The organism is Pseudomonas trivialis, assembly GCF_001439805.1.
GTDB lineage: Bacteria > Pseudomonadota > Gammaproteobacteria > Pseudomonadales > Pseudomonadaceae > Aquipseudomonas > Aquipseudomonas trivialis.
The window spans coordinates 1-45,824 of record NZ_JYLK01000025.1; the positions used below are offsets into that span (position 1 = coordinate 1).

Below are 45,824 nucleotides of genomic sequence, written 5' to 3' on the forward strand. Positions count from 1 at the left end.
CAACCGCCATCGCTACTACAATCCGAATGTTGGGCGCTATCTGACGCCGGACCCGGTGAAGCTGGCGGGCGGGATCAATGCGTACCAGTACGTGCCGAATCCTACGGGGTGGGTGGATCCGCTGGGGTTAAGCACATGCCCAGGTGGAGATGGATGTAATCCATCTTATGGTGTTGAAGAGCCTGCCATACGACATCTACAGAATGAGGGCGCCCCGACGCAGCCCGATGCTCGCACTCATTTCCCAAAAGACCCAAATGACTTAACCGAAGTTTTAGGCGTTAATCCTAAAGTATCTATGACTAGACACGATACTCGACGAATGGAATGGAGGCCCAACAGCGATACCCGAATCAGATTTGAAAGCCATCCGGGCGACGAGGGCCCATTCGTACCGAGACATCACGGCGAGCACTACCATATAGAGCTAAAACCAAGCAATCTGAGTTGGAAGCAAACGGAAAGAAACAACCTAACCATCAAGGTGCAGCCAGGAAAATATGAAGAGGGGCACGGCACCGGCTTTTTACCAGGCGAAAAGCATCCAGGAATCTGACATGACGAAATTTCCCGTTTCAGATGGAACAATTGAAAAAGTAACTTGTACAAGAAATGCATTGGTCATGGATTTTAGAGACTGGAAAGAAAGATCATGGAAAATTACGTTCAACGAACTTGTTGCCTTTCAAGGCATTGGTGCCGTTGGGGCCGATATATGCGATATGTATGAAGAGGAAAACTCAACCCTCTTACAGGAGGCCATCAGATCAGAGCCCAGTGAAATAGGGAAAACCTTCTGTTTTACAGCGAGCAATGGTGGAGAAGTAATTTTTCAGGTAGTTGCCGGAAGCTATGAAGCTCAGAAACTATGACGCAACATGCCACATCGGAATACCGTAAGGCTCATCTATTGGCCTGGACGGTGAGCTGAATAAAACGCACAATCAGCTCACTAAATGAGCCGAACAACCTTTATATTCGGCTCACGCACCCAGGCATTCCACGATGGATCACCCACACTGGATCTGGCAACACGCCGATTGGCCCCACTTCCACTGGCAGCCAGGCCGTCTGGCAATGCTTCTGCGCGAGTGCGCACAGGCCCAAGGCCGTTTGCTGGGCATGCTCGGTTCCGTCACCCGGGCCGTCAGTGCGCAGAACGAACTGGACACGCTGTTGCAAAACATCCTGACCTCTTCGGCTATTGAGGGCGAGCAGTTGAATGTCGGCTCGGTACGCTCCTCCCTCGCGCGCCGAATGGGCTTGCAGGCGATGGAGGACGGCCAAGTCAGCCGTCGCAGTGAAGGGCTGGCAGAGCTGATGATGGATGCCACCGAGCACTTCGCCCACCCATTCACCCTTGCCCGTTTATTTAATTGGCACCACTTGTTATTCCCGTTCGAGGAGGCAAGCCTTGCCACGCGTCCGGTCAAGGTCGCGAGTTTGAGGGGCGAGGAGCCGATGCAGGTGGTATCGGGGCGGCTTGACCGGCCGACCGTCCACTTCGAGGCGCCACCGCGCCTGGGTCTTGAGCAGGCGCTGAACGAATTTCTCAAGTGGTTCGAAACCAGCCGCCATCAGCCTGAGCTGGACCCGCTGCTGCGCGCCGGCATTGCGCATTTCTGGTTTGTCACGCTGCATCCCTTCGATGACGGCAATGGCCGCCTGACACGCGCCATTACAGACATGGCGCTGGCCCAAGGCGAGCATCAGTCCATCCGTTTTTACGCCATGTCGGCCAGCATCCTCGAAGACCGCGCTGGTTACTACAATGCACTGGAGTCCAGCCAGAAGGCCACGCTGGATATCACTGACTGGCTGCTGTGGTTCCTCAAGACTCTGCTGCGAAGCATGCAACAGGCAATAATGCGGATTGACCGGGTGCTGGACAAGACTCGATTCTGGCAGCGCCACCATGACACAGCGTTATCCGCCGAACAGCTCAAAGTCCTCAACCGGCTACTCGATGCTGGCGAAAAAGGTTTCGAGCATGGCATCAGTGCCGCGCAATACCAGGCAGTCGCCAGGGTCTCAAAGGCGACGGCCACGCGACATCTGGCCGATCTGCTGGAAAAAAACTGCCTGGTCCGCCTCCCCGGCGGCGGGCGCAACACGCGCTATCAAGTCAGCAACAAGGGCGAATGACAGCCCCCTCATTTGCCCCCATCCCCCATGTCTGCTAGTGTCGCGCCGGTTTACCGTCTACCGGAATAGCCGCCATGGCCCGCAAAAAAGTTGCACTCGATTTCGAACAATCCCTCGCCGACCTGCAAACCCTGGTCGAGCGTCTGGAGAACGGCGAGTTGTCGCTGGAAGACTCGTTGACGGCGTTTGAGCAAGGCATCGGCCTGACCCGTGACTGTCAGAGCGCGTTGGCGCAGGCGGAGCAGAAGGTGCAGGTGTTGCTGGAACGTGACGGGGAGCTGGCCGAAGAACCTTTCGATGCGGAACAGCCCGAATGATCGATGCGTACCAGGCCAGTAGCCAAGCCCGGGTCAATGCGGCGCTTGCGCCCTTGTTTGTTGCGCCGGGCCCCGAACTCAACCGCCTTTATGACGCCATGCGCTACAGCGTGATGAATGGCGGCAAGCGTGTGCGCCCGTTGCTGGCCTATGCCGCGTGCGAGGCACTGGGCGCGCCGGCCGAGCAGGCCAACGGCGCGGCCTGTGCGGTGGAGTTGATTCACGCCTACTCTCTGGTGCATGACGATTTGCCGGCCATGGACGACGACGATCTGCGGCGCGGCCAGCCGACCACCCACAAAGCCTTTGATGAAGCCTGTGCGATCCTTGCGGGTGACGGTCTGCAGAGCCTGGCGTTCAGCGCATTGCTGGACCCGGCGCTGAGCCGCGTCGGCGCCGAAACACGCCTGCGCATGGTCACCGCCCTGGCCCTGGCGGCAGGCCCGGCCGGGATGGTCGGTGGGCAGGCCATCGACATGGGTTCGGTCAGTCTCAAGCTGGACCAGGCGGCCCTGGAGCATATGCATCGCCACAAGACCGGCGCGCTGATCGAAGCGGCGGTGCACCTGGGAGCCCTGGCCAGCGGTCGCGCCGAGCCCGCGCAGTTGGCGGCGCTGCAGACCTACTCGCGGGCCATCGGCCTGGCCTTTCAGGTGCAGGACGACATTCTCGACGTGGAAAGTGATACCACCACCCTCGGCAAACGCCAGGGCGCCGATATCGCACGGGACAAACCGACTTATCCTGCGCTGCTTGGGCTTGATGCGGCCAAGGCGTACGCCCTGGAATTGCGCGATCAGGCGCTGGCCGCGCTGCGACCTTTCGACGCGGCGGCCGCGCCACTGCGCGACCTGGCGCGGTATATCGTCGAACGTCGCCACTGATCAACAGCGGCCATTTGCGCCGCCTATCGGTCAACTTCGGCGCTCCGCGTGGGCAGTTTGCGATGCTTGAGGTAAACTGCCGCCTCTTCTATACCTATAACGATTCGCCTGATGCCCACGACGTTTCAAGAGATTCCCCGCATACGCCCGTCCACGCCGCTGCTCGACCGTGCTGCCACGCCGGACGGCCTGCGTCGACTGGCTGAAGCCGAGCTGGAAACCCTGGCCGATGAACTGCGCCTGGAATTGCTCTACACGGTCGGCCAGACCGGTGGGCATTTCGGTGCCGGCCTGGGCGTCATCGAGCTGACCATCGCGCTGCACTACGTCTTCGACACCCCGGATGACCGCCTGGTGTGGGACGTGGGTCATCAGGCGTACCCGCATAAAATCCTTACCGGCCGTCGCGAGCGCATGAACAGCCTGCGCCAGAAGGACGGCATCGCTGCCTTCCCGCGCCGTGCCGAGAGCGAGTACGACACCTTTGGCGTCGGCCACTCCAGCACGTCCATCAGCGCCGCGCTGGGCATGGCGATTGCCGCCCGTCTGCAAGGCAGCGAGCGCAAGGCGATTGCCGTGATCGGTGACGGCGCGCTGACCGCCGGCATGGCGTTCGAAGCGCTCAACCATGCGCCGGAAGTGGACGCCAACATGCTGGTGATCCTCAACGACAATGACATGTCGATCTCGCGCAATGTCGGCGGGCTGTCCAATTACCTGGCGAAAATCCTCTCCAGCCGCACGTACGCCAGCATGCGTGAGGGCAGCAAAAAAGTGCTCTCGCGCCTGCCCGGTGCGTGGGAAATTGCCCGTCGCACCGAAGAATATGCCAAGGGCATGCTGGTGCCCGGCACGCTGTTCGAAGAGCTGGGCTGGAACTACATCGGCCCCATCGACGGCCATGACCTGCCCACCCTGATTGCCACGCTGCGCAACATGCGCGACCTCAAGGGCCCGCAGTTCCTGCATATCGTCACCAAGAAAGGCAAAGGCTTCGCACCGGCGGAGGTCGACCCGATCGGCTATCACGCGATCACCAAGCTCGAACCCCTGGACGCCCCCGCCGCCGCTCCGAAAAAGGCCAGCGGGCCCAAGTACTCCGGTGTGTTTGGCGAATGGCTGTGCGACATGGCCGCCGCTGATCCACGGTTGGTGGGGGTTACCCCTGCGATGAAGGAAGGCTCCGACCTGGTGGCGTTCAGCGAGCGTTTCCCGTTGCGCTATTTCGATGTGGCGATTGCCGAGCAACACGCGGTGACCTTCGCCGCCGGCATGGCCTGCGAAGGTGCCAAGCCAGTGGTGGCGATCTACTCCACGTTTCTGCAACGCGGTTATGACCAGTTGGTTCACGACGTGGCGGTGCAGAACCTCGACGTGATGTTTGCCATCGACCGCGCGGGCCTGGTGGGCGAAGACGGCCCGACCCACGCCGGCAGTTTCGACCTGTCGTACCTGCGCTGCATTCCCGGCATGCTGGTGATGACACCGAGCGACGAGAACGAACTGCGCAAGATGCTCAGCACCGGCCACCTGTACAACGGCCCCGCCGCCGTGCGCTACCCGCGCGGTACCGGCCCGAACGCTGTGATCGAAAAAGACCTCGCGCCCATCGAAATCGGCAAGGGCATCGTGCGTCGCCAGGGCAGCAAGGTCGCTTTTCTGGTGTTCGGCGTGCAATTGGCCGAGGCGCTCAACGTCGCCGGGAAGATCGACGCGACGGTGGTCGACATGCGTTTCGTCAAACCTCTGGATGAAGCCATGGTGCGCGAGATGGCCGGCAGCCATGAGCTGCTGGTCACGCTTGAAGAAAACGCCATCATGGGCGGCGCCGGTGCGGCGGTCAGTGAGTGCCTGGCGCGGGAGAATATCCTCAAGTCGGTGCTGCACCTGGGCTTGCCGGACGTGTATGTCGAACATGCAAAACCTGCGCAGATGCTCGCCGAATGCGGGTTGGACGAAGCCGGTATCGAAGCCTCGGTGCGCCAACGCATGGCCCTGCTGGCCCTGTAACAACCGGGGCCAACATGTGGGAGGGCGCTTGCTCCCGATAGCAGTGGGTCAGCGACATTCGAGTTGACTGACACACCGCAATCGGGAGCGAGCCCCCTCCCACATTGGTTTTGGGTCAACTTTCAATGCTATGGACAGCCATGAAACATCTTCGCCTTGCCCTGCTGCTTCTGCCCGCCTCGGACCTGCTTGCCGCCAGCCGTGACGATGCCCTCAATCTCCCCGACGTGGTGATCAGCGCCAACCGTCAGGTGCAGGCCCGCAACGACAGCAGCGCCGCCAACACCGTATTCACCCGCGACGACATCGAACGCCTGCAGTCCACCAGCCTCACCGACCTGCTCAGTCGGGTTCCTGGTGTGCAAATCGCGCCCAGCGGCGGGCGTGGCAGTTTGCCGGGGGTCTACCTGCGTGGCACTACGTCCGCACAAAGCCTGGTGCTGGTGGACGGTCAGCGCATCGCTAACGCCACGTCGGGCGACAGCGGCCTGCAATACCTGAACGTCGACCAGATTGAGCGGGTGGAAGTGCTGCGCGGCTCACGCGCGGTGATCTACGGCAGTGATGCGATTGGTGGAGTGATCCAGGTGTTCACTCGGCGTAACGCCGACCTGGGCCTGCAACCGCGCCTGAAGCTGGGCTTCGGCAGCAACCGGACTTGGGAGCGCAGCCTCGGTCTGTCTGGCGGCGATGAACACACGCGCTTCAACCTCGGCGCGAGCCTGGATGAAACGGCTGGCATCAACTCAACCCACGCGTCGTTCCCCAGCGACGGCGACCGCGACGCCTACCGCAACCAGTCCGTCAGCCTGAACCTCAGCCACTCGTTCAGCGATGACTGGGAGGCGGGTTTTAATCTGTTGGATAACCGGGGCAAGTCGGAGTACGACAACAGCTTCGGCCGCTACGACGTCGCCACTGGCCGGAGCGTCGGGCAAAAACCCTATACCGACTACACCGTCAGCAGCGCCAGCGGCTACGTGGATGCCAGACTCAGTGAGGGCTGGCAATCGCGCCTGGAACTGGGCCACAGCGAAAACCGTGACACCAAGCGCGACATGCTCAGTGATGATTTCAGCGTGTTCAACACCTACCGCGACTCAATCAACTGGCAGAACGACCTGACGCTCAATGACCGCAACAGCCTGATACTCGGCGGCGACTGGTACGAAGACCGCTTCCACGGTTCCACCACCTTCAGCGAAAACAGCCGCTGGAACCGTGCAGCCTTTGTGCAGCATCGCTTTCACGGCGAGTGGTTTTCCACCGAGCTGGGCCTGCGCCGCGACCAGAACCAGCAGTTCGGCAACCGGAACAGCTGGAGCGGCACCCTGAGCCTACCGATCAACCCCGACAACGACGTGCTCTTGAGCTACAGCGAGGGCTTTCGCGCGCCGACCTTCAACGACCTCTACTACCCAGACACGCAGTACAGCAACCCCAACCTGCAGCCCGAAACCTCAAAGAGCTACGAGCTGCAATGGCGCAGCCAACTGACTGACCTGACCCGCCTGGAAGCGTCGCTGTACCGTACGGACTTGAGCGACGCGATCATTCTGGACAGCACCAGCAAGCCGCAAAACGTCGCTTCGGCCCGCGTCAATGGCTTTGAAGCGGCGCTCAGGCAGGACCTGTTCGGTTGGCAGGGCAATCTGGCCGTTTCATTCATCGACCCGCGTGATCGCGATACCGGCCACACCCTGGCCCGTCGCGCACGCCGCACGTTGAGCCTGGATCTGGACCGGCAATTTGACAGATTGGGCTTGGGTGCAAGCTGGCAGGCGATCAGCAACAGCTACGACGCTCCAGACAATCAGGGCCGCCTGGGCGGCTATGCGCTGGTCGGGTTGCGCAGCCGGTGGGCTGTCACACGGCAAGTCAGCGTTTCGCTCAAGGTCGACAACCTGCTGGACCGCCAATACGCCCGTGCTCGCTACAGCTACAACGCGCCAGACTTCTCCAACAATCAGGACTACCGCGAAGAGGGCCGTACCTGGAGGCTGGCCATGACCTGGACACCCAAGCTGTAGCGACCCGGCAACCGCTACCGGACAGACGCCTTGCCGGCATCCAGATAACCTTCCTTGATTGCCAGCTCACATCCTATGAATCCGTATGCGCCCACACGGCCCGCATCGGTAATGCCGACATAAAAGTCCTGTTTCTTGCCTTTGTTTTCCAACTGGTAGTCAAGGCACTCTAGAAACCCCGTGCGCGCCGCGATGACGCGCCGGGGCTGCTGGATCGCAAGCATGTCCTGTTTCGTGGCGCCACCCGCGTAGATTTTGGTGGGAATAGCGTGGTCGTTGAAATTCATGATCGTAGAGATCCCTTCCAACGTGCTGCACCCGCCCAGCAAAATGGCAGCGCAACTACCAATGATCAAACGTCGCATGGTCACCTCCTGTTATTGAACAATCGCTATGCGATACGCATCGCGCGCAGCAGCGTAGCGTTGCGCTGCCGAAATCGCCCGACCGACAAATCTCAATAACAGGTAGGAAAAGGTTTACCGTGAACGCGCACGTTGCGGTGCAATCAACTCGCAGAGTTTGGCCACTGCGTCGACCATTTGACCGCTGGGCCGCTCCAGCCCTTTATCGGGCACCCGCAGCAAACGTCCTTGGGCCACCGCCGCGATGTGCGGCCAGGCCCTCCAGGCTTCCAGTTGCTGCTGATCCCCCGCCAGGATCACCTCCGGATTGCGCTGCAGCACCGACTCGACACTGACCTGCGGCGCCGGCAGCGTGAGGTCGTCGAACACGTTGCGGGCCCCGCAGACCGCCAGGGCATCACTGATGATCTGTCCTCCACCCACGGTATACAGCGGCTGATTCCACACCTGATAAAACACCCGAACCGGCTCGGCGCGCTGGTAGCGTTTGCGCAATTCAAGCAGACGCTGGCGCAGCCGGGTGGCGAGCTGGCGACCTGCATCGGCGCGGCCCACCTGCTCGCCAATAGCCTGCACCTGGCTCGCCAGTTGCTCAAGACTGTGGGGTTCGGCGACATACACGGGGATCTTCAGGCGTTGCAGCTGCTCACGCTGGGCCGGGCCGACGCTGCCGGGCCACAACAGGATCAGGTCGGGTTGCAGGCTCAGCAGGCGCTCCATGTCCAACTGCCCGTAATGCCCGACCGAGGGCACGTTCGCCAGCGCCGCTGGACGCTCGCCGCCATCGAGCACACCCACCAGCAAATCGGCGGCGCCCAGTTCCAGCATGATTTCTGAGAGCGACGGCGCCAGGCTGATGACCCGCTCGGCAGCCAATGCCTGGGCACTGAACGCCAGCAGCAGCGCCAGCCAATAGCGTTTCATCCCAATTGACGCGGGATGCGGTAGAGATAAAACAACACCGTCGTCGACAGCGCCAGCAAGAACAACGGTACCGCCTCCAGACCGACGAACACCGCCAGCGCACCGATCCAGGCAGGCAGCGCGGCCATCAGCAAAGCCGTGCGTCGACGGGCCGCAAGGGTGATCCAGGCGGCGGGTTCTTCGGGTGTATCGAGGGCCTTTGAGGTGGCGATCAGCGCGTTTTTATAGCCATGGAAATAGCGCAGACTGAGAAACATCGACGCCACGCCGGCAATGAAGAACGGCATGGCCAGCATGGGCAGCAGGGATTGGGCGCGGCCAAACACCAGATTGATCACGAACAACGGCAGCAATGCCAGGGCCAGGTACTGCCACCAGTTGATGGACAGTCGCCGTTTCACCTGGCCGCGAGTCACGCGCGGTCGACCTCGCCCTGGTGTTCATTGCCCATCATGTGATCGAGCTTGCTGGCCTTGGTGGCCAGATAAAGCTTGTTGTGCGGGTTGTGCCCGGTGTGCAGCGGCACACGCTCGGCGACGGTGATGCCCATCTCGGTCAGGGCCTTGACCTTGCGCGGGTTGTTGGTCATCAGGCGCAGGGATTTCACACCCAGGTGCTCCAGCATCGGCAGGCAGATCCCATAGTCGCGTTGATCAGCGGCAAAGCCCAGGCGCTCGTTGGCCTCAACGGTATCGGCACCGCCGTCCTGCAGCTCATAAGCGCGGATCTTGTTCATCAGGCCAATGCCCCGGCCTTCCTGGCGCAGGTACAGCAACACCCCACGGCCTTCACGGGCGATAGCCTGCAGCGCCGCTTCCAGTTGCGAACCGCAGTCGCAACGCTGGCTGAACAAGGCGTCACCGGTGAGGCACTCGGAGTGCACACGGCCCAGCACCGGCTCGCCATCAGCGATATCGCCCAGGCTCAGCACAACGTGCTCGCGCCCGGTGGCTTCTTCGAGAAAGCCGTTCATGGTGAACGTGGCAAAAGGGGTAGGCAGCTTGGAAGCGGCGACGAAAACGACGGGCACCGTGTGCTCCTGATTTCAGATTTCACAGAGGCGGGCATTGTAACAGCAGGTTCCGACAGACGCTTAAGCTCAATGAGCGCTGATCAAGATCAATCGGTTCGATTGGCCTTCGCCGCAGTTCTATGCACGTCACTACGGTGTCTCATGAAAATGCTGATAGCCACGAACCCGCGGGGTGACGTCGCGCCCATTGGCATCCTGCAGCGTCACGCCCTGCCCCGTCGCCGCCCGACCGATCACGTGGACCGGCCAGCCACCGGCCAGCAGCGGCGCGAGCGCAGCCTCCGGCAACGTGAACGCCAGCACATAGTCATCGCCGCCACTCAACGCGGCCACACGGGCCTCGTCATCGCCAACAAACGCCAGCAAGGCTGCAGACAACGGCAGCGCCTCTTGCTCGATCAACAGGCTGACCGCCGACGCCCTGGCGATATGCCCGCAGTCGGCCAGCAACCCGTCGGAGATATCCATGGCCGAGGTCGCCTTGCCGCGCAGCGCCACACCCAGGGCCAGTTGCGGTTGCGGCGACCAGTAATGGGCCAGCAGCGGCTCGGCAATGGTGGCATCCGCGGTGCGCTGGCCCAGCACCAACGGCAACGCGCCGGCGGCATTGCCCAATTCGCCGCCCACACAAAGCAGATCCCCCGGCTGCGCACCGCTGCGGGTCAACGCCTGACCGGCCGGCACACGGCCAAACACGGTCAGGGTCAGGCTCAGCGGGCCGCGCGTGGTGTCGCCCCCCACCAGCCTTACGTCGCAGCGTTGCGCCATGGCGTTCAAACCCTGGGCATAGCGTTGCAGCCAATCGGCATCGACGGTCGGGGTGGTGAGGGCAAGGGTGAATGCAAGGGGGCTGGCGCCCATGGCAGCCAGGTCGCTCACCGCCACGGCCAACGAGCGCTGGCCGAGCAGGAACGGGTCACAGGGGTTGGCAAAATGCACGCCGGCCACCAGGGTATCGGTGGAAACCGCCAGTTGCTCGCCGGCAGGCAGCGCCAGCAAGGCGCAATCGTCGCCGATCCCCAGGGCAATGCCTTCGCCGCCCTGCGCACAGGGCGCGGCGGCGAAGTAATTGCGGATCAGCTCGAACTCGCCCATGCCGGACTCAAGCGCACATCAGCGCTTGTACGCCTTGACTTCGGCTTCACGCAGGCGCGGGGCCAGCTTGTCGAGCACGCCGTTGACAAACTTGTGGCCGTCGGTGGAACCGTAGACTTTCGCCAGTTCGATCCCTTCGTTGATCACCACGCGGTACGGCACGTCGACGCGTTTGAGCAGTTCCCAGGCGGACAGGCGCATGACGCACAGCTCAACCGGGTCGAGTTCTTCGATGGTCAGGTCCAGGCACGGGGCCAGGGCCGCGTCGATCTCGCTCAGGTTGGCGTGCACACCGTGCAGGATGTCGTGGAAATACGGCAGGTCGGCGAAGGTGAAGTCATTGTCGACGCGAAACTGCGCTTCGATTTCGGTCAACGAGGTGCCCGCCATCTGACGCTGGTACAGCGCCTGGGTGGCCAGTTGACGCGCAGCGCGACGCTTTTCGTTTTTCGAAGGCTTGCCGGCGTCCGCAGGGCGCGGGTCGCGTGGGTTGAAGTTGTCGCCGTCGTCGGAAATCACTTGGCCTCCAACTGCGACAGCAGGCTGACCATTTCCAGGGCGGACAAGGCAGCTTCTGCGCCCTTGTTGCCGGCTTTGGTGCCGGAACGCTCGATGGCCTGCTCGATGGAATCCACGGTCAGCACGCCGAACGCGACCGGCACGCCGAACTCCATGGACACCTGGGCCAGGCCCTTGGTGCATTCACCGGCGACGTATTCAAAGTGCGGGGTGCCGCCACGAATCACGGCGCCCAGGGCGATGATCGCCGCGTATTCGCCTTGTTGAGCAACTTTTTGCGCAACCAGTGGAATTTCGAAGGCGCCAGGGGCACGGATCAGGGTGATATCGCTTTCGCTCACACCGTGGCGAACCAGGGCGTCCACGGCACCGCTTACCAGGCTTTCAACCACGAAGCTGTTGAAGCGGCCAACCACCAGGGCGTAGCGGCCTTTGGGGGCGATGAAGGTACCTTCGATGGTCTTCAGGGTCATTCGACAAATCTCTTAAAGAGCAGGGACGCGAAAAAGGCGTCCCTCAGTGATGTGTTAACCGCGAACAAGGGGCAAAAATCGCCGGTTTTATTCGGAGGGCACGTATTCTACAACTTCCAGGTCGAATCCGGATATCGCATTAAATTTCATCGGTGCGCTCATCAGGCGCATTTTGCGCACGCCCAGGTCGCGCAGAATCTGCGAACCGGCACCGACGATGCTGTAGGTGGTCGGCGTCTTGATCGTGGCGTGCTCGGCGGTTTCACGGATATGGGCGAGCAGAACATCGCCATCCACCGGATTGCCGAGCAACAGCACCACGCCGCTGCCGGCCTCGGACACCGCCGCCATGGCAGCGCGCAGGCTCCAGCGACCCGGTTGTTTGACCATCAGCAGGTCGCGCAGCGGGTCCATGTTGTGCACCCGCACCAGGGTCGGTTCATCGGCGCTGATGCTGCCCAGGGTGAGGGCCATGTGCACGTCGCCTTCCACCGAGTCACGGTAGGTCACCAGATTGAACTGGCCCAGTTCGCTGTCCAGCGGCTGCTCGGCAATCCGCTGAACGGTACGTTCGTGGATCATGCGGTAGTGGATCAGGTCGGCGATGGTGCCGATCTTGAGGTTGTGCTCTGCCGCGAAGGTCTCGAGTTCGCTGCGACGGGCCATGGTGCCGTCGTCGTTCATCACTTCGCAGATCACGCCGCTGGGCTCGAACCCGGCCATGCGCGCCAGGTCGCAGGCCGCTTCGGTGTGGCCGGCGCGCGCCAGAGTGCCGCCCGGCTGGGCCATCAGCGGGAAGATATGGCCGGGGCTGACGATGTCTTCGGCCCTGGCGTCGCGGGCGGCAGCCGCTTGCACGGTGCGCGCGCGGTCAGCGGCGGAGATGCCGGTGGTGACGCCGGTGGAGGCTTCGATGGACACGGTGAACTTGGTGCCGAAACCCGAACCGTTGCGCGGCGCCATCAACGGCAGCTTGAGCAGTTCGCAGCGCTCGCGGCTCATGGGCATGCAGATCAACCCGCGGGCATGCTTGGCCATGAAGTTGATGTGTTCAGCCTTGCAGGCCTCGGCGGCCATGATGATGTCGCCTTCGTTCTCGCGGTCTTCGTCATCCATCAGGATGACCATCTTGCCTTGGCGGATGTCTTCAACCAGTTCTTCGATGCTGTTGAGCGCCACGCGGCACCCCCTTGGTCAGGATTTGAGGTAGCCGTTGGCGGCCAAAAAACGTTCGGTGATGTTACTGCCGGTTGGCTCTGCGGCCTTGTCGCCCATCAACAGGCGCTCCAGGTAACGGGCCAGCAGGTCGACCTCCAGGTTCACCCGGCGGCCCGGCTGGTAGGACGCCATGATGGTTTCGCTGAGGGTGTGGGGAATGATGGTCAGCTCGAATTCGGCGCCATTCACGGCGTTAACGGTCAGGCTGGTGCCGTCCACGGTGATCGAACCTTTGTGGGCGATGTACTTGGCCAGCTCTTTGGGCGCGCGGATGCGAAACTCCACGGCCCGCGCGTTTTCGCTGCGCGCGACCACTTCGCCGACGCCGTCGACGTGACCGCTGACCAGGTGGCCACCCAGACGCGTGGTCGGCGTGAGGGCTTTTTCCAGGTTGACCGGGCTGCCGGCCTTGAGGTCGCTCATCGCGGTGCAGTCCAGGGTTTCGCGGCTCACATCGGCGGCAAAGCCATTGCCCGGCAGTTCAACGACGGTGAGGCATACGCCGCTCACCGCAATGCTGTCGCCCAGTTTGACGTCGCCCAGGTCGAGCTTGCCGGTTTCAACCAGCAAGCGGATATCGCCGCCTTTGGGGGTCATTGCGCGGATGCTGCCGATGGATTCGATGATGCCGGTGAACATGTCGTTCTCCTGAAAACGGGGGACGGGCGCCTGAGCCCGGTCAGAATTATACGCTCGCTGCTGGCACAGGGATGGCAGTGACTCGCCAGTCGTCGCCCACAGCGCGCAGGTCAGTGATCTTGAGTTGGGGGGCGTCGGCCAGCTTCTCAAGCGGCCAGTCCAGCAATGGCCGGGCGGCGGAGCCCAGGAACTTGCCGGCGACGAAAATCACGTATTCGTCCACCAGGCCCTGCTGGGCAAATGCACCGGCCAGACTTGGCCCGGCTTCCACCAGCACCTCGTTGACGCCACGGGCTGCCAGGGCCACCAGCGCCGAGCGCAGGTCGACCTGACCCTCCACGCCCGGCACCACCAGGCATTCGGGGCCACGGGGGAACTGTTTTTCCGCGGTGACGCAGGTGATCACCAGCGCCGGGCCGGCCTTGAAGAACGGCGCATTGAGCGGCACGCGCAGCCGGCCGTCGATCAGCACGCGCAGCGGCGGGCGGGACATGGCCAGGGCGGTGGTGTCGGGATCGAGGCCGAGCTCGGCGGCGCGCACGGTCAGGCGCGCACCGTCGGCCAGCACCGTGTCGGCGCCGGTCAGCACCACACTGGCCTGGGCGCGCAGGCGCTGCACGGCGGCGCGGGCGGCGGGGCCGGTGATCCATTGGCTTTCGCCGCTGGCCATCGCGGTGCGCCCGTCCAGGCTCATCGCCAGCTTGACCCGCACGAACGGCAGGCCATGTTCCATGCGTTTGAGAAAGCCGGGGTTAAGCGCTCGCGCTTCGGCTTCCAGCACACCGCTGCGCACCTCGATACCGGCCTGGGCCAGGCGCTGCATGCCGCGCCCGGCCACTTCCGGATTGGGGTCCTGCATGCCGGCCACCACCCGCGCGACGCCGGCCGTCACCAGCGCATCGGCGCAGGGCGGCGTGCGGCCGTGGTGGCTGCAGGGTTCGAGAGTGACGTACACCGTGGCGCCGCGCGCCTTGCTACCTGCGGCGCGCAGGGCGTTGGGTTCGGCATGGGGTTCGCCGGTGCGCTCATGCCAGCCTTCGCCGACAATCTGCCCGTCACGCACGATCACGCAGCCCACGCGGGGGTTGGGATGGGTGGTGTACAGGCCCTTGCGCGCAAGTTCCAGGGCGCGGGCCATGTAATGGGCGTCGAGCACCGCCTGTTCATTGCTCATTGTTTGGACGGCTCACGCGCCAGGCGGTCGATCTCTTCGCGGAACTCGTTGAGGTCCTGGAAGCGTCGATACACGGAGGCGAAACGGATATAGGCGACTTCGTCGAGCTTTTGCAGCTCGCCCATCACCAGTTCGCCCACCACCAGGCTCTTGACCTCGCGCTCGCCGGTCGCACGCAGCTTGTGCTTGATGTGCGCCAGCGCCGCTTCCAGACGCTCGACACTCACCGGGCGTTTTTCCAGGGCGCGCTGCATACCGGCGCGCAGTTTGTCTTCGTCGAACGGCTGGCGGCTGCCGTCGGACTTGATCAGACGGGGCAATACCAGTTCGGCGGTTTCAAAGGTGGTGAAACGTTCACCGCAGCCAGACGCCAGGCATTCACGCCGGCGACGCACTTGATCGCCCTCGGCGACCAGACGCGAATCAATGACTTTGGTGTCGTTGGCACCGCAGAAGGGACAGTGCATGGTTGGCAGGCAACAAAAAAAGGGAGGGCCATGGTAGCGCATCCCCGTGGCAAGACAAGCCATAGCCTTTACGGTATATAGGCAGGCTTATATGTTTGTTACCTTTCACGTCACGGATTTAGTCCTTTCTGGAGCTGTACATGCAGTTACGACCACTTGTTTTGCTCACTCTGCTCGGTTTTCTGGTCGCCTGCAGCAGCGAAGCCCCCAAGCCCGCCGCACCGGTGCCTGCGCCCGCGCAGGAGAAAAAAGTGCCGGGCATTGAAGAGGTCGGCCCCCTGCCCGCCTATCAGCGTGAAATCAGCGGCAACCTGACCAACGTGCCGGCCGGCGCCGAAGTCGAGATGGCCCTGCTGGTGATCGACGAACGTTCGCGCCCACAACAACTGCTCGCCAGCAGCGTGCTGACCGGCAACGGCAAACCCCTGGCCTTCCGCCTGCGCTTCAACCCCGAGGCCTTCCCGGCCGGTGCGCGGGTTGAATTGCGTGGCCGTGCCAGCCAGTCTGGCCAGTTGATCCTGCACCTGCCCGCCGTGCGCATCACCCAGGCGATCACCCAGACCACCGGCCCCCTGCAACTCGTCAAGGCGCCATGATTGCACCGCTGGACCTGCAACGCGCCTTGAGCGAACTGATCGGTGACGCGCAACTGCTGCCCTGCGCGCTGCCGGGCACCGCGCTGTCGCTGTGGCTGCTGGACGCCGACAACATGGACCGCGCATTCAGCCAGGAAGAAACCCGGCGCATCCTCCATGAACCGCCGTACTGGAGCTTTTGCTGGGCCAGCGGCCTGGCATTGGCGCGCTACCTGGCGGCGAACCCGCAGTGGGTCGCGGGCAAGCGCGTGCTGGACTTCGGCGCCGGTTCCGGCGTGGCCGCCATTGCGGCGGCCAAAGCGGGCGCGCTGGAAGTGGTGGCCTGCGACCTGGACCCGCTGGCACTGGCGGCCTGCCGGGCGAATGCCGAACTCAACGGCGTGCAGTTGGGTTATTCGGCGGACTTTTTTGCCGAAGCCGATCGTTTCGATCTGATCCTCGTCGCCGATGTGCTGTACGACCGCGCCAACCTGCCGCTGCTGGATCACTTCCTCACCCGAGGCCGGGAAGCACTGGTGGCGGATTCGCGGGTGCGGGACTTTCAGCATGCCGATTACCGGCGGCTGGAGATCCTCGATGCGCTGACCCTGCCGGACCTGGCCGAGCCTTGGGAGTTTCGCAGGGTGAGCCTGTACCATTCACGGCGGTAGGCCCGCTCGTTACAAATTTTCGGCAACAGATTGACTGAGACAGCAAAAAGCCGGGTATGGAAAATGCCCGCCTGCGCCCGCTGCCTGGATGATCGAACTGAATGCTTTTCCAGATAATTTCGCTTACGCCCAATCAGGCAAAGGCCTTGCAAAATACCCGGCAGTTGCCTAGCCTGCGCAGCAATACACCCGCCATGCCTCTGGTTGCGAGAGCAATCAAGCACAAATTGTGCGGGTTTTTTATGCGCGTTACTGTCCGGGCATGAGGACATTCAGCAAGCCAGCCATTGATGTTCAAGCTCAAGTGGAGCTGCTCAGGCATCGTGGGTTGGCCATTGAAGACGAAACTCGCGCTGAGTCCTTCCTGCAGTCGGTCAGCTACTTCCGCCTTAGCCCCTACATGCGCCCTTTCCAGATTGCGGATGATCGTGACCATCGTTTTCGTGACGACAGCCAATTTAACCAATTAACCCGTCTCTACGATTTTGATCGACGGCTGCGTCTATTGACTCTGGATGCGATCGAAAGAGTCGAAGTTGCCTCGCGCTCCGTCATCAGTAACCACATGGGGCCCACCCATGGCAGTCACTGGTATATCAATCCGCAGATGTTTCACCACACATTTGATCATCAACGTCTGCTCACCACCCTGTCTCTCAAACAGTCAACAGCGCTGCGCGACTATCAAAAGGAGTGCGAACGCATTGATAGATCACAGACGGACACAGCGCGAAAAGAGCGGTTGAAACGACAAAGAGCGAAGGACAGCTACGCCCGTCATTATCCGATGACCTATGCCTCTCCCGCGCTGATGCCTGGCTGGGCCATGTTGGAGGAACTCACATTGGGTGATCTCGCGGATGTGGAACCGGGAGCTGGGAATTCGCCCCCGAGTTACCGAAGAAAGCGAACTTCCCTTGGCCGCAACATCTCTTTCAGCCAGGACCGCATCCTCGTATCTTTGCGCCGCTTTGCATGCTCAATCACCTGATGCATCAGGTGAGCCCGCATTCTCGCTGGGATCAACGCCTACAACAGCTGATCCATGATTTTTCCGAAATCAATCTGAAAGCAATGGGTTTCCCCGCAGACTGGAATCAGGACCCGTTCTGGCACGCGCCTCGTGGCTGAGTGCCGTGCGGCTTCCGATAGCCGGCGCCAGCCCTTATAGTTGCCCCCATTCCCGTTTTATTCGAGACGCCCCATGAGTGAACCCACGCCGTACATCTTCGACGTCACCACCGCCAACTTCGAACAGGCGGTGATTCAGAACTCTTTCGAAAAACCCGTGCTGGTGGATTTCTGGGCCGAGTGGTGTGCGCCGTGCAAGGCGTTGATGCCGATGCTGGCGCAAATCGCCGAGAGCTATCAGGGCGAGCTGTTGCTGGCCAAGGTCGATTGCGAGGCGCAGCCGGATATCGTCGCGCGTTTCGGCATTCAAAGCCTGCCGACGGTGGTGCTGTTCAAGGATGGTCAGCCGGTGGACGGGTTTGCCGGGGCGCAGCCGGAATCGGCGGTGCGCGCGATGCTTGAGCCCCACGTGCAAATGCCGCCACCGGCGGCGGCAGATCCGTTGGAGCAGGCCCAGGCGCTGTTTGCCGAAGGCCGTATCAGTGATGCCGAGGCGCTGCTGGTGACGTTGCTCGGTGAAGACAATACCCATGCTGCCGCGCTGATCCTGTATGCGCGCTGCCTGGCCGAGCGCGGTGAGTTGGGCGAAGCCCAGGCCGTGCTGGATGCGGTCAGCGGCGACGATCACAAAGCCGCCCTCGCCGGTGCCAAGGCGCAGATCACCTTCCTGCGCCAGGCCGCCGACCTGCCGGATGCAGCCGACCTGAAAAGCCGGCTGGCGCAGAACCCGCAGGACGACGAAGCGGCCTACCAGTTGAGCATTCAACAGTTGGCGCGCCAGCAATACGACGCGGCGCTCGAAGGCCTGCTCAAGCTGTTCATCCGCAACCGCAGCTACAGCGAAGGCCTGCCGCACAAGACCCTGCTGCAAGTGTTCGAGTTGCTGGGCAATGAACACCCGCTGGTGACCGTGTACCGCCGCAAGCTGTTCGCCGCGCTGTATTAATCGCCGACCCAACGGTACAGCGGCGTATCCCCGCCGCTGCTCACCTTGACGCTGGCGCTATGGCGCAGGCGCACCAGCAGGCGCTTGCCTGTCGCCGCATCACCGGCCAATCCTTCCAACTGATCAAGCAACTCCAGGCCGTTTAACTGCCCGGCCTTGCGCAACAGCGCCTGGGCGTTCTGCCACAGGTCGTCATCCTGTTTAACCGGCGGCGCCGCAGCCGGCGTACTCGGCGCCGGAGCGGCCTGTAATTGCGCGCCCAGCCGGGCCCAATCGCCGTCGTCCAGCTCCAGGGTCAAGTCCACCGGCAGGTCGCCGACGGTTCCACGAATTCGCAACATCGTCTTTCTCCTGCATTTTTTCTGACGGGCATGCTCCCATGCGGCTTGCGCAACGCCAAGCGCGCGGTCAAACTCTCGCCACTATTGTTATAAGATCACATAACAAACCTTTCATGTTCTGGAGCCTTCCCATGCGCCGTCTGCTGCTCGCTTTGCCGTTTGCCCTGCTGCCACTGGCCGTGGCCCATGCCCATGAAGATCATGACCACGAACACGGCAGCCTCGGCGCCCACGAACATGGCGTGGGCCGCCTCAACGCCGTGCTCGATGGCCAGACCCTGGAGCTTGAGCTGGAAAGCCCGGCCATGAACCTGGTGGGTTTCGAACACCTGGCCACCACCGCTGCGGACAAAGCCAAGGTCGCCGCCGCGCGCAAGCAACTGGAAAACCCACTGGCCTTGTTCAACCTGCCCAAAGCCGCCGGCTGCGTGGTGAGCACCCAGGAACTCAACAGCCCATTGTTTGGCGACAAGCCTGAAGCCGATCACGACGATGACGATGATGCTGACGACCATGCCACCGACGGCAAGGGCGCAGCGGCCCACGAACATCACCACGACCACAGCGAAATCCACGCGCACTACCAGTTCACCTGCGCCACGCCGACGGCGCTGAGCAACCTGGACCTGAGCCAGGTGTTCAAGACCTTCCCCGCCACCAAGAAAATTCAGGTACAACTGATCGGCCCGAGCGGCCAGCAAGGGGTCGACGCAACGGCCACAGCAACCACCCTGAAGTTCTGATTGCCCATGACCCACGCCTTGATTGAACTGTCTGACCTGGGCTTCAACTGGCCCGGGCACCCGCAGTTGCTGGACATCCCCGCGTTCCGCCTGGAACGCGGCGAAACCCTGTTTCTCAAAGGCCCCAGCGGCAGTGGCAAGACCACCCTGCTGGGGCTGCTGGGCGGTGTGCACAAGCCCAGCCAGGGCAGCATTCGCCTGCTCGGCCAGGAACTCACCGAACTCTCGGCCGGCGCCCGCGACCGCTTTCGCGTCGACCACACCGGCTATATCTTCCAGCAGTTCAACCTGCTGCCGTTTTTGTCGGTGCGCGAGAACGTCGAGCTGCCCTGCCACTTTTCCAACGTGCGCGCGCAGCGGGCCAGGCAGCGCCACGGCAGTGTGGACAAGGCCGCCGCCGCCCTGCTCGCGCACCTGGGCCTCAAGGATAAAGACCTGCTGGAACGCCGCGCCGACTCGCTGTCCATCGGTCAGCAGCAACGGGTGGCCGCCGCCCGGGCGCTGATCGGCCAGCCGGAACTGGTGATCGCCGACGAACCCACCTCGGCCCTGGACTACGACGCCCGCGAGGCGTTCCTTCAGCTGTTGTTCGCCGAATGCCGCGACGCCGGCGCCAGCCTGCTGTTTGTCAGCCACGACCAGAGCCTGGCACCGCTGTTCGACCGCAACCTGTCGCTGGCCGAACTCAATCGCGCCGCCACGCCCGCAGAGGTTTGAGATGTATCTGTTTCGTCTAGCCATGGCCAGCCTGGCTAACCGCCGCTTCACCGCGACGCTCACCGCCTTCGCCATCGCGCTTTCCGTGTGCCTGCTGCTGGCCGTGGAGCGCGTGCGGGTCGAGGCGCGCAACAGCTTTGCCAGCACCATCAGCGGCACCGACCTGATTGTCGGCGCCCGCTCGGGTTCGGTGAACCTGCTGCTGTACTCGGTGTTTCGCATCGGCAACGCCACCAACAACATCCGCTGGGACAGCTTTGAGCACTTCGCCGCCAGCCCGCAGGTGAAATGGGCGATCCCGATTTCCCTCGGCGACTCCCATCGCGGCTACCGCGTGATGGGCACCAATCAGTCCTACTTTGAGCACTACCAGTACGGCCGCAAGCAGAACCTGGAACTGGCCAGCGGCCGCGCCTTCGCCACTGACCCGTTCGAAGTGGTGCTGGGCGCCGAAGTGGCTGACGCACTGCATTACAAACTGGGCGATAAACTGGTGCTGGCCCACGGCGTGGCGGTGGTCAGCCTGGTCAAGCACGACGACAAACCCTTCACCGTGGTCGGCATTCTCAAGCGCACCGGCACGCCGGTCGACCGCACGCTGCACATCAGCCTGGGCGGCATGGAAGCGATCCACATCGACTGGCACAACGGCGTGCCGGCCCAGGGTAAAGGCCGCATCAGCGCCGATCAGGCGCGCAATATGGACCTCACGCCGCAGGCGATCACTGCGTTCATGCTGGGCTTGAACAACAAGATTTCCACCTTCGCCCTGCAACGTGAGATCAATGAGTTCCGTGGCGAGCCGATGCTGGCGATCCTGCCCGGCGTGGCACTGCAAGAGCTGTGGAGCATGATGGGCACCGCCGAAAAGGCGCTGTTCGTGATCTCGCTGTTCGTGGTGCTGACCGGTCTGATCGGCATGCTCACGGCAATCCTCACCAGCCTCAACGAGCGCCGCCGCGAAATGGCGATTTTGCGTTCGGTGGGGGCACGGCCATGGCATATCGCGACATTGCTGATTTTCGAAGCGTTCGCCCTGGCCTTGTCCGGAGTGATTGCCGGCGTCGGCTTGCTGTACGTGTGCATCGCCGCGTCTCGCGGGTATCTGCAGGCCAATTACGGTTTGGACCTGCCGATGTCCTGGCCGAGCGAATATGAATGGACCCTGCTGGCGGGTATTCTCGCCGCAGCGCTGTTGATGGGCAGCGTGCCGGCCTGGCGCGCCTACCGACAATCCTTGGCCGATGGCCTGTCCATACGTTTATGAGGAAGGCTTTGATGCGTCGTGTCCTGTTTGCATTCCTGCTGCTGATAAGCGTGCCCGTCTGGGCGGAAGATCAGCCCAGGGATTTGTCCTGGCAGGAGATGATCCCGCCGGACGCGCCGCCGGAAATCCCCAACATGAAACCGCTGCACGACCTGTCGAACATGGCCGATGCGCTGTCCGTCGAGGCCGCGCCCGCTGCCAAACAGGATCTGCCCAATGCGCCGGTGGTGCAGAGCCTGGACGGCAAGCACATTCGCCTGCCGGGTTATATCGTGCCGCTGGAAGTCAGCGAAGAAGGCCGCACCACCGAGTTCCTGCTGGTGCCGTATTTCGGTGCGTGCATCCACGTGCCGCCGCCGCCGTCGAACCAGATCGTGCATGTGAAAAGCGAAGTCGGCGTGAAGCTGGATGAGTTGTACCAGCCCTATTGGATCGAAGGCGCGATGCAGGTTAAACCATCGTCCAGTGAGCTGGCCGATGCCGGTTACCAGATGGATGCCGAGAAAATCTACATGTACGAGCTGCAGGAATAACCTTTCATTGAGCTGAGTCAAAAGATCGGGCGGTACGATCTTTACCATTGGACGTACACCTTTTAACGTCCTTTTGGAGCTCCCATGAACAAGTCTCTGCTCGGCGCGTCGTTCTTCGCGCTGGCACTCGCCGCCCCGCTCGCCCAGGCTCACGAAGCGGGCGACATCCTGATTCGCGCCGGTGCGATCACCGTGAATCCGAAGGCCGACAGCAGCAGCGTCAAGGTGGATCAAGGCCCCTTGGCCGGTGCCAACCTGGGCGGCAAGGCGACCATGAGCAGCGATACCCAGCTGGGTCTGAACTTCGCCTACATGCTCACCGACCACGTCGGCCTCGAACTGCTCGCGGCCACGCCATTCGAGCATGACGTAAAAATCAAGAACACCGCCCTCGGCGCTGCCAACGGCAAGCTCGGCACCCTCAAGCACCTGCCACCGACCCTGAGCATCGTGTACTACCCGCTGGACAACAAATCAGCGTTCCAACCCTACGTCGGCGCGGGCATCAACTACACCTGGATCTACGACGAGCACGTCGGCAGCCGCGCCTCCAACGCCGGCTTCAGCAACTTCAAGGCGGAAAACTCCTGGGGCTGGTCGGCGCAGATCGGCGCCGACTACATGATCAACGATAAATGGATGATCAACGCCCAGGCGCGTTACATCGACATCAGCACCAGGGCGACGGTGGATAACAACGCGCTGGGCCAGGGCACCCGGGCCAAGGTCAATGTGGATGTCGACCCGATGGTGTACATGGTGGGGATTGGCTACAAGTTCTAGGCAGTCGTTCACAGACACCACAAAACCAAAGTGGGAGGGGGCTTGCTCCCGATAGCGGTGAATCAGTCAATCAATCTGTCGACTGAGACGCTGCCATCGGGAGCAAGCACCCTCCCACATTGGGTTGTGTCAGGTATGCCGGTAAAACCGGTCCAGCAACGCCGGCAACCCCGCCCGCCATGCCCGGGGCTTGATGCCGAAAGTGTGGAGGATTTTCTTGCAGGCCAGCACCGCATGTTGCGGTTCGTCCACCGCGTCCGGCCGGGCCGCGTGGGCCTGGGCGGTCGGGGACTCGATGGCCAGCGCGCGGAAGTTGCGCGCTTCGGTGAGGATCGCCTGGCCCAGCGCCAGCGGCGTGGTGGCCTCGTGGCCGGCGTAGTGGTACGTGCCCCACAAAGGCGCTGCGCAATCGAGTTGCTTGAGCACCGAGATGATCACCCGCGCGGCATCGTCCACCGGCGTCGGGTTGCCGCGTCGGTCATCGGCCATCGGCAATTCGCCGGGCTTTTCGGCCTGGGCCAGAAAGCGCCCGAGGGTGCCGTCGGCGCTGTCATCCAGCAACCAGCCAAACCGCAGCAGCACATGTTGCGGGCAGGTGGCGCGCACGCTTTGCTCGATGCGCCACAACGCCTGGCCGCGCAGGCCCAATGGCACCGGATCGTCCTTTTCGCTGTAGGCGGTGGCACGCGAGCCATCGAATACGCGGTAGCTGGACGGTTGCAGCAAGGTGATGCTGTGGTGCTGGCACAGTTCGGCCAGGCGCTCGATGGCGTATTCCTGAGAAGCCAGGCGGGTGTCGCTGACGACCTCGGCCTGGAACCAGTCGAAATAGTAGGCGAGGTTGATCAATGCGTCGGGACGGGTGTCGTCGAGCAATTGGGTGAGGCTCGCGGCATCCCAGCCGTCTTGGGGCGGTTTGGGGGCGAGGAACCCGATGTCTTCCTCTGCACCGAGGCGAATCAGCGCCTGCCCGAGGGCATTCCCGCCGCCCAGTAACATAAGGCGCATTCGCATAGATTGTGCAGGCCCAGTCTGTTTGGAACGATGGTTAGTGTCGGCAGACGTGTATGCCATACCGTGGTGTGTAGCCGGAATCGTTGCATTTTGCGGGTTTGTAGCGCAACCGTCACGGATAAAGTAAGCCTTTGCAACTTGTTGGAGCCGGTGGCATCAATCATTGCATGAACCTTCCTGAATCAACGGACAGGGCATTGGACGGTTTCCACCCCGCCGTCAGCGCCTGGTTTCGCAGCACCTTCCCCGCGGTCACCGGCGCCCAGGCCCAGGCATGGCCGCTGATCCGCCAGCGGCGCTCGACGCTGATCGCCGCGCCGACCGGCTCGGGCAAGACCCTCACGGCCTTCCTCGCGGTGCTCGACGACCTGGTCCAACAGGGCCTGGCCAACGGCGGCCAGCTGCCGGACGCGACGCAGGTGGTGTACGTGTCGCCGCTCAAGGCACTGTCCAACGACATCCAGATCAACCTGCAAACCCCGCTGGCCGGGATCAGCGCGCAACTGCTGAGCCAGGGCCTGGCGCCGCTGGAAATCCGCACCGCCGTGCGCACCGGTGACACCCCGCAAAAAGATCGCGCGTTGATGCGCAAACGCGCGCCGCACATCCTGGTGACCACCCCGGAGTCGCTGTATGTGCTGCTCGGCTCGGACTCCGGCAGGCAGATGCTCGCCAGCACGCGCACGGTCATCGTCGACGAAATCCACGCCATCGCCGCCGGCAAGCGCGGCAGCCACCTGGCGCTGAGCCTGGAGCGCCTGCAAGGCCTGTGCGCCGAGCCGCTGACGCGCATCGGCTTGTCGGCCACGCAAAAACCCATCGAGGCGGTGTCGCGGTTTCTGGTGGGCAGCGCGCGCGAGTGCGCCATTGTCGATATCGGCCATGCCCGCCCGCGCGACCTGGGCATCGAAGTGCCGCCGGTGCCGCTGTCGGCGGTCATGGCCAATGACGTGTGGGAGCGGGTGTACGACCGCCTCGCGACACTGGCCCGCGAACACCGCACCACGCTGATTTTCGTCAACACCCGGCGCCTGGCCGAACGCCTGGCCCGCCATCTCAGCGAGCGCCTGGGCAAGACCGCCGTGGCCGCGCACCACGGCAGCCTCGCCAAGGAGTTGCGCCTGGACGCCGAGCAACAGCTCAAGGCCGGCGCGTTGCAAGTGCTGATCGCCACCGCGTCGTTGGAGCTGGGGATCGATATCGGCGAGGTGGACCTCGTGTGCCAGATCGGCTCGCCCGGCTCCATCAACGGTTTTCTTCAACGAGTTGGACGCTCCGGCCATCAGGTCGGCGGCACACCCAAGGGGCGCCTGTTCGCCACCACCCGCGACGACCTGATCGAATGCGCCGCCCTGCTCGACTGCGTGCGCCGTGGCGAACTGGACACCCTGCACATCCCGGTCGCGCCGCTGGACGTGCTGGCCCAGCAGATCATTGCCGAAGTCAGCGCCCGCGAATGGCCCGAACAAGACCTGCTGGCACTGATCCACCGCGCCGCGCCCTACGCCGCGCTGGATGAGCGCCACTACCAGGCGCTGTTGCAGATGCTCGCCGAGGGCTACAACGGGCGCCAGGGCATCCGCAGCGCTTACCTGCACCGCGACGCCCTGACCCGCACCCTGCGCGGCCGCCGGGGCGCCCGGCTGACTGCCGTGACCAGCGGCGGCACCATCCCGGACAACGCCGACTACAGCGTTTTGCTCGAACCCCGGAGCCTGAACATCGGCAGCGTCAACGAAGACTTTGCGGTGGAAAGCATCGCCGGGGACATCTTCCAGCTGGGCAACACCTCCTACCGCATCCTGCGCGTCGAAGCCGGCAAGGTGCGGGTCGAGGATGCCCATGGCCAGCCGCCAACCATTCCGTTCTGGCTCGGCGAAATGCCCGGGCGCAGCAACGAGCTGTCCGCCGCCGTGGCACGCTTGCAGGGCCAGTTGGACCGCCTGCTCGGCGCCAGCCCCGGCGACCTGCAACCGGCGCAGGACTGGCTCACCGACACCCTGGGCCTGAACCGCGCCAGCGCCGAGCAAATCCTCGATTACCTGGCCCGCGCGCGCCTGGCGCTGAGCGCATTGCCGTCCCAGGACACGCTGATCATGGAGCGGTTTTTCGACGCGTCCGGCGGCACCCAGTTGATCATTCACACGCCGTTCGGCAGCCGTCTGAATCGCGCCTGGGGCCTGGCGTTGCGCAAGCGTTTCTGCCGCACGTTCAATTTCGAGCTGCAGGCGGCGGCCAGTGAAAACGCGATTGTGCTGTCGCTGTCCACCAGCCACAGTTTTGAGCTGGATGAGGTGTGGCGTTACCTCAACAGCCACAGCGCCGAACACATTCTGATCCAGGCCGTGCTGGACGCGCCGCTGTTCGGCGTGCGCTGGCGCTGGAATGCCGGGGTGGCGCTGGCCTTGCCGCGCTTTACCGGCGGGCGCAAGGTGGCGCCGCAGATCCAGCGCATGAAAAGCGAAGACCTGATCGCCAGCGTGTTTCCCGACCAGATCGCCTGCCTGGAAAACCTCGCCGGCGAACGTGAAGTGCCCGAACACCCGCTGGTGGAACAGACCCTCGACGACTGCCTGCACGAAGCCATGGACAGCGACGCCTGGCTGGCCCTGCTGCGGCGCATGGAACGCGGCGAGGTGCGCCTGATCAGCCGCGACCTGCCGGCGCCCTCGCCCATGGCCGCCGAAATACTCAGCGCGCGGCCCTACACCTTTCTTGATGATGCGCCGCTGGAAGAGCGCCGCACCCAGGCCGTGCTCAACCGGCGCTGGAGCGACCCGCAAAGCACCGACGACCTTGGCGCCCTGGATGCCGAGGCCATTGCTGGCGTGCGCGAGGAGGCCTGGCCAACGCCCCATGGCCCGGACGAAATGCATGAAGCGCTGATGAGCCTGGCGTGCATCGCCGAAAGCGAGGTCACGCCGCCATGGGCGCAGTGGCTGCAAGCGCTGGCCAAGGCGGGGCGCGCGTATCAGTTGCCCAACGGGCTGTGGGTTGCCGTCGAACGCCTGAGCTGCTGGCAGGCGATTTATCCCCACGACTTGCCGTTATTGGCCGGCTTCGATGAGCCCTGGACCTTCGAGGACGCGGTGCTCGACGTGCTGCGTGCGCGCCTCGGTGGCTTTGGTCCGCTGACGGTGAACGAGATTGCCGCGCCCATCGGGTTGCCGGTGGCCGCCGTGATCCAGGCACTGGCGCGGCTGGAGCAGGAAGGCTATGTGCTGCGCGGGCACTTCAGCCCCGGCGCCAGCGCAGAGCAATGGTGCGAACGGCACCTGCTGGCGCGAATTCACCGCTACACGGTCAAGCGCCTGCGCCGCGAAATCGAGCCAGTGGCGCTGCAGGATTTCATGCGTTTTCTGTTCGACTGGCAGCACGTGTCCGACGCCACTCGTGGCCAGGGCAGCGCGGTGTTGCCGCAGATCGTCGGCCAGTTCGAAGGTTTTGCGGCCGCCACGTCGGCCTGGGACAGCGACCTGCTCAGTGCGCGCATCAAGGACTATGCCTCCAACTGGCTCGATGAGCTGTGCCGCAGCGGCAAGCTGGTGTGGATGCACCTGAGCGACAAGGCCGGCGCCATGGCGCTGCGCAGCACGCCGGTGGTGCTGTTGCCGCGCAGCCAGGTGGGACTGTGGAGCGGGCTGACCGACCCCGTCGACAGCACCGCGCTGTCGCCCAAGGCACAAAAGGTCCATCTGGCCCTGCGCGAGCACGGCGCGCTGTTTTTTGATGAGCTGGTGCACGAGGCCCATCTGCTGCGCAGCGAGCTGGAAACAGCGCTGCAGGAGCTGGTGGGCGCGGGCCTGGTGAATGCCGACAGCTTTGCCGGGCTGCGTGCCCTGACCACGCCCGCCAGCAAGCGTCAGGCGCGCAGCAGCCGGCGCGGGCGCGGTGCGTTTATCGGCGGCATGGACGATGCCGGACGTTGGGCCTTGATCCGCCGCCCACCCGGCGCCGCCGGCGCGCATTCGGCAGAGACACTTGAGCATGTGGCGATGACCCTGCTGCGCCGCTACGGCGTGGTGTTCTGGCGCCTGCTCGAGCGCGAGGCGGACTGGTTGCCGAGCTGGCGCGAGTTGCTGCGCACCTTCCACCGCCTGGAAGCGCGCGGGGAGATTCGCGGCGGGCGGTTTGTGAGCGGCTTGGCGGGGGAGCAGTTTGCGTTGCCCGAGGCGATTCCCCTGCTGCGCGAGGTACGGCGGCGCGCGCACGACGGGAGCCTGGTGGCGGTGTGTGGAGCGGACCCGCTGAACCTGGTGGGCACGCTGTTACCCGGCAGCAAGGTGCCGGCGGTGAGCGGCAATCGGATTGTGTACCGCGATGGGTTGCCGGCGGCGGTTATGGTCGGCGGCAAGCAGCAGGTGCTGGTTGAGGTGGATCAGCGGGCGGTGCAGGAGAAGTTGCTTGGGCGGTCTTGAGGGCCTCATCGGGAGCAAGCCCCCTCCCACACTGGACTGGGTGTGAACCCATTCAAATGTGGGAAGGGGCTTGCTCCCGATAGCATCCTCACTGGCTACGCGGCTGCTCGGTAATCTCCACCACTTCTTCAGCCTGCCCCACCCGCTTGGGCAACAGCACCTGCTGTGGATAAGTCTGCGCGAAATGCACCTCATCACAGTTATCCACAAGCTTTTTCAACCGCTGGTTAAACGCGCGGCTGACCGCATATTGCCCGCCCGACACGGTGCGGAACTGCGCGGTGAGCACTACGCCGTTGAGGTCCATTTTGTCGACGCCGAACACTTCCAGCGGCCCCTGCAGGTTGTACTTGAGGAACCCGTCGTCGCGGATCGATTGCCCCGCTTCCTGGATCAGCTCCACGGCCTTGTCCACATCGGTGTCGTAGGTGAACTGCACCGAGAAGAACGCGTAGGCAAACTGCCGTGACTGGTTGGTGACCGCCTTGATCTGCCCGAACGGCACCGAATGCACAAAGCCTTTGCCGTCGCGCAGGCGCAGGGTGCGGATGGTCAGGCCTTCGACGGTGCCGGCGTGGCCGGAGTCGAGCACCACCCAATCGCCGATCGACAGGGTGTCTTCGATGATGATGAACAGGCCCGTGATCACGTCCTGCACCAGTTGCTGGGAGCCAAAACCGATAGCCAGGCCGACCACCCCGGCACCGGCCAGCAGCGGCGCAACGTTGATGCCCAGGTTGGCCATGGTGGTGATCGCGCAAATCACCACGAGGATGATCTTCACCGCATTGCGCAGCAGCGGCAGGATGGTCTTGATCCGCGTGCTGGGCTGGCGACTGGAGCGTTTGTTGACTGGCGGCTTGAGCGCTTCCTGAATCGCCGTGTCGAGCACCACCCAGAACAGCCAGGTCATCAGCAGGATCAGGCCGATGCTGCTCAGCGAGTCGCTGATGGCGCGCCCGATGGAGTTGCGCTCGGCGAACTCGAACAGCGACACGCCCCAGATGCGCCCAAGCACTTCGATAAACGCCACGGCCATCGCGATGCGCAGGATCGCGTGCAGCAAACTGAGGAAGCGCTCCTTGTAGGCGCTGCTGCGCTGGATCGCCACCTGGCTGCGCGACTTGAACAGGTGTTGCAGCACCGTGCTGAGAAACACCGTGCCGATCAGCAGGATCGTGGTGAACAGCGCACAGCGCAGCGCCTTCTGATTATCGTCGCCGGCACCGATCAGGTTGATCGCCGAGACCAGCACCATCAGCAGGATCGGCCAGTACCACAGTCCCGAGAAGATACGCAGCGATTGCTGCAACGCCGGGTGTTTGAGGCGCTGGGCCAACGACCGATTGCGGATCAAGTGGGCAACAGGCCGGCGCAGGCGCACCACCAGCACGCCGAAGATCACCGTGGCGAACAGCCCGGTGAACACCGCGATGCTGCTGGTGATATTGCCGCCCAACTGGCGGGCGATCTGCGGGCTGGTCAAGGCGTCGCTGAGGGCGGCGAGAAAGCCGATCAGGAACAGCGGCTTGGGGCAGTAGTCGCAAATGATCTGCACTGCCGGGCGCTTGTGGCCCACGTTGAACATGACGATGACGCACAACAGCATCGAGGTGGAAAAGATGCCGCTACTGGTGGCGTAGGCAAGGCATAGCGCCAGCGCGCGGCCTACGGAGGTGGCGAGAAAATGGCTGACGTACAGGGTGAGCGGCAGGCAGATCAGGGCCGGGATCGTGTAGGGCACCACGTAACCCAGCACGTCGAGCAGCCGCCCGCGCCGTTCGAAAAACGCGCGCTGGCCCAGGCGTCGCACAATCACCCGGCCCAGCAGCGTCAACAGGGTAAAGGCGCCGATCCACACGCCGGACAACAACAGGAAGTCCCCGGCCACGCTCCACGGTGAACGCGCGGACGTCTGATTGACCAGGCGCCCGACTTCGTTGGCGGCGCGGTCGGCGCGCAGGCGCCATTCGTCGATGAAGTTCTGATTGAGGTCGAGCTTCTGCTGCACGTTATCGATGCTGGAGCTGATTGCGCCGAGCAGTCCGCCTTCCACCAGCAGCTCCGGCTTGGCCTCGGCTTCGGGGGCGGTAGCGGGTGCGGGTGCGGTCGCCGCCGCCTGGAGTGCGTCGCTGCCACAAAACAGCAGCGCGCCGAGTAGCCATGCAGTCTTTAGATTCAGCAAAACACCGGGCTCCTGGGAAAGGGTCTGTAAGGAACTGACGGGTTTGGGGCCTGATCGTTCCCTGTGGGAGCACGCCCCCTCCCACACTGGGCCTATTGCATTGGAAGCATGCCGTTTGTAGGAATCGGGAAACTTTCCGACAAAAATCACAGTCATCCAACCACGCACTCTCTCCTACGGACCCAACCATGGCGGCGATTCATATCGGCATATCCGGCTGGCGCTATACGCCCTGGCGCGGGGACTTTTATCCCGAGGGGCTGACCCAGAAACGCGAGTTGCAGTTTGCGTCACGGGCCGTCAACAGCATCGAAATCAACGGCTCGTTCTACGCACTGCAAACGCCCAAGCGCTACGCCGAGTGGTACGCCGATACACCCGAGGGTTTCATGTTCAGCGTCAAGGCGCCGCGCTATATCACGCACATTCTGCGGCTCAAGGATGTGCATGCGCCGCTGGCGAATTTCTTTGCATCCGGCGTGCTGGAATTGAAGGAGAAACTGGGGCCGATCCTGTGGCAATTCCCGCCCAGCTTTAAATTCGATGCGGCGCTGTTCGAAGCCTTTTTGCAGCAACTGCCCGGCGATACGCAACAGGCCGCCGCCCTCGCCCGCCAGCATGAGCCCCGCCTGAACGGCAAGGCGAGCATGCAGGCCCATGGCAAAAGAGCCCTGCGTCACGCCGTGGAAATTCGTCATAAAAGCTTCGCCGTGCCGGCGTTCGTAAAGATGCTCGAACAATATGGCGTCGCGCTGGTGGTGGCCGATACCGCCGGCAAGTGGCCGTATATCGAAGACGTCACCGCCCCCTTCATGTACCTGCGCCTGCACGGCGACAAACAACTGTACGCCAGCGGCTACACCCCTGAAGCCCTCGAACGCTGGGGCGACCGCATTGAGCGGTGGGCCCATGGCAAACAACCGGAGGATGCACACTTGGTCGACCCGCAGCATAAACCCCGCGCCCGCAAGCAGCGCGATGTGTTCTGTTTCTTTGACAATGACATCAAGGTGCGCGCGCCTTTCGACGCACGTCAGTTGCTGCAGCGTTTCGGCCTGGACCAGCATCTGGCCACCGCGCCCGGACAGCTGCCTGAACCCGGGGTGCTGGCATGACCCATCCAGAACCCATTCCGGTGGTTGCGCCAGACATCGCCGTGGCTCGTCTCACCGTGCTCACGGTGAATATCCACAAGGGCTTCACTGCCTTGAACCGGCGTTTCATCCTGCCCGAGCTGCGCGAAGCGGTGCGCAGTGTCGGCGCCGACATGGTGTTTTTGCAGGAAATCCACGGCACCCACGAGCAGCACCCCCAACGCTACAGCGACTGGCCGAACATGCCGCAGTACGAATTCCTCGCCGACAGCATCTGGCCGCAATTCGCCTATGGCCGCAACGCGGTTTACCCCCATGGCGACCATGGCAATGCGCTGCTGTCGAAATTCCAGATCATGCACTACGAGAACCTCGACATTTCCCAGAGCGGCCACGAAAACCGTGGCCTGCTGCATTGCGTGTTGCGCCTGCCCGGCAGCGGCCAGGAAGTGCATGCGATCTGCATGCACCTGGGCCTGCGCGAAGTGCATCGCCAGCAGCAACTGCGCCTGCTCGAACAACGCATCAGCGAGATTCCCGCCGACGCGCCGCTGGTGGTCGCCGGTGATTTCAATGACTGGCGCCAGCGTGCCGACCTCAGCCAGAGCGGCCTGCAGGAAGTGTTCATGCAGGCCACGGGCAAACACGCGCGCACCTTTCCTGCACGCTTGCCGTTGCTGGCGCTGGACCGCATCTACGTGCGCAACGTGACGGTGCATAACCCGCGCGTGCTGAATACCCGGCCCTGGTCCCATCTGTCAGACCATGTGCCGCTGTCGGTGGAGATTGAGCTATGAATATTGCGGTGGAGCATATCGCGACCGATCAGCCGCCGGATGAGGCCAAGGCCCGCGACCTGGATTACGGCTGGCAGAGCGGCAACCAGGTGGAGTTGCTGGAGAACGGCGAGGCGTACTTCCCCAGGGTCTTCGATGCCATGCGCGCGGCGCAGCGGGAGATCCTGCTGGAGACGTTTATTCTGTTCGAAGACAAGGTCGGCCATGAGCTGCAAGGCATTCTGATCGAGGCGGCCCAACGTGGCGTAAAAGTGGTGGTCAGCCTGGATGGCTTCGGCTGTGGCGAGCTGAGCGCGGCGTTTCTTGCAGCACTGGCGGACGCGGGGGTGATGGTGCAGATGTTCGACCCGGCGTCCAAGACCCTGGGCATTCGCACCAACTGGTTTCGCCGCCTGCACCGCAAGATTGTGGTGGTGGACGCCGAGGTCGCGTTTATTGGCGGGATCAATTTTTCGGCCGACCACCTGGGCGACTTCGGCCCCGAGGCCAAGCAGGATTATTCGGTGCAGGTGACCGGCCCGGCGGTGGCCGATCTGCATCACTTTGCCCTGGCGCAAAGCGGTCGTCAGGTGCGCACGCGGCGTGGTTGGCGTCGTCGCCAACAAAGACCGTCGCCATGGGCCACCGACAGCGGTGAGGGCTTGGTTCGCCTGATCTATCGCGACAACCTGCAGCATCGCGACGACATCGAAGAAGCGTATATCTACGCCCTGAGCAAGGCGAAAAAACGCGCGGTGATCGCCAACGCGTATTTCTTCCCCGGTTACCGTTTGCTGCGCGAAATTCGCAATGCGGCACGGCGCGGCGTGCAGGTGCAGTTGATCATGCAGGGCCAGCCCGATGTGCTGCTGGCCAAACTGGCGGCGCGCATGCTCTACGACTACCTGCTCAAGGACGGCGTGGTGATCCACGAATACTGCCAACGCCCGCTGCACGGCAAGGTGGCGCTGGTGGACGACGACTGGAGCACGGTGGGGTCGAGCAACCTCGACCCGTTGAGCCTGGCGCTGAACCTGGAGGCCAACGTGCTGATTCGCGACCGCGCGTTCAATCAGCAGCTGTACGACAGCCTGGAAACCCTCAGCAAGAACCACTGCCAGGTCATCCCGCCAAAGCACAAGCCGCGCCTGTGGCTGTGGCGCTTGACCGTCGGCTTCTTGGTGTTCCATGTAATGCGCCACTTCCCGGCGCTGACCGGCTGGCTGCCGGCGCACAAACCCCGCTTGAAACCTTTCGAGAGCCAGGCCCATGACTGAGAACACCGGCTCACGCTTCAAGCGCTGGAAGAAGCCGCTGACCATCGCCTTCTTCCTGCTGCTGATTGTGCTGTTCACGATGCTCGCGCGACGGATCGACTGGAGCGAAGTGATCCAGACCCTGGGCGATTTCAAATTGCGCACGCTGCTGATCGCAGCCGGGCTGACCCTGTGCAGTTTCCTGGTGTACGCGTGCTTCGACCTGATTGGCCGCACCTACATCGGCCAGCCATTGCGCTGGAAGCAGATCTTGCCGGTGGGTTTTATCAGTTACGCGTTCAACCTGAACCTGAGTGCGTGGGTGGGTGGGATCGCCATGCGATATCGGCTTTATTCGCGGCTGGGGGTGAGCACCGGCAATATCGCCAAGATCCTCGGGCTGAGCCTGGCGACCAACTGGTTCGGCTACATGGCCCTGGCCGGGGTGGTGTTCAGCAGCGGGCTGGTGACCATGCCGCCGGGGTGGAAGGTCAGCACGGCGGCTTTGCAGGGGATTGGCGCGCTGCTGGTACTGGCCAGCCTGGGCTACCTGGCGGCCTGCCAGTTTTCGAAAAAACGCGCGTGGTCGATTCGCGGTATCGAGATCAACTTGCCCTCATTGCGCATGGCGTGCCTGCAATTGGCGCTGGGCGCGTTGAACTGGTCGCTGATGGCGGCGGTGATCTTCACCCTGCTGCCCGCCAAGCTGGATTACCCGCTGGTGCTGGGGGTGTTGCTGATCAGCGCGATTGCCGGGGTGGTGACCCATATCCCGGCCGGGCTTGGGGTGCTCGAAGCGGTATTTATCGGGCTGTTGCAGCATGAAGTGTCGCGGGGCAGTTTGCTGGCGGGGCTGATTGCCTATCGGGCGATTTATTTTATTTGCCCGTTGCTGATTGCGTTGGTGATGTACCTGGGGGTGGAGGCAAAGGCCAAGGCGTTGCGGGTGAAGAAGACACCGGCTTGATTATTGAGTGATTGATATACCGCTATCGGGAGCAAGCCCCCTCCCACACGTTGAATGCATGCCAAATGTGAGAGGGGGCTTGCTCCCGATGGCGGTTATCGAGCCTGGATGATGCTCAACCGTTCACCCACGACCATCTCGGTGATCCAATCCACCAGGATCGAGGTGTACGCCTGCTGAGACACCGGGTCGCTCAACGAATGGTCGGCGCCATCGATGATGCGGTGCGTCAGGGAATGGGTCTGCTGGCACGCCGCGCGGTAACTCATGATGGTGGCATGGGGCACGTGGTCGTCGGTTTCCGACTCGACGATCAGCACATCGCCCGTAAATGCCGAACAGGCGTGCAAGGCGCGGTTGGTATCGGCCCGCACCAGGGTGCTGCGGTAATCCATCAGGTCCATCTTGTCCAGATCACGCTTGGGTTTGAGCCATTCTTCATCGCGATACAGCGCTGGCACGCGCAACGCCAGCCAGCGCACCGGGCGCAATGAGGTGAGGATCGCCGCCAGGTAGCCGCCATAGCTGGTGCCCACCACCGCCACAGCCGAGGTGTCGATGGCCGGGTGGGCAAGCAGGCGATCGTAGGCCGCCAGCAGGTCGCGCAGGTTGTCTTCGCGGGTGACGCGGGCCAGCGGAATGCCTGCGCCGGCGTGGCCGCGCAGATCGAAGGTCAGGCACACACAGCCCAGGCCTGCGATGCCTTTGGCGCGTTCCAGGTCGCGTTCCTGACTGCCGCCCCAGCCATGCACGAACAGTACGCCGGGGACTTTGGATTTGGGACTGAGAAATGTCCCGCTCATGTGTTCGTCGTCTATCTCGATTGCAATGCTTTCACTTCTAGCCGTCATAAGATTTAACCGTTACGTACTTGAGAAGAAAGTCGCTGTTTTCAGCCGGGCCGCGATACACCTCAATGGCCTCTGCCGGGAGTGATTGGTCCTCGTAGGTTTCCACCGATGACACGCGAATGGCCTGCAGGCTCGGTTGGTTGATGAAGCTTTGCAGCGCCGCGACTTCCGCGCTGCTGGCCCCGCCCATGCGCCACGACTGTTCGAGCACGCCACTGCGGCGTTGACCGTCGCTGTCCAGGCCCTGGGCGATGTCGTAGTTGCGTCGCGAAGCATAGAAACCAGGGTAGGCCTCATCGGCGGCGCTGTCGAAAACCTGGGCCTGTTCGATGGCCTCGCGCACGTCGATGGGCAGGCCGAGGGCGAGCAGGTCGTCGTAGTCGCCGGGCACCACGATCAGGTCGGAGCCGCCGTACACCTCGTCACCGTTTGCGTCGTGCGTGAGATATTGCTCGCCGCAGTAGCTGAATACATGGTCGCCGATAAAGCTCTGGCCCACGCTATGGGTGATCACCTCGTGCAGGTCCTGTTCAAGCACCGCGCCATCGCTGAATAGCTGCTCCGCGCCGTCGCGTTTGAGCAGCGCGTCAAATTCATCCAGGCTGCGAATGACCTGCTGGCCGCGTCCGGCGCAGGCGTGCACCGGTTTCAAGCGGATCGGCCCGCTGTAGAGCAGGCGTTCGGCGGCGGCGCGGGCGTCTTGCACGGCGAATACACTGAGGCCATCGAGCACAACGGGCCTGACAAGCTCGCAGAACAACGGCGACCAACCCTGCGGCGCGGTTGCATCGGGCCCGAGCAGGCCATGGCTGATGGCTTTGGTGCAGATGAAGTCGTGCTCGACATAGCCACCCCACAGGTCTTCGGGGCCATGGATATTGAGCGCGCGGGCCTGGCCCGCCCCCACCAGCGTCTGCGTGGGGAGCACGTACAGGTCGCGCCCGGCATGGGCCTGCGGATCGTAACTGCCGCCGAACTTGAGGCCCAGTATCTGCGCCAGCCAACGGGCCAGTGCAAGGTTGGTTTCCACTTCGTGCTGCGGCGCGCCTACTCGTGTGGAGTGAGCGACCACCAGTTTATTGCGTTGAGTCGCGCTCATGCGGCCCCCTTGCTTCCTGCAGGTATGTAAGCAGGAGGTTGCAGGGATCAGGCCAAGACGCCGTTGAGGCGCCGGGTTTTAAAATCAATCAGTTGCCGAATGCGCGATAGCATTTGGCCTGTTTTATTTTGCACGACGCCCCGTGCAGGCCGTGGTGTTCTGCACGACTCACCGCGACACGGGGTGCGCTAATCCGGTGGGCACAGGGTCAGGGGGCCAGCTAAGATAACCGGCTGCTCAACTCATCACGAGGCAATACCCATGGCCAAGCAAGCGCTCATCCTGATCGATATCCAGAACGACTACTTCCCCCAGGGCAAATGGCCGCTCGCCGACGTGGAAGCGGCGGCGGACAAGGCAGCGCAGGTGCTGCAGGCGTTTCGTCAGGCGGGGGACGCCGTGATTCATGTGCGCCATGAGTTCACTGCCGAGGATGCGCCCTTTTTCACCCCAGGCTCGGAAGGCGCGCAATTGCACGCCAAGGCTCTCAATGAGGGCAGCGAGCCGGTAGTGCTCAAACATTTCGTGAATGCGTTTCGCGAAACCCATCTTCGCGCCCTGCTGGAGCAACGCAGCATCACCGACGTAGTGGTGGTCGGCAGCATGAGCCATATGTGCATCGACGCGGTGGTACGCGCGGCGGCGGACCTGGGCTACAAGGTCACGGTGATACACGATGCCTGCGCCACGCGGGATCTTGAATTCAATGGCAAGGTCATTCCGGCGGCGCAGGTGCATGACGCATACATGGCGGCGCTGGCGTTCGGTTATGCGAGCGTGGTGTCGGCGGATGAGTACCTGAAGGCGCAGACGGCGGCCGTGTGACCGCCCTGTGAAGCATCAGCGAGTCGCAATGATGAACAGGCGCGGAAATGGCAACAACACGGTGCCGTCACTCAGGGCCGGGTACGCCTGGGAAATCCGCGTGTGGTATTCCCGCAGGAACGCGGCCTTTTCGTCATCGCTCAACGGCGCGAGAAACGGCCGCAACGCCGACCCCTTGAACCATTCCACCACCGCCGCGTGGTCGGCCAGCGGATGCAGGTAGGTGGTGCGCCACACATCCACGGTGCTGCAATGCTGGCTCAGCCACTCGTAGTAGTCGCTCGCGGTGTGACGTGGATTGTGCCTGACCGCGCCGATCTTGGCCGACCATGGCCCCTGTGCCGCCACGTCGCGGGCCAGTTGGTGGGCAGGCTCGGCGAGGTTATCCGGCGTTTGCACCGCCAGCGTGCCGCCCGGCGTCAGGTGACTGACCAGATGCGGGTAGAGCCTGGCGTGGTCGGGCAGCCATTGCAGCGAAGCGTTGGCGAGAATCACATCGAACTGCCGTGCCGGGTTCCAGACGCCGATATCCGCCAGTTCGAAGTCAAGGGCGGGCAGACGCTGGCGCGCGTCGAGCAACATGTCCTCGGAGCTGTCCATGCCGATGACTTGTGCCTGTGGATAGCGCTCGGCCAATACCTGCGTTGAGTTACCGGGGCCGCAGCCCAGGTCGACGGCGGTGTGCACGGCGCGATTGGGGATGGCCGCGACCAGGTCGCGCACGGGTCGGGTACGTTGTTGCTCGAACAGCGTGTATTGCTTGGCAGACCAGGTCATCGCGGTGTCCTTTCTTTATCCAATAAAAAACCCCGGTCAGTCTGCCAGAACTGCCGGGGTGATTGTCGGGTGGATGACCTGCCCTACAGTTTGAAGCGCGAAACCACGGTACGCAGCTCCCCCGCCAGCAACGACAGCTCCTGCGCCGTCGCAGCGTTGTCTTCGATACCTTCCATCAACGTGATACTGCCGTTGCGAATTTCGGTCACGTTGCGGTTGATGTCTTCGGACACGGCGTGTTGCTGCACCGCCGCGCTGGCGATCTGAGTGTTCATGCCGACGATCTGATCAACGCCATCATTGATTGCATCCAGGCTGGTCGAGGCTTGTTGAGCGGACTCGAGACAGGCCTGCGCGCGCAATTTGCCTGACTTCATCTGCTCCACGGCCGAGGATGTCGCCAGTTGCAGCGCCTGGATAATGGTGCGGATTTCTTCGGTTGAGTTCTGCGTGCGCGAGGCGAGCGTTCGGACCTCGTCCGCCACCACCGCAAAGCCACGGCCCTGCTCGCCGGCACGGGCAGCCTCGATGGCCGCGTTCAACGCCAGCAGATTGGTTTGATCGGCGATGTTGCGGATCACTTCAATGACCCCGCCGATCTGCTGGCTGTGCTGGGCCAGCGCGGAGACTTTCTGCGCACTGCGTTCCACTTCTTCGGCCAGGGCTTCGATGGTGGCGCGGGTTTCCTGCATCTTCGCAAGGCCTGCGATCGAGGACTGACTGGCATGCTCCGCCGCATGGGCGGCGCCCTCGGTGTTCTGCGCCACATCGGCAACGCTGGCGGTCATCTCATTGATGGCCGTGGCGACTTGCTCGGTTTCGCTTTGCTGCACATTCATCGAGCGTTTAGCCAGATCGATGGACACTCCCATGCGCGTGGCCGCCTCGGACACCGATTGCGAACTGCGCTCAACCTGCGCCAGCGATACGCTGAAGGCCTGCACCATCGCGTTCAGGGCGTTGCCCACGTCGGCCATTTCGTCGTTGCCGCGTACCGGAATGCGCGTGCTCAGGTCGCCCTGGGCAATCAGTTGCGTGGCGCTCAACACATCGTTGAGGGTGCGACGCATGGCGCTGTAGATGCCGCTGAAGGCGTACACCAGCAACAGGCCAAGCCCGGCCAGCATGCCGAGGATGAGCAGGCGCTCTGCGCCTTTTTCCTGGACACGGCGTTCCAGCGTCTTCAGCAGTGCGTCTTGCAGCGCGTCCTGTGCCTTGTACAACTCGGCGACAACCGCGTTGCCCTTGGCCGGCAGATTTTGCACGCCGCTGATGGTGTCGGTGGTGGAGCCGATCACCAGGTCAAGATCGGCGCGAAAACCATCCAGGCTTGCGAAGGCGCTGGTGATGGGTGCCTGAATGCTGTCGGCCAGGGCCGGTTCGCGACGACGCAGAAGGTCAAGGCTCTGCTGGAGTTCCTTATGGATCATCAACTCGTTTTTTAGCATCGCCCTGATCACCCCGCGCGCGCCCGCGCTCAACACTTGCCCGTCATGCAGCCCACTGGCCAGACCGCGTAGTTGGCCGACGATATTGATCTGACGCGGCAGCCGCAGGGTGCTCTGATCGATCATGAAGAGCGAGGCGTAGTCTTCATCGAGCACCATGCCCGAGGTGGCCGATACGTAGTAGACGAAATTCAAGGTTTCGGTGAGCTGGTCATTCCATTCGTCGAACACTGCGCTCTGATTGGCGTCGCCCTTGGCCAGTTCAATCAAGCGCTGCGCCCCGGCACGCAGACGCTGCACACGGTCACCGGTTTCGAGCTGGGCGTTGAACTGTCGGTCGGTAGCGGCCAGCTTCGAAAAAGCGTCTTCCAGCTTTGCCTGGTTGGCGGAAAGATCGGTCTGAGCGCTCTTGTCACCGCTGAGCAGACGGTTGGTGAGTGCACGTTGCAACATCGACAGGCGCATCACGGGGGTCACGTCCAACAGATAGCGTTGACCCTCTTGTTCGGAGCGAATGACGTCGAGGCTGTCGTTGATCTGGTGGACGACACGCGTGCCAAGCAGCACCAGAGGAATCAGCACGATGATTGCCAGCACGCCGAATTTGGTGGGAAAGCGTAAGCGGCTGGCCAGGTGTACGGCAGGAGCAAGGATATTCATTCAGTTCTCACAGCCCGAATTGGGACAGTTTGTGGATAGTTTTTTGGTGAGAATTGTCCGTCTTCTCTCAAATGCCTGGCTCTGTCTGGCACATTTGGCTAATCACGCGTCGCATGTAACGAATCGTTTCATACACGGTGTCGGCGTTGAGATTGAGAACTTTAAGATAAGTTGTACACTTTATTATTTTTGTACAGCTTTGGAGCACTTCACGCGTAGCGATGTCGTGTTGATATCACTGCCGGTGTGACGACTGGAGAGCTGGATGGGGCGAGCGTTGCGACTGTTTATTAGCCGCCCATGAAAAACGCCCCTGGGATTTTTCAATCCGCAGGGGCGTTGGTGATCAGCCTGAGCGCTGGGTGGTAGCGCGGGTGTTGGTCAGAACGGAATATCGTCATCAAAGCTGTCGAAATCCGGAGCCGGCTGTGGCGCGGCCTGTTGGGGCGCTGGACGCGACTCACGCTGTGGCTGCTGGCTTGGCTGTGGACGCGACTGTTGGGGGCGCGGTGCCGAGTTGGACATGCCGCCCTGGCCCTGTTGGTCGCCCTGTGGACGGCCGCCCAGCAGTTGCATGGTGCCTTGCATGTCGACCACGATTTCGGTGGTGTAACGCTTGATACCGTCCTTTTCCCACTCGCGGGTCTGCAGTTTGCCTTCGATGTAGACCTGCGAACCCTTGCGCAGGTATTCACCGGCGATCTCGGCGACCTTGCCGAACATCGACACGCGGTGCCATTCGGTTTTCTCGACCTTCTGACCGGTCTGCTTGTCGGTCCACTGTTCGCTGGTCGCCAGACTCAGGTTGGTCACGGCGTTACCGTTAGGCAGGTAGCGAACTTCGGGATCCTGGCCGCATGTACCGACCAATATGACTTTGTTAACCCCACGGGCCATAACGTTCTCCTAGGCTGGGCGCGCTGTCGGCACTGGGTTGACCAGTTGCTCGAGCGTCGCGCGATCCAATAATTCGGTGTCCAATTTAATGTAAATGGCCGCCTCTTCAGCGACCACTACTGCATCCGTTACTCCAACGACGGCCTTCAGGCGCTCTGCCAGACCGGCTTCGCGCATCGCCTCGGGCGACAGCGGTAAACGCAGGCTGGTGACGTAGGGAGGTTCGCGCATGGTAACAGCAAAGGCCAGCCAAAGTGCAGCCAGCCCGGCGCATCCGAGGAACACAACCGACAGACCGCCATGCTGAAACATCCAGCCACCCATGATGCCGCCCAACGCCGAGCCGAGGAACTGGCTGGTGGAATACACCCCCATTGCCGTGCCCTTGCCACCGGCCGGTGAAACCTTGCTGATCAGCGAAGGCAATGACGCCTCCAGCAGGTTGAACGCGGTGAAGAACACCACCGTGCCGCTCACCAGCGCCCGCAGGCTGTCGCCGAACTGCCAGAAGAATAGTTCAGTGAGCATCAATGTCGCGACGGCGCCGAGCAAAACTCGTTTCATTTTGCGTTTCTTCTCGCCATAGATAATGAACGGGATCATGGCGAAGAATGAAATCAACAACGCGGTGAGGTAGACCCACCAGTGCTGCTCCTTGGGCAGGCCGGCTTTTTCCACCAGCGCCAGGGGCAAGGCGACAAAGCTGCACATCAGCATGGCGTGCAACACGAAGATACCTAAATCCAGGCGCAGCAGGTCCGGATGCTTGAGCGTCGGCAGCAGTGCCTTGCGCGCCACACCGGACTCACGGTGCTGCAAGGTGCCGGTAGAGCGCGGCACCATGAACGCGACGATGACAATGCCGATCAGCGCCATGCCACCGGTGGCCAGGAACAGCCCATGCAGGCCGAACGCGCGGGTCAGCAGCGGGCCGACCACCATGGCCACGGCGAACGACAGCCCGATGGTCATACCGATCATGGCCATGGCCTTGGTGCGATGTTGTTCGCGGGTCAGGTCCGAGAGCAGCGCCATGACCGCCGCGGAAATCGCGCCGGCGCCCTGCAGGATGCGCCCGGCGATCACGCCCCAGATCGAATCGGCCTGGGCCGCGAGCACGCTGCCGAGCGCGAAGACGATCAGGCCGAGGTAGATCACGGGACGACGGCCGATGCGGTCGGAGATGATCCCGAACGGAATCTGAAAAATGGCCTGGGTCAGACCATAGGCGCCAATCGCCAGGCCGATGAGTGCGGGGGTCGCTCCTGCGAGATCCATTCCATAGGTCGCCAGCACCGGCAACACCATAAACATGCCAAGCATACGGAAGGCGAACACCAGGGCCAGACCGCTTGCCGCTCGGGTCTCGCCGCTACTCATGCGGTCGCTGTGGGGATCGTGCATGGAAAAACCTCGTGTGAACCGGCGGCGATTCTACCAGTCCCATCGATTGAGAGGGTATATGCGGCGCTTTGCCGCGCAGCTTTCATGCAAGGCTGCAAGCGGCCTTTTGACAGTGTATATTCATCCAGTCTTTAGCCGTATACTCCGGCATTATTTACGCCCGCCGTGCGAGGCCATCTTGGACAAGATCCTGATTCGTGGGGCTAGAACCCACAACCTGAAGAACATTGACCTGACCCTGCCCCGGGACAAACTGATCGTCATCACCGGCCTGTCCGGCTCGGGCAAATCGTCCCTGGCGTTCGATACGCTGTACGCCGAAGGCCAGCGTCGTTACGTGGAATCGCTGTCGGCCTATGCCCGCCAGTTCCTGTCAATGATGGAAAAACCCGACGTCGACACCATTGAAGGCTTGTCGCCGGCGATTTCCATCGAACAGAAATCGACCTCCCACAACCCGCGCTCCACCGTGGGCACCATCACCGAAATCTACGACTACCTGCGACTGCTGTACGCGCGCGTGGGTATTCCCCGCTGCCCGGATCACGACATTCCGCTGGAAGCTCAAACCGTCAGCCAGATGGTCGACCTGGTGCTGGCCCTGCCGGAAGGCGCCAAGCTGATGCTGCTGGCGCCGGTGATTCGCGAGCGCAAGGGTGAGCACCTTTCCGTGTTCGAAGAGCTGCGTGCCCAAGGTTTCGTGCGCGCGCGGATCAACGGCAAGCTCTATGAGCTGGACGAAGCGCCGAAGCTCGACAAGCAGAAAAAGCACTCCATCGATGTGGTGGTCGACCGCTTCAAGGTGCGCGCCGACCTGCAGCAGCGCCTGGCAGAGTCTTTCGAGACCGCACTGAAGCTGGCGGACGGTATCGCCCTGGTGGCGCCGATGGACGACGAGCCGGGCGAAGAGATCATCTTCTCCGCGCGTTTCGCCTGCCCGGTCTGCGGCCATGCCATCAGCGAGCTGGAACCCAAGCTGTTTTCCTTCAACAACCCGGCCGGCGCCTGCCCAACCTGTGACGGCCTGGGGGTGAAGCAATTCTTCGACATCAAGCGTCTGGTCAATGGAGAACTGACGCTGGCCGAGGGGGCGATACGCGGCTGGGACCGGCGCAACGTCTATTACTTCCAGATGCTTGGCTCGTTGGCATCCCACTATAAGTTCAGCCTGGAAGTGCCGTTCAACCAATTGCCGGCGGAGCAGCAGAAGGTGATCCTCACCGGCAGCGGTTCGCAGAACGTTGATTTCAAATACCTCAACGACCGAGGCGATATCGTCAAGCGCTCGCACCCGTTCGAGGGCATCGTACCGAACCTGGAACGTCGCTACCGTGAGACCGAGTCGGCGAGCGTGCGTGAAGAACTGGCGAAGTTCCTCAGCACTCAGCCGTGCCCGGATTGCCGTGGCACTCGCCTGCGTCGCGAAGCGCGGCATGTATGGGTGGGTGAAAAGACCTTGCCGGCGGTGACCGGCCTGCCGATCGGTGATGCCTGCGAATACTTTGGCGGACTCAAGCTGACCGGCCGCCGTGGAGAAATTGCCGACAAGATCCTCAAGGAAATTCGCGAGCGTCTGCAGTTTCTGGTCAATGTGGGGCTCGATTACCTGTCGCTGGATCGCAGCGCCGATACGCTGTCGGGCGGTGAGGCACAGCGGATTCGCCTGGCCAGTCAGATTGGCGCAGGCCTGGTCGGCGTGCTGTACATCCTTGATGAGCCATCCATTGGCTTGCACCAGCGCGACAACGACCGTCTGCTGGGCACGTTGAAACACCTGCGCGATATCGGCAATACGGTGATCGTGGTCGAGCACGATGAAGACGCGATTCGTCTGGCGGACTATGTGGTCGATATCGGCCCGGGGGCCGGCGTGCATGGCGGGCACATTGTCGCCGAAGGCACACCTGCCGAAGTCATGGCTCACCCGGACTCGCTGACCGGCAAGTACCTGTCTGGCCGCGTGAAGATCCAGGTACCGGCCAAGCGTACGCCGCGTAACAAGAAGATGGCGCTGCACCTCAAGGGCGCGCGTGGTAACAACCTGCGCAATGTCGACCTGGAAATCCCGCTGGGCCTGCTCACCTGCGTTACCGGCGTGTCCGGCTCGGGCAAGTCCACGCTGATCAACAACACGCTGTTTCCGTTAAGCGCGACCGCCCTGAATGGCGCGACCACGCTGGAAGCCGCAGCGCACGACAGCATCAAGGGCCTGGAGCATCTGGACAAGGTGGTCGATATCGACCAAAGCCCGATTGGCCGTACGCCGCGCTCCAATCCAGCCACCTATACCGGATTGTTTACGCCGATTCGCGAATTGTTCGCCGGCGTGCCGGAATCCCGTTCTCGGGGCTATGGGCCTGGGCGCTTCTCGTTTAACGTCAAGGGCGGTCGCTGCGAGGCTTGCCAGGGCGATGGTTTGATCAAGGTCGAGATGCACTTCCTGCCGGACATTTACGTGCCGTGCGATGTGTGCAAGAGCAAGCGCTATAACCGCGAAACCCTTGAGGTGAAGTACAAGGGCAAGAATATCCACGAAACCCTGGAAATGACGATCGAAGAAGCGCGGGAGTTCTTCGACGCGGTTCCAGCGCTGGCGCGCAAGCTGCAGACGCTGATGGATGTGGGTTTGTCGTATATCAAGCTGGGCCAGTCGGCGACTACGCTGTCCGGTGGTGAGGCGCAACGGGTGAAGCTGTCTCGTGAGCTGTCCAAGCGCGACACGGGTAAAACCCTGTATATCCTCGATGAGCCGACCACAGGCCTGCACTTTGCGGATATCCAGCAGTTACTGGATGTGTTGCACCGCTTGCGCGATCACGGCAACACGGTGGTGGTGATCGAGCATAACCTTGATGTGATCAAGACCGCAGACTGGCTGGTGGACCTGGGGCCGGAAGGCGGCTCCAAGGGTGGTCAGATCATTGCGGTGGGTACGCCGGAGCAAGTCTCCGAGATGCCTCAATCACACACCGGTTACTACTTGAAGCCACTGCTGGCGCGCGACCGGGCCTGATAGACAGGCCAATAAAAAGGTTCATCACGGATTACCGGGAAAGACGCTCTTGATCTTCATGAAAAAGAATTCGCTATCCCGGTAACCGTACGCCATCCGCTTGATGACCTTTATTCGATTGTTTATGCCTTCCAACTGCC

The 45,824-nt window shown here is 62.6% G+C and carries 44 protein-coding genes; 23 read left to right on the forward strand and 21 right to left on the reverse strand.

Annotation, left to right across the window (positions count from 1 at the left end; all coding sequences use genetic code 11):
* The 7 genes from TU79_RS26685 to TU79_RS23890 form a co-directional block, all read left to right on the forward strand.
* A partial coding sequence (locus tag TU79_RS26685; protein ID WP_248842908.1) for an RHS repeat-associated core domain-containing protein occupies nt 1–556 on the forward strand: 556 nt, incomplete at its 5' end.
* Between the two features lies 1 nt (nt 557).
* Nucleotides 558–872: a hypothetical protein gene (locus tag TU79_RS23865; RefSeq protein ID WP_069665400.1), complete on the forward strand. Its 315-nt coding sequence runs from the start codon at nt 558–560 to the stop codon at nt 870–872.
* Between the two features lie 133 nt (nt 873–1,005).
* The gene (locus TU79_RS23870) at nt 1,006–2,145 is read left to right on the forward strand and encodes a Fic family protein (protein ID WP_057010297.1); all 1,140 of its coding nucleotides are present in this window, start codon (nt 1,006–1,008) and stop codon (nt 2,143–2,145) included.
* 74 nt (nt 2,146–2,219) lie between these two features.
* Nucleotides 2,220–2,462 (forward strand): exodeoxyribonuclease VII small subunit, encoded by a 243-nt coding sequence (locus TU79_RS23875; RefSeq protein ID WP_003176346.1) that lies wholly within the window; start codon nt 2,220–2,222, stop codon nt 2,460–2,462.
* Complete coding sequence (locus tag TU79_RS23880) at nt 2,459–3,346, forward strand: polyprenyl synthetase family protein (RefSeq protein ID WP_057010298.1); 888 nt, start codon at nt 2,459–2,461, stop codon at nt 3,344–3,346. Before TU79_RS23875 ends, TU79_RS23880 begins: the two co-directional genes overlap by 4 nt.
* Nucleotides 3,347–3,457: 111 nt before the next feature.
* Nucleotides 3,458–5,356, forward strand: a complete 1,899-nt coding sequence (gene dxs, locus TU79_RS23885) for a 1-deoxy-D-xylulose-5-phosphate synthase (RefSeq protein ID WP_057010299.1) — start codon at nt 3,458–3,460, stop codon at nt 5,354–5,356.
* Between the two features lie 140 nt (nt 5,357–5,496).
* Complete coding sequence (locus tag TU79_RS23890) at nt 5,497–7,386, forward strand: TonB-dependent receptor domain-containing protein (RefSeq protein ID WP_057010300.1); 1,890 nt, start codon at nt 5,497–5,499, stop codon at nt 7,384–7,386.
* A 14-nt stretch (nt 7,387–7,400) separates the two neighbouring features.
* Here the strand turns inward: TU79_RS23890 and TU79_RS23895 are convergent, their stop codons facing one another.
* The 11 genes from TU79_RS23895 to nrdR all read right to left on the reverse strand — a co-directional run bounded on the left by TU79_RS23895 (nt 7,401) and on the right by nrdR (nt 15,293).
* Nucleotides 7,401–7,751, reverse strand: coding sequence for a hypothetical protein (locus TU79_RS23895; RefSeq protein WP_057010301.1), 351 nt, complete (start codon nt 7,749–7,751; stop codon nt 7,401–7,403).
* Between the two features lie 114 nt (nt 7,752–7,865).
* On the reverse strand, nt 7,866–8,675 hold the full coding sequence (locus TU79_RS23900; RefSeq protein ID WP_057010302.1) for a cobalamin-binding protein: 810 nt from the start codon (nt 8,673–8,675) through the stop codon (nt 7,866–7,868).
* Nucleotides 8,672–9,091, reverse strand: a complete 420-nt coding sequence (locus TU79_RS23905) for a nuclear FMR1 interacting 1 family protein (RefSeq protein WP_057010303.1) — start codon at nt 9,089–9,091, stop codon at nt 8,672–8,674. The genes TU79_RS23900 and TU79_RS23905 overlap by 4 nt, the downstream gene beginning before the upstream one ends.
* A complete protein-coding gene (gene ribA / locus TU79_RS23910) occupies nt 9,088–9,705 on the reverse strand; it encodes a GTP cyclohydrolase II (RefSeq protein WP_003232505.1) in 618 nt (205 codons plus the stop codon). The genes TU79_RS23905 and ribA overlap by 4 nt, the downstream gene beginning before the upstream one ends.
* A gap of 132 nt (nt 9,706–9,837) precedes the next feature.
* Nucleotides 9,838–10,803: a thiamine-phosphate kinase gene (gene thiL, locus TU79_RS23915; protein WP_057010304.1), complete on the reverse strand. Its 966-nt coding sequence runs from the start codon at nt 10,801–10,803 to the stop codon at nt 9,838–9,840.
* 18 nt (nt 10,804–10,821) lie between these two features.
* A complete protein-coding gene (nusB, locus tag TU79_RS23920) occupies nt 10,822–11,322 on the reverse strand; it encodes a transcription antitermination factor NusB (RefSeq protein ID WP_003232499.1) in 501 nt (166 codons plus the stop codon).
* Complete coding sequence (gene ribH / locus TU79_RS23925) at nt 11,319–11,795, reverse strand: 6,7-dimethyl-8-ribityllumazine synthase (RefSeq protein WP_003194576.1); 477 nt, start codon at nt 11,793–11,795, stop codon at nt 11,319–11,321. Before ribH ends, nusB begins: the two co-directional genes overlap by 4 nt.
* Nucleotides 11,796–11,882: 87 nt before the next feature.
* Entirely contained in the window at nt 11,883–12,974 is a 1,092-nt protein-coding gene (gene ribBA / locus TU79_RS23930) for a bifunctional 3,4-dihydroxy-2-butanone-4-phosphate synthase/GTP cyclohydrolase II (RefSeq protein WP_057010305.1), read from the reverse strand.
* 15 nt (nt 12,975–12,989) lie between these two features.
* A complete protein-coding gene (locus tag TU79_RS23935) occupies nt 12,990–13,652 on the reverse strand; it encodes a riboflavin synthase (RefSeq protein ID WP_057010306.1) in 663 nt (220 codons plus the stop codon).
* 46 nt (nt 13,653–13,698) lie between these two features.
* Complete coding sequence (ribD, locus tag TU79_RS23940) at nt 13,699–14,826, reverse strand: bifunctional diaminohydroxyphosphoribosylaminopyrimidine deaminase/5-amino-6-(5-phosphoribosylamino)uracil reductase RibD (protein ID WP_057010307.1); 1,128 nt, start codon at nt 14,824–14,826, stop codon at nt 13,699–13,701.
* Nucleotides 14,823–15,293 carry a transcriptional regulator NrdR gene (nrdR, locus tag TU79_RS23945; protein WP_057010308.1) on the reverse strand — a complete coding sequence of 157 codons (471 nt, stop codon included), beginning with the start codon at nt 15,291–15,293 and terminating at the stop codon, nt 14,823–14,825. Before nrdR ends, ribD begins: the two co-directional genes overlap by 4 nt.
* Nucleotides 15,294–15,433: 140 nt before the next feature.
* Here nrdR and TU79_RS23950 point away from each other — a divergent pair, with 140 nt between their 5' ends.
* From TU79_RS23950 to trxA, 4 genes are all read left to right on the forward strand, one after another.
* Nucleotides 15,434–15,889, forward strand: a complete 456-nt coding sequence (locus TU79_RS23950; RefSeq protein ID WP_003232489.1) for a YbaY family lipoprotein — start codon at nt 15,434–15,436, stop codon at nt 15,887–15,889.
* On the forward strand, nt 15,886–16,539 hold the full coding sequence (locus TU79_RS23955; protein WP_057010309.1) for a class I SAM-dependent methyltransferase: 654 nt from the start codon (nt 15,886–15,888) through the stop codon (nt 16,537–16,539). The genes TU79_RS23950 and TU79_RS23955 overlap by 4 nt, the downstream gene beginning before the upstream one ends.
* A 262-nt stretch (nt 16,540–16,801) precedes the next feature.
* Entirely contained in the window at nt 16,802–17,530 is a 729-nt protein-coding gene (locus TU79_RS23960) for an Abi family protein (protein WP_231986877.1), read from the forward strand.
* Between the two features lie 213 nt (nt 17,531–17,743).
* Nucleotides 17,744–18,616, forward strand: coding sequence for a thioredoxin (gene trxA, locus TU79_RS23965; protein WP_057010310.1), 873 nt, complete (start codon nt 17,744–17,746; stop codon nt 18,614–18,616).
* Here trxA and TU79_RS23970 read toward each other — a convergent pair.
* Nucleotides 18,613–18,957: a hypothetical protein gene (locus TU79_RS23970; RefSeq protein ID WP_057010311.1), complete on the reverse strand. Its 345-nt coding sequence runs from the start codon at nt 18,955–18,957 to the stop codon at nt 18,613–18,615. The two genes, trxA and TU79_RS23970, sit on opposite strands and share 4 nt — an antisense overlap.
* Before the next feature lie 131 nt (nt 18,958–19,088).
* Between TU79_RS23970 and TU79_RS23975 the strand changes: the two genes are divergently transcribed.
* The 5 genes from TU79_RS23975 (at nt 19,089) to TU79_RS23995 (ending at nt 23,000) form a co-directional block, all read left to right on the forward strand.
* Entirely contained in the window at nt 19,089–19,700 is a 612-nt protein-coding gene (locus tag TU79_RS23975) for a DUF2796 domain-containing protein (RefSeq protein ID WP_057010312.1), read from the forward strand.
* Between the two features lie 6 nt (nt 19,701–19,706).
* The gene (locus TU79_RS23980; protein WP_057010313.1) at nt 19,707–20,417 is read left to right on the forward strand and encodes an ABC transporter ATP-binding protein; all 711 of its coding nucleotides are present in this window, start codon (nt 19,707–19,709) and stop codon (nt 20,415–20,417) included.
* A 1-nt stretch (nt 20,418) separates the two neighbouring features.
* Entirely contained in the window at nt 20,419–21,684 is a 1,266-nt protein-coding gene (locus tag TU79_RS23985) for an ABC transporter permease (protein ID WP_057010314.1), read from the forward strand.
* Between the two features lie 11 nt (nt 21,685–21,695).
* A complete protein-coding gene (locus tag TU79_RS23990) occupies nt 21,696–22,217 on the forward strand; it encodes a DUF3299 domain-containing protein (RefSeq protein ID WP_057010315.1) in 522 nt (173 codons plus the stop codon).
* An 84-nt stretch (nt 22,218–22,301) separates the two neighbouring features.
* Entirely contained in the window at nt 22,302–23,000 is a 699-nt protein-coding gene (locus TU79_RS23995; protein WP_057010316.1) for an OmpW/AlkL family protein, read from the forward strand.
* Between the two features lie 129 nt (nt 23,001–23,129).
* Here TU79_RS23995 and TU79_RS24000 read toward each other — a convergent pair whose 3' ends face one another.
* Nucleotides 23,130–24,014: a sugar nucleotide-binding protein gene (locus TU79_RS24000; protein ID WP_057010317.1), complete on the reverse strand. Its 885-nt coding sequence runs from the start codon at nt 24,012–24,014 to the stop codon at nt 23,130–23,132.
* Between the two features lie 167 nt (nt 24,015–24,181).
* On the opposite strand from TU79_RS24000, the gene TU79_RS24005 reads away from it, so the two are divergent.
* Nucleotides 24,182–28,432 (forward strand): DEAD/DEAH box helicase, encoded by a 4,251-nt coding sequence (locus tag TU79_RS24005; RefSeq protein WP_057010318.1) that lies wholly within the window; start codon nt 24,182–24,184, stop codon nt 28,430–28,432.
* An 88-nt stretch (nt 28,433–28,520) separates the two neighbouring features.
* On the opposite strand, the gene TU79_RS24010 is transcribed toward TU79_RS24005, so the two are convergent.
* A complete protein-coding gene (locus tag TU79_RS24010) occupies nt 28,521–30,617 on the reverse strand; it encodes a mechanosensitive ion channel domain-containing protein (protein WP_057010319.1) in 2,097 nt (698 codons plus the stop codon).
* Nucleotides 30,618–30,805: 188 nt separating this feature from the next.
* Between TU79_RS24010 and TU79_RS24015 the strand changes: the two genes are divergently transcribed.
* From TU79_RS24015 to TU79_RS24030, 4 genes are read left to right on the forward strand one after another with little or no spacing between them, the layout of a single operon-like run.
* Nucleotides 30,806–31,732 carry a DUF72 domain-containing protein gene (locus TU79_RS24015; protein WP_057010320.1) on the forward strand — a complete coding sequence of 309 codons (927 nt, stop codon included), beginning with the start codon at nt 30,806–30,808 and terminating at the stop codon, nt 31,730–31,732.
* Nucleotides 31,729–32,508 carry an endonuclease/exonuclease/phosphatase family protein gene (locus TU79_RS24020; RefSeq protein ID WP_057010321.1) on the forward strand — a complete coding sequence of 260 codons (780 nt, stop codon included), beginning with the start codon at nt 31,729–31,731 and terminating at the stop codon, nt 32,506–32,508. Before TU79_RS24015 ends, TU79_RS24020 begins: the two co-directional genes overlap by 4 nt.
* Nucleotides 32,505–33,764 carry a cardiolipin synthase ClsB gene (clsB, locus tag TU79_RS24025; RefSeq protein WP_057010322.1) on the forward strand — a complete coding sequence of 420 codons (1,260 nt, stop codon included), beginning with the start codon at nt 32,505–32,507 and terminating at the stop codon, nt 33,762–33,764. Before TU79_RS24020 ends, clsB begins: the two co-directional genes overlap by 4 nt.
* Nucleotides 33,757–34,710: a lysylphosphatidylglycerol synthase domain-containing protein gene (locus TU79_RS24030; protein WP_057010323.1), complete on the forward strand. Its 954-nt coding sequence runs from the start codon at nt 33,757–33,759 to the stop codon at nt 34,708–34,710. The genes clsB and TU79_RS24030 overlap by 8 nt, the downstream gene beginning before the upstream one ends.
* A 95-nt stretch (nt 34,711–34,805) precedes the next feature.
* Here the strand turns inward: TU79_RS24030 and TU79_RS24035 are convergent, their stop codons facing one another.
* On the reverse strand, nt 34,806–35,561 hold the full coding sequence (locus TU79_RS24035) for an alpha/beta hydrolase family protein (protein WP_057010324.1): 756 nt from the start codon (nt 35,559–35,561) through the stop codon (nt 34,806–34,808).
* Nucleotides 35,551–36,660, reverse strand: coding sequence for a DUF3182 family protein (locus TU79_RS24040; protein WP_057010325.1), 1,110 nt, complete (start codon nt 36,658–36,660; stop codon nt 35,551–35,553). The genes TU79_RS24035 and TU79_RS24040 overlap by 11 nt, the downstream gene beginning before the upstream one ends.
* Nucleotides 36,661–36,921: 261 nt before the next feature.
* On the opposite strand from TU79_RS24040, the gene TU79_RS24045 reads away from it, so the two are divergent.
* Nucleotides 36,922–37,485, forward strand: a complete 564-nt coding sequence (locus TU79_RS24045) for a cysteine hydrolase family protein (protein WP_057010326.1) — start codon at nt 36,922–36,924, stop codon at nt 37,483–37,485.
* A gap of 15 nt (nt 37,486–37,500) precedes the next feature.
* Here the strand turns inward: TU79_RS24045 and tam are convergent, their stop codons facing one another.
* The 4 genes from tam to TU79_RS24065 all read right to left on the reverse strand — a co-directional run bounded on the left by tam (nt 37,501) and on the right by TU79_RS24065 (nt 42,671).
* Nucleotides 37,501–38,262 (reverse strand): trans-aconitate 2-methyltransferase, encoded by a 762-nt coding sequence (gene tam / locus TU79_RS24050; RefSeq protein WP_057010327.1) that lies wholly within the window; start codon nt 38,260–38,262, stop codon nt 37,501–37,503.
* 83 nt (nt 38,263–38,345) lie between these two features.
* The gene (locus TU79_RS24055; RefSeq protein WP_057010328.1) at nt 38,346–40,370 is read right to left on the reverse strand and encodes a methyl-accepting chemotaxis protein; all 2,025 of its coding nucleotides are present in this window, start codon (nt 40,368–40,370) and stop codon (nt 38,346–38,348) included.
* Nucleotides 40,371–40,751: 381 nt separating this feature from the next.
* Entirely contained in the window at nt 40,752–41,267 is a 516-nt protein-coding gene (locus TU79_RS24060; protein ID WP_003232445.1) for a single-stranded DNA-binding protein, read from the reverse strand.
* 9 nt (nt 41,268–41,276) lie between these two features.
* Complete coding sequence (locus tag TU79_RS24065; protein ID WP_057010329.1) at nt 41,277–42,671, reverse strand: MFS transporter; 1,395 nt, start codon at nt 42,669–42,671, stop codon at nt 41,277–41,279.
* 178 nt (nt 42,672–42,849) lie between these two features.
* Between TU79_RS24065 and uvrA the strand changes: the two genes are divergently transcribed.
* Nucleotides 42,850–45,684, forward strand: a complete 2,835-nt coding sequence (gene uvrA, locus TU79_RS24070; RefSeq protein ID WP_057010330.1) for an excinuclease ABC subunit UvrA — start codon at nt 42,850–42,852, stop codon at nt 45,682–45,684.
* Nucleotides 45,685–45,708: 24 nt separating this feature from the next.
* Here uvrA and TU79_RS24075 read toward each other — a convergent pair.
* Nucleotides 45,709–45,824: transposase (locus TU79_RS24075; protein WP_143497295.1), on the reverse strand; the 116-nt coding region annotated here is incomplete at its 5' end.

What these genes read in the sequence shown, in the direction of transcription:
- TU79_RS23865 (WP_069665400.1), top strand. Translation starts at nt 558, where the DNA reads ATGACGAAATTTCCCGTTTCAGATGGAACAATTGAAAAAGTAACTTGT.
- TU79_RS23870 (WP_057010297.1), top strand. Translation starts at nt 1,006, where the DNA reads ATGGATCACCCACACTGGATCTGGCAACACGCCGATTGGCCCCACTTC.
- TU79_RS23875 (WP_003176346.1), top strand. Translation starts at nt 2,220, where the DNA reads ATGGCCCGCAAAAAAGTTGCACTCGATTTCGAACAATCCCTCGCCGAC.
- TU79_RS23880 (WP_057010298.1), top strand. Translation starts at nt 2,459, where the DNA reads ATGATCGATGCGTACCAGGCCAGTAGCCAAGCCCGGGTCAATGCGGCG.
- dxs (WP_057010299.1), top strand. Translation starts at nt 3,458, where the DNA reads ATGCCCACGACGTTTCAAGAGATTCCCCGCATACGCCCGTCCACGCCG.
- TU79_RS23890 (WP_057010300.1), top strand. Translation starts at nt 5,497, where the DNA reads ATGAAACATCTTCGCCTTGCCCTGCTGCTTCTGCCCGCCTCGGACCTG.
- TU79_RS23895 (WP_057010301.1), bottom strand. Translation starts at nt 7,751, where the DNA reads ATGCGACGTTTGATCATTGGTAGTTGCGCTGCCATTTTGCTGGGCGGG.
- TU79_RS23900 (WP_057010302.1), bottom strand. Translation starts at nt 8,675, where the DNA reads ATGAAACGCTATTGGCTGGCGCTGCTGCTGGCGTTCAGTGCCCAGGCA.
- thiL (WP_057010304.1), bottom strand. Translation starts at nt 10,803, where the DNA reads ATGGGCGAGTTCGAGCTGATCCGCAATTACTTCGCCGCCGCGCCCTGT.
- ribH (WP_003194576.1), bottom strand. Translation starts at nt 11,795, where the DNA reads ATGACCCTGAAGACCATCGAAGGTACCTTCATCGCCCCCAAAGGCCGC.
- TU79_RS23935 (WP_057010306.1), bottom strand. Translation starts at nt 13,652, where the DNA reads ATGTTCACCGGCATCATCGAATCCATCGGCAGCATCCGCGCAATGACC.
- ribD (WP_057010307.1), bottom strand. Translation starts at nt 14,826, where the DNA reads ATGAGCAATGAACAGGCGGTGCTCGACGCCCATTACATGGCCCGCGCC.
- nrdR (WP_057010308.1), bottom strand. Translation starts at nt 15,293, where the DNA reads ATGCACTGTCCCTTCTGCGGTGCCAACGACACCAAAGTCATTGATTCG.
- TU79_RS23950 (WP_003232489.1), top strand. Translation starts at nt 15,434, where the DNA reads ATGCAGTTACGACCACTTGTTTTGCTCACTCTGCTCGGTTTTCTGGTC.
- TU79_RS23955 (WP_057010309.1), top strand. Translation starts at nt 15,886, where the DNA reads ATGATTGCACCGCTGGACCTGCAACGCGCCTTGAGCGAACTGATCGGT.
- TU79_RS23960 (WP_231986877.1), top strand. Translation starts at nt 16,802, where the DNA reads ATGAGGACATTCAGCAAGCCAGCCATTGATGTTCAAGCTCAAGTGGAG.
- trxA (WP_057010310.1), top strand. Translation starts at nt 17,744, where the DNA reads ATGAGTGAACCCACGCCGTACATCTTCGACGTCACCACCGCCAACTTC.
- TU79_RS23970 (WP_057010311.1), bottom strand. Translation starts at nt 18,957, where the DNA reads ATGTTGCGAATTCGTGGAACCGTCGGCGACCTGCCGGTGGACTTGACC.
- TU79_RS23975 (WP_057010312.1), top strand. Translation starts at nt 19,089, where the DNA reads ATGCGCCGTCTGCTGCTCGCTTTGCCGTTTGCCCTGCTGCCACTGGCC.
- TU79_RS23980 (WP_057010313.1), top strand. Translation starts at nt 19,707, where the DNA reads ATGACCCACGCCTTGATTGAACTGTCTGACCTGGGCTTCAACTGGCCC.
- TU79_RS23985 (WP_057010314.1), top strand. Translation starts at nt 20,419, where the DNA reads ATGTATCTGTTTCGTCTAGCCATGGCCAGCCTGGCTAACCGCCGCTTC.
- TU79_RS23990 (WP_057010315.1), top strand. Translation starts at nt 21,696, where the DNA reads ATGCGTCGTGTCCTGTTTGCATTCCTGCTGCTGATAAGCGTGCCCGTC.
- TU79_RS23995 (WP_057010316.1), top strand. Translation starts at nt 22,302, where the DNA reads ATGAACAAGTCTCTGCTCGGCGCGTCGTTCTTCGCGCTGGCACTCGCC.
- TU79_RS24000 (WP_057010317.1), bottom strand. Translation starts at nt 24,014, where the DNA reads ATGCGAATGCGCCTTATGTTACTGGGCGGCGGGAATGCCCTCGGGCAG.
- TU79_RS24005 (WP_057010318.1), top strand. Translation starts at nt 24,182, where the DNA reads ATGAACCTTCCTGAATCAACGGACAGGGCATTGGACGGTTTCCACCCC.
- TU79_RS24015 (WP_057010320.1), top strand. Translation starts at nt 30,806, where the DNA reads ATGGCGGCGATTCATATCGGCATATCCGGCTGGCGCTATACGCCCTGG.
- TU79_RS24020 (WP_057010321.1), top strand. Translation starts at nt 31,729, where the DNA reads ATGACCCATCCAGAACCCATTCCGGTGGTTGCGCCAGACATCGCCGTG.
- clsB (WP_057010322.1), top strand. Translation starts at nt 32,505, where the DNA reads ATGAATATTGCGGTGGAGCATATCGCGACCGATCAGCCGCCGGATGAG.
- TU79_RS24030 (WP_057010323.1), top strand. Translation starts at nt 33,757, where the DNA reads ATGACTGAGAACACCGGCTCACGCTTCAAGCGCTGGAAGAAGCCGCTG.
- TU79_RS24035 (WP_057010324.1), bottom strand. Translation starts at nt 35,561, where the DNA reads ATGACGGCTAGAAGTGAAAGCATTGCAATCGAGATAGACGACGAACAC.
- TU79_RS24040 (WP_057010325.1), bottom strand. Translation starts at nt 36,660, where the DNA reads ATGAGCGCGACTCAACGCAATAAACTGGTGGTCGCTCACTCCACACGA.
- TU79_RS24045 (WP_057010326.1), top strand. Translation starts at nt 36,922, where the DNA reads ATGGCCAAGCAAGCGCTCATCCTGATCGATATCCAGAACGACTACTTC.
- tam (WP_057010327.1), bottom strand. Translation starts at nt 38,262, where the DNA reads ATGACCTGGTCTGCCAAGCAATACACGCTGTTCGAGCAACAACGTACC.
- TU79_RS24055 (WP_057010328.1), bottom strand. Translation starts at nt 40,370, where the DNA reads ATGAATATCCTTGCTCCTGCCGTACACCTGGCCAGCCGCTTACGCTTT.
- TU79_RS24060 (WP_003232445.1), bottom strand. Translation starts at nt 41,267, where the DNA reads ATGGCCCGTGGGGTTAACAAAGTCATATTGGTCGGTACATGCGGCCAG.
- TU79_RS24065 (WP_057010329.1), bottom strand. Translation starts at nt 42,671, where the DNA reads ATGCACGATCCCCACAGCGACCGCATGAGTAGCGGCGAGACCCGAGCG.